The following is a 55,530-nucleotide window of genomic DNA, read 5'->3' as shown; positions in this document are numbered from 1 at the left end:
CGACCAGATGGAGCAAGCGGTGGTCCCGCAGCAGGCAGGTGAACCCCTGCCCGCATCACCCGGTCATGCACATCTCACGCCGCCGATGGAGCAGCGCGGCATGACCGCCGAGCCGCCGTCCCGGCCGCCGACAGGCCACGGCTGCACCTCGTGCGGCGGGGGCGAGGCCGCGTACGAGCGCCCGGGCGGCCGCGGTCGCATCCCGGCGCCGTACGTGTACGCCCTGGGCCGCATCGAGGCCCGCTTCCCGAGTCTCGCCATCGAGAAGGAGTTCGCGCAGGCCACCGGACGTGCTGAGACGGCAAACCTGACGGACCGGCAGGCGCTGGGCGCGGTGCTGTCCGACCCGCACAACCGCTATCTGAGCCGCCAGCTGTGTTACGTGCTCACCATCCAGGGGCTGGAGACGTACGTCCTGCAGCCCCGAGACCCCGCCGACTTCGACCTGCTCGTCGAGGTTCTCGGCTCGCCGCCGAGGCCGTCGGACCTGCACGTGGTGATCGGCGTCAGGGGGCCGGTGGCCCCGCAGGAGCTGTGCAACGGGTTGATGCTGCCCATGGTCGCCTTCGACCAGATCTACGCGTTCACCACCGATTCGCTGCTGCGCGCCCTGCCCAAGCCGGACCACATCGAGGAACAGCCGTTCCGGTCCGCGTCGGAGGAGATGCTGGACCGGCTGACCCAGCTCACCGACAACGCCGGCGCCACCGACGAGCACCGCGCGCTCAACTACCTGGCGGTGCGCTATCCGGCGATCTACGCCAAGAGCGCCGAGGCGTTCGCCACCGGCTCGTCACTGACCGCCATCGAGACGCGCCCGTCACGACTGAGCGGGGCCCGCCGCATCCTCGACGTCCTCTTCTCCTACACCAACCGGCAGACCGACGTCACGGAGAAGTTCTTCGTCCGTGTCGACGTCACCGAGGAGTTCCCGTTCCTCGTGACCAAACTGTCGCCCTACTACGACCGGTAGCCACGGCCGAAGGAGGAAGCGGCGATGCCAGTACCCGGACTTACCGCGGAGTGCTCGTTGTACCGGACCCGCCAGCAGTACCGGGTCGGGATCGCCTGGGTGCCGCCGGAGTCCGGCGTGCAGCCGGCGAGTGACTGCGTCGAGGACTGCATCGCCGACTGTGTCGCCGCCAGCGCGGACTCGGGCCTGCCGACGCAGCTGCTGCGCGCAGAGTGCCTGCCGGTGTGCCGGGCCCAATGCCAGCAGGGTCCATGGCCGTGTGAGCCCGGAACCAAGTTGTGCTTCCGAACCGGGTTCACACCACACTGCTGCCCGGAGGACAACGAGTGCTGCGAGGTGCTGAACGCCACTCGCGACGGTTACGTACTGCAGTGCTGCCCACCCGGTCAGAAGTGCTGCTTCAAGTACGGCTGCTACGTGCCGGGCGAGCAGCAGTGCACCGATCAGGGTTTCTGCCCGCCCGGTAATCCGATCTGCGACGGCAGGTGCTGCGACGTCGGCGATGTCTGCACCCTGGACGGCTGCACCAAGCCGGAGCTCGTCTGCAACAACCGGCGGTGCAGTCCGGGACAGACGTGCACCCCGCAGGGCTGCTGCCGCAGCGACCGGGTGGCCGAGGGCAACTGTTGCCCGGACGGTCAGGCCATCAGCAACGGCAAGTGCTGTGCGCCCGGCTGGAGTGCCACGAGCCAGGGCTGCTGTCCACCGAACCTGTGCTGCGAGACCGTGCCGTGTCCGCCGGGCCGATCCTGCTGCGGCGGCAAGATCTGCTGCCCACCCGACCGGGACTGCCGGCCGGTGGCCGATACCAGCGAGGTCGGGTGCTTCAAACGGGGGTGAGTAGGCAATGAAGGTTCCTGGACTCACGGCTGAACTGTCGGTGTACCGCACGTCCAACTCGTACCGGGCGGGGAGCGGCGCAGCGGGACCGCCGGCCGACGACGCCATGGTCGTGCCCCAGCAGTACGCCGCGTGCGAGACGCGCACCTGGTGCGTCCCGCCGACACTGTGGCACCGCGACTACTGCTGCCGGTGGGACCGGACCGTGTTCCGGAGTCTGTGGTACATAGCCGGTATCTGCGGGCCCATCCCGTGGTTCGACGACGAACCCGACCCGTGCATCCCTCAGTGGTAGGCGACCGTTCGCCGGACGCTTGGCCAGGTCCAGACGCGGCAGCCGTGCCGCCGGGGGACGGCGACGTCAACGCCGGCCCGGCACGCCGGTGAGCCGAGCCCCGGGGCGCCGCCTCGGGGCTCCGACCCGTCAACTCGTGAACAGCTTCGCCGCCGTGATCACGGTCTGCGCCACCCCGTAACCCAGCAGCGCCGACACCAATCCCCGCCGCCGATCACGCTGTCAGCAGCCTGCCGTGGGATCGACCCCACCTCGAACGTGCCGAACTGACCAGCAGCCCGTACCCGAGGTGGAGCAGCCAGAACTGCCGCGTCGCGATGCCGAGCGCCCCGACCAGGAAGCCGGCAGTGCCTTCACGCGCATCCCGGCCGGTCAGGCGGCTCGGTGAGCGCTCCTCGTTGACTTAGGCAGGCATATGCCTGCATGATGGCCGGGTGAGTACCGACGCGAGCGGGATGGACTCCGCCTTCAAGGCACTGGCCGACCCCACCCGACGGCTCCTGCTCGACCGGCTGCGGGAGCAGAACGGCCAGACACTGCGCGAGCTGTGCGAACACCTCGACATGGCGCGTCAGTCGGCGACGCAGCACCTGGACATCCTGCAGCGGGCCAACCTCGTCACCGTCGTCCGACGCGGACGCGAACGGCTGCACTACCTCAACCCCACCCCGATCCACGAGATCGAGCAGCGCTGGATCTCCTCGTTCGACAAGCCCCGCCTGCAAGCGATCAGCGCCATCAAGAACCAGGCAGAGGAGTACGCCATGACCACCGAATCCACGCCGGTGCCGACCTACGTCTACACCACCTACATCCGCGCCAGCGCCGAGCAGGTGTGGCAGGCCCTGACCGACGCAGACCTGACGGCCCGCTACTGGGGGCACGCCAACGTCTCGGACTGGCAGCCGGGCTCGGCCTGGGAGCACCGACGCGTCGACGGCTCAGGCGCCGTCGACGTCGTCGGTCAAGTGCTCAAGGTCGAGCCCCCGACCCGCCTCGTCATCACCTTCGACGACGCCCCGGACGCCGAGGCGCCACGAGAACCGTCGGTCGTCACCTTCCTGGTCGAACCGCACCACGACATCGTCCGCCTCACCGTGACCCACGAGAACCTCGCCAACCTGGAGATGCTCGGCGGGATCTCCCGCGGCTGGCCGGCCGTGCTGGCGAACCTCAAATCGCTGCTCGAGACCGGCGACGTCCTGCCACAGGCGCCGTGGGAGATGTCCCCGGCGCACACCTGAGCCGGCAGCCCAGCCAAGCCAAGTAAGGAGACACATGGACACCACGCCGCTCCGGGACGCCTACCGCACGCTGCTGGACGCCGCTGCGACAGTGGCCGGCTCCGACGGTACGAGCCCCGCCCCGCCCGCCGGCGAGTGGAACGCCGACCAGATCCTGGCGCACGTCGCCCTCGTCAACGCCGCCACCATCGCCGCCGCCTCCGCCGTCGCGGCGGGAGCGAACATGACGTACGACAACCGCCTGGCGCTCGACACCTGGACCATCGAGCGCGTCATCACCCTCGCCCGCGGCAACGCAGGGCTCCGCGAGCGCATCCGCTGCCAAGGGGACGCCCTCTGCGCACTCGGCGGGCCGGGGCTGAGCGAGGCCGAACTCGACACCCCGGTGCCCACCCTGCTCCTGTCCAACGGCACCGTCCTGGTCGATCAGCCCCTACCGCTGAGGGACCTCATCACCGGGCTCGCCGACCTGGAGCTCCCCGGCCACACGCAACAGCTCCTGGCCCTCCTGCCGGCCGGCGTCGGGGCCGACGTCACGACGTAACGTTCCCGCCGGACAGCCCAGCCACCGACCGGCGTCACGCCAACCCTCTGTCGCTCGTGACGGAACGGCACGCCGACATCGGGGACTGTCCGGCTGTCATCTCTGACCGGGCGATCAGACGAACTGTGGCGCGCGAGACTCGTGGGTCGGTTCGAGCGAGATGTGCGCGGACAGCGCGCGGAGGAAGTCGGGCGCGTCGAAGATCTCGCCGGCGGAGGCGACGCCGCTCGTCCTCGTCTGACCGCCGAGAATGCGGCGGACCGCTTCGACCGCCAGCGGTGCGCTGATGGCGTAGATGTCCTGGCCGCTGGCGACGACGCGTCGTTGCGTGTCGCCGGAGCGCACGATGACGTCGACGGTGAACGTCTGCGCGGACCGGCCGAGCTCGTCGACAGCGGTCGGTGCGGGTGTGCCCGGAGCGGCCAGGTCCCGGGCCGCGTCGGTGGTCATGTACGTGCGCACCTCGGGGATCGACAGGTGACTGGGGACGGTGACGACGTCGGCCATCGTGAACTCGCCGAGGACGGTCCGGCGGCCCACCGGAGCGGGAAAGTCCCACTCCATCCTCGGCAGGTCGCGCTCGTCGACGTAGTACTCCAGCCGGCCACCGGTGTAGCGGACACGTTGGCCAGCGCGCCGTTCCCGCGAGACGGTGCCGGAGACGAGGGTCCCGGCCGTGGGGTGCCAACTGCTCAGTCCGTACGCGACGTGCGCCTCGTCGGCCGCCGTCCAGTCGCCCATCGCCGTCGTGACCAGCAGATCGCCGAGTCCGCCGAAGAAGGCCATCGCCGGGACCACCGCGACGCCCGCGGTCCGAGCGCGGTCGGTGAAGTGCGTGAACGTGTCGAGGTTGGCCTCAATCTCGGCCGCCACATCCACGTACGGGACCCCGGTGCGCAGGGCGGCCTCGATCACGGGGCCCGCGGTCGAGGCGAACGGGCCGGCACAGTTGATGACGGCGGCCGCACCCTCCAACGCGCGGTCGAGCGAGGCCGGATCGTCGACCGACGCCAGCCGGTAATCGAGCCCCGGATACGACGCCGCCAGCGCCTCGAGCTTGCCCGCGTCGCGGCCGAGGAGAAGCGGGACGAACCCGCGGTCGCGCAACTCCGTCACCACGAACCGCCCGGTGTGTCCGTACGCACCGAACACCGCCGCCATCTGACTCGAACCCATCTGCAGTTCCCCCTCAAAAGATCGACTGAGGAGATCCTCTCAGCGCGGCCAGCCCCGCAGTAGTGTCTGGAACGCCATGCCCCATACAATTCCGGACATGGCCACTGTCGCGCTCGCCGCCACCGACGGGATGCTGCACTTCGAGCTCGCCATGGCCTGCGAAGTCTTCGTCCGCGACCCCTCCGGCCTGGCAGACCCGTGGTACGACCTCGTGGTCTGCGGCCCGGGCCCGGTCCGGATCGGCCGATTCCACCTGGAACCCGACGACGGGTTGGACCGACTCGCCCGCGCCGACACCGTGATCATCCCGGCCGTGGAAGACATCGACGCGGACGTGCCACCCGACCTGCTCGACGCCGTCCGCGCGGCCCACGAGGCGGGCGCTCGGATGGTCTCGCTGTGCACCGGTGCGTTCGTGCTGGCCGCCGCCGGAGTGCTGGACGGGCTGCGCGCGACCACCCACTGGGCCCACACCGAGGCGCTGGCCGCCCGCTATCCCCGGGTGAAGGTCGACCCGGACGTGCTCTACGTCGACAACGGTAACGTGCTCGCCTCCGCCGGCAAAGCCGCCGCGATCGACCTGTGCCTGCACCTGATCCGCCGCGACCACGGCTCGACGGTCGCCAACGCCGTCGCCCGCCGCCTGGTCGTGCCGCCGCATCGCGCCGGCGGCCAGGCCCAGTTCGTCACCACCCCGGTGCCCGCCCGCGACGACCATCCGCTTGCCAACCTGTTCCCCTGGGCGATGGAACGGCTGAACCGTCCGCTGACCGTGGAGGACCTGGCACGCCAGGCGAACATGAGCTCGCGCAACCTGGCCCGCCACTTCAAGTCGGTAACCGGCACCACCCCGCTGCAGTGGCTGGCTACGCAGCGGATCCGCCGGGCCCAGGAGCTACTGGAGAACACCGACAACAGCATCGACGCCATCGCCGAGGCGGCTGGCATGGGAACCGCCACGACGCTGCGCCGGCACTTCCACCGCACCGTCGGTGTACCTCCGGACGCCTACCGTCGCACCTTCCGCAATGCCGGGCCCTCGCCAAGATCGTGATCGCCACTTGTCGGCGGCCTGGCAGGGGGAGCGGTGCCCTCCTGCGCGTTCACCGGTGTGGGAGCGGTAAGAGCCCTGTATGTGGACGCAGACGACTCGCGGTCATGCTTCAGTCATCTGTTGCCTCGCGAGTCATCTGCCTCGCGCCACCCCGCTCGGGTCGGTAAGAGCGCTGGCGATCTGCGATCTCTGTCGACATGGCTACTCGGCGCCAGAACGGTGAAGGCAGCCCGATTGTCACTTCTCCCACCCATGATCGCGCTCGAAGCAGAACGCGTCGACCTCACAGTCAACCAGCTCATCAAGTCCGAGCTACTGGAATCGCAGGGCGAGAGCGCGGCGCGGTCCCGGCGAGCAGCACGAGATCCGGCTCTGCGCGCGACGCTGAGACCGGGGCCGGTCCCGCGCCCGGTGGCGCGCGGGACCGGCCCGGCGGTCAGCCCTCGGTGACGGTCAGGGTGAGCGGGCCGCCCGGCATGGCCTCGCCCTCCGGGCCGTACGTGGTGCTCAGCCGGCTGGCGTCGCCGAGCGTGAAACCGTACGTGTACACGCCGGGAGCGATGCCCCACGGCAGGTACCCGTAGATGGTGAGCCGCCCGTCCGGGCCGGCACCGCAGCCGCCGCCCTGCTGGGCCACCACCTGGCCGTCGGCCCCGTACAGGTAGAGCGAGCAGCTGCTCAACGGTGCGACAGGGGCGGTGACGGTCATGGTGACGACCGGCGTGGTGTTCGCCGCCGCGCTGCTGGCCACAGTGGTTGGGGTCAGCGCCACGTCGCTGGCGGTCGGTGGGGTCGTGTTCACCAGCTGGGTGATGGTGAGCTTCGGGTCCGGTGCGTCGTACCGGCTGCCGTAAAGGGCGAGGGCACCAGCGCCGTCGCGGAGCGCGATGCCGGTCACGGTGCACCTCTTCGTGGTGCTGTACACCCGTACCGGCACGCTCACCTTGCCGTCGGTCCGGATCGTCGGCGTCGTCGAGGTCTGCAGGCAGCCGTGGTTGTCGAAGTCGAGCAGGATCTCCCGAACGCCGTCCCGCGCACCGGTGACGGCCATGCCCACCTGGACCTCGACCGTGCTCCGCCAGTTGTCGACCGGGTTCGGGTTGGCCGCGAAGTCCCCGGCGCTCAGCGTCTCGTTGGAGGTGACTGTGATCGACTCCAGGCCGTGCTCGGTGACGACGCCCCGGTTGCCGGCGTTGTCGGTCAGCGCCAGCTCCGTGACCCGCCAGGTCCCGGACGCCGCGTCCGCCGGGATGCGCACCTCGACGTTGCAGCTGGGGTAGTTGGGGTCGTTGGCCGTGTACGACCCGCAGTGCGGGTCCGGCCGGTAGAAGCCCGCCTCGAACCGGCCCACGGCGGTGCGACCGTCCGGGCCGGTGAGCGTCAGGCTGCCCTTCCAGAAGCCTGACTCGGTGTCGATGAGTGAGAGGTCGTAGCGCAGCACCGCCTCGTGGCCACGTACGTATGCGTACGGCCGGGCGCCGCTGATCGGCTCCAGGTAGCCCCAACTCAGGGACGGGGCGGTCGAGTCGACCAGGGTCTTGGCGGTCAGCTTGCCGCCGTACTCCTCCTGCAGTGCGGCCGAGCCGAGGACGAGCGAGCCCCCGCGCTCGTCGTGCGCTTCGAAGCGGGTCACCAGCCAGCGGGCGGAGGTGGTGGCCGCGTACCGCGGCACCACGAAGTCGTACTGGTAGGTCGACTTCTGCGGGGTGCCGGACAACCAGCGGGCCTTGGCGTACCAGGCCTCGTTGAATCGGAAGTCGACCTCGTACGTCTGGCCGACGTAGCTGCCGGGGGTGGGGCCGACCTGCTGGAGCAGGAGAGTGCCGTACATGTCCTGGGCGGCGTCGTCGCCGTTGCGCACGCTGAACGTCAGCGGCACGACGGCGCCGTCGCCGCTGGCGTCCACCCCGGCGGGGGAGAACTGGAGGGTCTGAAGGCTGAGCGTGCTGGCCGCGGCGGCGGCCGGTGGCGCGGCGGCGGCCAGCGCGGCCACCGAGGTGACGACGGCGAGCGCCGCACGGGCCAGCATGCCGAGGGAGGCGTTTGACATGAAGGGGTGTATAGCAGCCGGCCTCAGGTTTCGTTGCCCCGTCGAGCCGCGGCCGGCGGAGAGCCCGGTCAGTAGGCGGCGAAAGACCGGATCGGGGGCGCGCGGGCCGTACTTCGGCGCCTGGATGCCGGCGGCCTCAGATGAGTGAGAGCGGACAACACGAGCCGAGGCCGGCGAGGTCGCTGCCGCCGAGTGTCCTGATTCGATAATGTACATTATGTCAAGTAGCGCTGGTGGAGCCCTCCTCCGGGAGGGGTGGGCGGCGCTGTCGTGGGCCGGCGACGAACCAGGATCGGGTAGCAATTCTCCGACTGCCACCTCGCCGCGTCGCCTCGGAAACTGCTACCCGATCCTGGGAGCGGCGAAGGCCGGCCGGTTCGGCCCCGACGGAGAACCCCTGCACGTGCGCCACGCATCCCCAATGACGGCCGCGTTGGGCACGACATCATCGGCACCGCGCGAGGCGGTGAGCCGAACGGGCCGTCCCCAAAGTGCGCCACCCCCTCGGCTGGGACGCGACCTCGCGCCCATCTTCATGGACGGCGCCGCTGCACCCCCCAGTTCGCCATTCCTCGTGAACCGCTCGCCGACGCCACCGCTCACGGGCGATCCGGAAAGCGAGTCCCCGCCTGCGCCGCTCCCCTCTCTCGCGGGCTGGCCCGAAACCCGAAAAACCTGCATAATATCCCTTATGCATCACAAACGGGACGAATCGGTAGGGCGGCTCATCGACGAGTTCCTGACGGCGCGGGCCACCCGCAAGCCCTCCCCGCACACGCTGGAGGCGTACCGGCGGGACCTGCGGGCGGTCGCCGCCCTGGTCGGCGAGGACGCCACTCCCCTCCCCCTCGACCAGGTGATGATCTCGGACCTCTCCCCCCGGGTCATGCGTGCCGCGTTCGCCCGGTTCGCCGCTCCCCGGGCGGCGTCCTCCGTGCACCGCGCCTGGTCCAGTTGGAACAGCTTCTTCACGTTCCTGGTAGCCGAGGGGGTGGTGGCGGGCAATCCGATGCCGGCGGTGGGCCGGCCGCGCGCTCCGCTCCCCCAGCCCAAGCCGTTGCGGGGCGAGGACACCCCGGAGCAGTTGCTCGCCTCGGTCGCCCGGGAGGACGGCCGGCAGCGGGACCCGTGGCCGGAGCGGGACGTGGCGGTGCTGGCCCTGGCGCTCTGCGCCGGGCTGCGCCTGTCGGAGCTGCTGGCGCTGCGGGTGTCGTCGCTGACCGGTCGGGCCGACGAGCGGCGGGTGGACGTGGCCGGCAAGGGCGGCCGGCCGCGGGTGGTGCCGGTCGAGCCGGAGCTGGACCGGGTGCTGGCGGCCTACCTGGACAGTCGGGCGCGGCGGTTCGGGTCGCGCAGCGTACGGCCGGACTCGCCGTTGCTGGTGGACCGGCGGGGTGAGCCGCTGCGTCGGGGTGGGCTGCAGTACCTGGTGGACTCCTGCTACCGGCGGGCGGGCATCGGTGACCGGGTGCCGCGCGGCGCGCGGCTGCACGCGTTGCGGCACACGTTCGCGACGCGGTTGGCCGAGGACGGGGCGAGCGCCGCGGAGATCATGCGGTTGCTGGGGCACGCGTCGTTGGCGTCGTCGCAGACGTACATCGAGGTGACGGCGGGTCAGCAGCGGGCGGCGGTGCGGTCGAACCGCACCAACCGCGCGCTGGCGGGGCTGGTGCCGTCGTTCGATCCCGTGGGTTGACCGGGGCGTCGGGTCACAGGCCGGTGCAGGGGGTGCCGTCGATCGTGCAGCCCTCGGGTGCCTTGGTGCGCGGGTCCGGGTTGCGGACGTCGAAGGTGATGGTCTGCGACTGTCCGGCCGGGACGGGTGCGCCGGTGAAGGTGACGGCCTGACCGTCCTGCTGCCAGTTGGCTCCCTGGGCGTTGGTGATGGTGCCGTCCTCGGCGAGGGTGACGACGAGGGTCCAGCTCTTCGCCGCGGGGCCGTCCGGGTTGTCGAGCACCACCTGCCCTGTGTAGCCGAAGAGCCGGGTGGCGGTGGTCTCGTAGCGGGCGGTCATGGTGGCGGCGCTCGGGGCGGCGGAGGTGAGTGTGCGCGACGGGGTGGCGGTGGGGGTCCGGCTGGGGCGCGGGGTGCTGCGAGCGGCGGCGGACGAGGGCCGGGAGCTGCGGGTGGTCCGGGGCGCGGCACTGTCGTTGGTGGCGCCGGCGGTGGGTGGTGGGGGCAGCGGGGCCGGTGCGGCGGTCTGGTCCGCGTCGCCGGGCAGCAGGGCCCAGAGGGCCGCGCTGGTGGCGAGGGTCGCCGCGGTGACTGCCGCGATGATCGCCAGCCGGCGTCGGCGGTCGGCCGGTGCGGGTACGCGGCCGGACAGGGCGATGGCGGGCAGCTCGGCGGTTGGCGGGTCCTCGCCGCGGCGCAGGTCGACCTGCTGGAAGGCGAGCCAGTCGAGGATGGCGGGGAGCCGTCCGGTCAGGGTCTGCTGGTAGTACCGCTCGCGGTGGTCGCGGTCCTCGGCGGGCCAGGTGCCGTGTTCCATGGTTTCCTGCACCGACAGTCGGCAGCCTTCGGCGGTGCGGGTGATGGTGCAGGTGAGCTGGGTGCGGCGGTCGCCTTCCTGGCACTGCAGGACGAGCAGCTCGGGTGCCCGCTGGTCGGTCACCTCGGCGTCGACGGCGGCGTGGAAGCCGGGCAGCCCCGCGGTGTGCAGCAGCAGCCGCTGCGGTGCCTGGGTGACCGTCTCGGTCTCGGTGAACCAGCGGCTGAGCAGCTGCGGCTTGGTCAATGCCTGCCAGACCCGGTCGCTTGGGTGCGACAGGTCAACCTGGGCGCTGATCTCGATCACGGCGAGACTGTACGGGTTGTGGCGAGTGGCCGTTGGGGCGCGGGTGCCTGTCCTGACAGGATCATCGCCGTGCGGGTGGGTGCGGCGCGGGCGGGCGGACGCGGTGCTGGTCTGGCTGCCGGGGTGGTGGGCGGTGGCGGATGCGGTCCGCGCCGGTGGTGTGGCAGGCTGAGGGTGGACGCGACTGGCGGCACGGGGATGGGGAACCATCGGGGAGCTCGTCGCGGGGGTCGACCGCCTGGGCCTCCGCGGACGAGGTGAGCTATGTCTGTTTCCGCTTCCCCTGTGACTGCGACGGCCCGGCTGCTGCCCGGTAAGCCGGTGGCGGAGAAGATCCTGACCGAGGTGGCCGAGCAGGTGGCGGCGTTGCGCGCGGCGGGGGTGACGCCGGCGCTGGCGACGGTGCTGGTGGGTGACGACGACGCGAGCGCCGGCTACATCCGGATCAAGCAGCGTCAGGCGGCGGAGTTGGGTTTCGCGTCGCCGCACGTGCACCTGCCGGCGTCGGCCTCTCAGCAGGATCTGCACCGGGTGCTGGCGGATTTCAACGCCGACGCGGGGGTGCACGGGGTGCTGGTGCAGCATCCGATCCCCGGTCATCTGGACTACGACCGGGCGTTGGACGTCCTCGACCCGGACAAGGACGTCGACGGCATGCACCCGGTGAACATGGGCCGGTTGGCGTTGGGTCTGCCGGGGCCGTTGCCGTGCACGCCGGCGGGGATCGAGGCGTTGCTGGCGTACCACGGGGTGCCGGTGTCGGGTCGTGAGGTGGTGGTCCTGGGTCGGGGGGCGACGCTGGGGCGGCCGTTGGCGATGCTGCTGGCGCAGAAGCGGCCGACGGCGAACGCGGCGGTGACGGTGGTGCACACCGGGGTGGCGGACTGGCCGCGGTACACGCGGCGGGCGGAGATTCTGGTGGCGGCGGCGGGGGTGCCGGGGATCGTGCGGCCGGAGCATGTGCGCCCGGGTGCGGCGGTCGTCGGTGGTGGGGTGCGCTACGAGGGGCGGCGGTTGCTGCCGGACGTGGACGAGTCGTGTGCCGAGGTGGCGGGGGCGATTACGCCGCGGGTCGGCGGGGTGGGTCCGACGACGGTGGCGATGTTGTTCCGCAACGCGGTGCGGGCGGCGCAGCGGGCTGTCGGGCAGGGCTGAGGCTGCGACGGCGGCCGGGCCGGGGTCGGGTCGTCGCCGGGTCAGCCGAGGTCGACGACGAGGGGCCGGTGGTCGGAGATCGTCGACAGGGGTGTGTCGACGGCGGTGACCGGGGGTAGCCGGTCCAGGCCGTGCCGGTCGGCGAGGATGTGGTCGAGTTGCACGCGGGGCGCGGCGGCCGGGTAGGTGGGGCGGCGGCCCAGCGGCCGCCAGCCGCTGAGCAGTCGGGCCGCGCCGGCGGGGAGGTTGAGGTCGCCGAGCAGGATCCGCGGGGCGGGCAGGGTGCGCAGCGCGCGTACGACGCGGCGCAGCTGGTGGGCGTTCCAGCCGGGGACGAACGACAGGTGGGTGGCGGCGACGGTGAGTGGGCCGTGCGGGGTGTCGAGGATCGCGGCGAGCACGACGCGGGGTTCGTCGCGCAGCAGGATGAGGCCGCCGCGGGGGCCGGGGACGTAGATCGGGGACCGTACCGGGGCGGGGCGCAGCCGGGTGACCTGCCAGGAGCGGACGGGGTGTCGGCTGACCAGGCCGACGCCGTAGCAGGGTTCGCCGTGGCCGTCGTCGTCGTGGCGCAGGGGGCGGAACTGTTCGCCGGGGGTGCCGACGACGGCGGCGGCGAAGCGGTGTTCGGGGGCGTCGAGGGCGCGGGCGGCGATGGCGGTGAGGTCGAGGTTGCCGCTGCGGGACTGGTCCCGGTCGACCTCCTGCAGGGCGAGGATGTCGGCGTCGAGGGTCTGCACCGCGGCGGTGAGCCGGTCGGGGTCGACCAGGCCGTCGGTCAGGGAGCGGCCGTGCAGCAGGTTGAACGTCGCCAGGCGCACTCCTGCACCCTACGTCGCCGTGGCACAGTTGCCCGATGGTCAAGGCGTTGCTCTGTTCGATGCTGGTGTTTGTGGCGGTGGCCTCGGTGGGGCTGTGGCTGCGCCGTCGGCGCGGTCGGTGAGGGGGTTGCCGGCCGGTGAGGTCGGCCACAGGGTGGCGCGGCGGGTCGGGGCGGGTGGGCAGAATGGCCGGCCGTGGATTCCCTGTCGCTGACCACCCTGCTCGCCGCGGCCGCGATGGCCGGTTGGGTCGACGCGGTGGTCGGTGGTGGTGGTCTGTTGCTGCTGCCGGCGCTGCTGGTGGCCGCGCCGGGGGTGCCGGTGGCGACGGCGTTGGGCACGAACAAGCTGGCCGCGATCTTCGGTACGTCGACGGCGGCGGTGACGTACGCCCGGCGTACGAAGATCGACTGGATGGTGGCGGGGCCGTCGGCGGGGCTGGCGGTGTGCTGCGCGGGTGTCGGGGCGGCGCTGGCGGGGGCGGTGCCGGCGGGGGCGTACCGGCCGGTGGTGCTGGCGGTGCTGGTGTCGGTGGCGTTGTTCGTGGTGTTCCGTCCCCGGTTGGGGGTGGTGGCGGTGCCGGCGCGGCGGACCCGGCTGCGGGTGGTCGCGGCGGTGGCGGTGGCCGGGGTGGGTATCGCCCTGTACGACGGTCTGATCGGCCCGGGTACGGGCACGTTCCTGGTGGTGGCGTTCACCGCGCTGGTGGGTGCGGACTTCGTGCACGGTTCGGCGATGGCGAAGGTGGTCAACGCGGGTACGAACCTGGGGGCGCTGGTGGTGTTCGCGGCCACGGGTCACGTGTGGTGGCTGCTGGGGGCGGCGATGGCGGTGTGCAACGTCGCCGGGGCGGCGGTGGGGGCGCGGATGGCGTTGCGCCGGGGCGCCGGGTTCGTGCGGATCGTGCTGCTGGTGGTGGTGTTGGCGCTGGTGGCGAAGCTCGGCTACGACCAGTGGCGGGCGGGTTGAGCGCCGTGACGGGAGGTGGCTGACCCGATGCCGGTACGGGCCGAACACGACCGCGTCGCCCTGGCGGAGCTGCTGCGCCGCGATCCGGTGCTGCACGCCTACCAGCTGGGCGATCTGGACGACTTCTTCTGGCCGTACACGTCGTGGTTCCGTCGTGGCGACCAGGTGGCGCTGCTCTACCACGGGGTGACACCGCCGGTGCTGCTCGCGTTCGCCGGGCCGGACGGCCTGCCGGAGCTGGCGGCGCTGCTGGCCGACCTGGCGCCGATGCTGCCCGCCCGCCTGTACGCGCACCTGTCCCCCGGCTTGGAGGAGGTGCTGGGCGGCTGGTTCGCCGTCGACCCGGCCGGGGCGCACCTGCGGATGGCGCTGACCGACCCGGCCCGGCTGGCCACGGTCACCCCGGCGGGCGAGGTGCTCGGTGAGGCCGACCTGTCGGCCCTGCGCGCCCTCTACGCGTTGGCGTATCCGGGCAACTGGTTCGATCCGCGGATGCTCGCCACCGGCCAGTACGTGGGGATCCGGCAGGCGGGTGAGCTGGTCGCGGTGGCCGGGGTGCACGTCTGGTCGCCCACCTACCGGGTGGCCGCGCTGGGCAACGTCACCACCCATCCCCGGGTACGCGGGCAGGGCCTGGCCGCCGCCGTGGTCGCCGCGCTGTGCGGGCGGCTGCGCGGCGAGGTCGACCACGTCGCCCTCAACGTCAGGGCCGACAACGTCGCCGCGGTGCGGCTCTACCGGCGGCTCGGCTTCAGCCGGGTCGCCGACTTCGGCGAGTACACGCTGACTGCGGTGACAGACAGCATGTCCAGCCGCCACGCCGGGTCAACAACCCGACCCTGACCTGGGCATGTGTCGGACGGGCGGCTGCCCGTCGGACCCCTAGCGTCTCCTGGCAGAGGCCGTGTCGTGACGCGGCGGAGCCGAAGGAGCACAGATGGCAGTGACATCAGTACGGGGTCGAAGTCGGTTGGCGGTCCTCACCGCCGCCGTGGCGGCCCTGGTGACCGTGGCGGGCGGGCCGGCGCTCGCGGCGCCGGGCGTCGACCCGGCGGTCGTGGACCGCGACGCCGATCCGGGCACGAGCATCGACATCGCCAAGGTGGTCGCCACCCCGCCGATCCCGCCGAAGCCGGACGTGGTCCTGCTGGTCGACACGACCGGCAGTATGGGCACCGTCATCGGGGACGTGCAGGCCAACCTCCAGCAGGTCATCAACAACGTGCGGTCGGTGCAGCCGAGCGCGCAGTTCGCGGTGGCCTCCTACCGGGACGAGGGCGACGGCGCGGAGCTGTTCCGGGTCCGGCAGAACCTCACCGACGACGCGACGGCGCTGCAGAACGCGGTCAACGGGCTGTCGGCCGGCGGCGGCGGGGACACCCCCGAGGCGTGGGTGAACGGGCTGTTCCAGGTCTCCGACGGCGGGATCGCCTACCGCTCCGGCAGTAGCCGGATCGTGGTGCTCGTCGGCGACGCCCCCAGCCACGACCCGAGCGCCGGGCACACCCTGGCGCAGGCCACCGCGGCCCTGCAGGCCGACGAGGCGAAGGTGCTGGCGGTCAGCGTCAGCGGTGGCGGTGGTGGCCTGGACGTCAGCGGGCAGGCCAGCGCGGTGGTCGCCGCGACCGGCGGCCAGTTGGTCGGCAGCGCCCCGGAGACGGTCACCGACGCCATCCTCAGCGGCCTGCGGGACCTCGACGTCACCGTCACCCCGACGGTGACGTCCTGCGATCCGGGGCTGACCGTCACCTTCGACGCGGCCTCGCGTACCCAGCAGAGCGGCACGAACGTGCCGTTCGCCGAGACCATCGCGGTGGCCGGGAACGCCCCGCAGGGCGCCACCCTGCACTGCACGGTGGACTTCCTGCTCAACGGGCTCTCCGGTGGGCCGGCGTTCGTCGAGCAGATCAGCGTCACGGTCAACGACGTCACCCCGCCGGTGGTGGTCGTGGACGACCGGACCGTCGAGGCGACCAGCCCCGCCGGCGCGGTCATCAACTACCCGGCCTCGGCGACCGACAACGTCGACGGGCCGCTCACGCCGAAGTGCGTGCCACCGTCGGGCAGCACCTTCCCGCTCGGCGCCACCACGGTGACCTGCACCGCCACCGACGCGGCCGGCAACACCGGCAGTGACACCGCGACGATGCGGGTGGTCGACACCACCGCGCCGGACACGGCGTGCGTGCCGACGAACAACCCGAGCGGGGACAACATCCCCGGCTCGTACAACCCGGACGGGTTCTACCAGCTCACCTCGACCGACATCGTCGACACGGCGGTGGACGTCTACATCGGTGACAGCGCCGACCCGACGGTGAAGTTCGGTCCGTTCCCCGCCGGCACCAAGATCAAGCTGGTGCAGGCGCCGGGTGCCCAGTCCCGGGTCAAGGACGGCACCGGCGACGTCGACTACAAGGTGACGCTGCGCGGCGACGCGGTGATCACCGGCGTGGACAACGTCGGCAACAGTTCCACGGCGATCTGCCTGGTGGCCCCGCCGCCGAAGTGACCTGCGGCTGATCGGGTGCGGGGGCGGCCGTCGGCCGCCCCCGCCTCGTCAGCGGTGCCGACTGGGCGAGTCGAACCGGCCGGCGCGGATCTCCCGCAACGCCCGGCGGCGTACGTCCCCGGACAGGGTGTCGACGTAGAGGCGGCCGCGCAGGTGGTCGGTCTCGTGCTGCAACGCGCGGGCCAGGAAGCCGCTGCCGGAGATGGTCAGCGGCTCGCCGTGCCGGTCGAAGCCGTGCACGGTGGCGTGCATCGCCCGCCGGGTCGGGAAGTACAGCCCGGGGATGGACAGGCAGCCCTCCTCGTCGTCCTGCGACTCGTCGGACAGTTCGATGCGCGGGTTGATCATGTGCCCGCGGTGGCCGTCGGCGTCGTAGACGAACACCTGCGCGCTCACCCCGATCTGCGGCGCGGCCACGCCGGCCCGGCCGGGCGCGCCCAGCAGGGTGTCCATCAGGTCGTCGACCAGTTGCTGCAACTCGGCGTCGAAGCTGGTCACCGGCTCGCAGGCGGTGCGCAGGACGGGATCACCGATGATCCTGATGGGGCGTACGGTCATGCCGGAAAGGCTATCGGTGCGTCACGGCCGGCGGTGGCGCACCCCGGTCAGCGCTCGCCGACCAGGACGGCGACGCCGTCGAGGATGCGCGCCAGGCCGAACTCGAAGGCCCGCATGGGGTCGCCTGCCGCCTGGTACTCCTGCCCGGCGGCGGTGCCCACCCGGGCGGCGGTGGGGAACCGCCGCGGGTCCATCACCTTCTCCAGGTACGGCGCGTGCGCCCGCCACCACTGCTCGTCGGTCATGCCGGTGCGCTGCGCCGCCTGGGCGGCCTCCACCGCGCCGCGCACCGCGCCGTGGACGTACCCGTCGACGAGGGTGACCACGGCGTCCATCTCCAGGTCGGTCAGGCCGATGCCCTCGACCGCGCGCAGTTCGTACTCGTACTTGGCGGTGACGTTGGGGCCCAGGGGTGGGCGGGTGGTGGCGACCTGCAGCAGCCAGGGGTGGCGCAGGTAGAGCGCCCAGTTCTCCCGGGCGATCTGCTCCAGCCGGCCGCGCCAGCCGCCGGGGACCTCGGCGGGGCGGGCGGTCTCGCCGTAGACGGTGTCGAGCATGACGTCGAGCAGTTCGCCCTTGCCGGGCACGTGGGTGTAGAGCGACATGGTGCCCACTCCCAGGCGCTCGGCGACCCGGCGCATGGAGAGCGCGGCCAGTCCCTCGGTGTCGGCCACCTCGATGGCCGCCCGCACGATCCGGTCCACGCTCAGGTCGCCGCCGCGGCGGCTGGCCTTCTCGCTGGTGCGCCAGAGCAGGGCGAGGCTGCGCGCGGGGTCCCCGGTGCCGCTGTACTCGACGCTCATGCCGCCACCCTACCGACCCTCGTACCGTATGGTGTACGGTACGGCGCACGGCAACGGGGAGAGGGGCGTGCCCATGCGACGCGACGGACCGGTCATCGAGGCCGAAGGCCTGCGCAAGCACTACGGCGACACCGAGGCCCTCGCCGGGGTCGACCTGACCGTGGCCGGCGGCACGGTCTGCGCGATCCTCGGGCCCAACGGCGCCGGCAAGACCACCCTGGTGCGGATCCTGACCACCCTGCTGCGCGCCGACGCCGGCACCGCCCGGGTCGCCGGCCACGACGTGCGCCAGCACCCCGACCGGGTCCGCGCCCACATCGGCCTGGTCGGCCAGCAGACCTCCGTCGACGAGGTGCTCGGCGGCCGGCAGAACCTGGTGCTCTTCGGCCGGCTGCACCACCTCTCCCCCGCCCGGGCCCGCGCCCGCGCCGACGAACTGCTGGCCCGCTTCGGCCTCGCCGACGTCGGCGACAAGCCGGTCGGGGCGTACTCCGGGGGGATGCGCCGCCGGCTGGACCTGGCCGCCGCGCTGATCCTCGACCCGCCCGTGCTGTTCCTCGACGAACCCACCACCGGCCTCGACCCGCGCGCCCGCGGCGACGTCCGCGACGCCGTCCGCGCGCTCGTCGCCGCCGGCACCACCGTCCTGCTCACCACCCAGTACCTGGAGGAGGCCGACCAGTTGGCCAACACGATCAGGGTCGTCGACCACGGCCGCATCATCGCCGCCGGCAGCCCCGACGAACTCAAGTCCACCCTCGGCGGCGACCGGGTCGACGTGGTGCTGCACCACCCCGGCGACCTGGCTCGCGCCGCCGAGGTCATCGGCGCGGCCGCCGCCACCGCACCCCGCGTCGCCCCGGACGAACTGCGGGTCAGCGTCACCACCACCGACCGGGTGAACACCCTCGCCGCCGTGCTGCGCGCCCTGGCCGACGGACGGCTGGAGGCCGCCGACGTGGCCGTGCGCCGACCCACCCTCGACGAGGTGTTCCTGCACCTCACCGCCGACACCGAGGAGGTAAGGGCGTGACCACGCCGACCGTGGCGCTGCACCGGGCCCGCTGGGCGCTCACCGACGCGGCCACCCTGACCGGGCGGGCCCTGGCCCACTGGGCGCGGCAACCCGGCCCGGTGATCGTCGCCCTGCTCTTCCCCGTGCTGCTGGTGCTGATGTTCGGCTACCTGCTCGGCGGGGCGATGGTGGTGCCCGGCGGCGGTGACTACAAGGAGTTCCTGCTGCCCGGCATGTTCGCCATGACCATGCTCTTCGGGGTGGAGACCACCTACACGGCGGTGGCCACCGACGCCGCCCGCGGCGTCACCGACCGGTTCCGCTCCCTGCCGCTGGCCCGCTCCGCGGTGGTCACCGGGCGGGCCGTCGCCGACCTGCTGCACGCCGTCGTCGCGCTGGCCGTCATGCTCGGCTGTGGCGCGCTGGTCGGCTGGCAGTGGCACCTCGGCGCCGGCCGCGCCCTCGCCGCCGTCGGGCTCCTGCTGCTGCTGCGCGCCGCGATGATCGTCCTCGGCATCCACCTGGCGCTGCTGCTGCGCGCGCCGGAGTCGGTGGCGGTCCTGCAGATCCTGGTCTGGCCGCTGGGCTTCGCCTCCAACGTCTTCGTCGCCCCGGACACCATGCCTGGCTGGCTGGCCGCCGTCGCCCGGTGGAACCCGCTCTCGGCCACCGCGGCGGCCTGCCGGGAACTGTTCGGCAACCCCGGCTGGGGCGGCGAGTCCTTCGCCGCGCAGCACGCCGTCGCCCTGGCGGTCGCCTGGCCGCTGCTGCTGATCATCGTCTGCGCACCGCTGGCCGTGCGCCGCTACCGGAACCTGAGCCGGTGAGCGCCGCCGTGACCGGGACCGACCATCCCCCTCCCGCTCCGCGTGGACCTCGCCTCATCCACCGCCACTGCCGCTCCGGCCCGTACCCGCCGCGCCGGGCGCTGTCGACCATGCGGGTCCGCTGCCGGGCACGCCGGACGGCCCAGTGGCCCAGGTCCTGACAGAGCACGCCGGTGTGGGCCCCGCGAGGTGTGAGGAGCCGTGCGGGACGCTGTCGAGCTGATGACGCCAACGGATCACCCTGGTCGGGACGTCGGCGTGAGTCGCTTACGTCATCAGGTCCACAGCGTGCGGAATGCCCCCTTGGCCGGCGACGGCAGCCGTGTCCGCGGGCGCGCGCAACGGAGTGCGGTCAGCCGGTGGCGAGCAGGGCGCGTACCGGGGCGGCCTTCGCCGCCGCCTCGGCGACCTCGGCGTCCGGGTCGCTGTCCCAGGTGATGCCCCCGCCGGCCCAGACGTGCAGCCGGTCGGCGTCGGCGGCCACGGTGCGGATGGTCAGGCCCAGGTCGAGGCGGCCCGGGCCGACCCAGCCCAGCGCGCCCATGCTGGCGCCGCGCCCGACGGGTTCCAGGGCGGCGATCCGGGCCAGGGCGGCGAGCTTCGGCGCGCCGGTGACCGACCCGCCGGGGCAGGTCGCGCGCAGCAGGTCGGCCAGGCCCAGCCCGTCGGCCACCGCCGCGGACACGGTCGACTCGGCCTGCCACAGGTCGCACCAGCGGCGCACCGCGAAGAGCTCGTCCACCCGCACCGACCCGGTGCGCGCCACCCGGGCCAGGTCGTTGCGTTCCAGGTCGACGATCATGACGTGTTCGGCGCGTTCCTTGGCCGAGGCGAGCAGTTCGCGGCGTCCGGCGGCGGTGGCCGGGCGGGTGCCCTTGATCGGTCGGGTGATCACCCGACCGTCGGTCACCTCGACCAGGGTCTCCGGGGAGGCGCAGCCGATCGCCCAGCCGTCGCCGTGCAGGGTGCCGCCGTAGCGGGCGCCGGGCAGCGCGCCGAGGCGGGACAGGGCCGGGCGCGGGTCGCCGAGGTAGCGGGCGGCGGCGTGCCCGACGACGTTGACCTGGTACACGTCGCCGCGGGCGATGGCGGCGCGGACCGCGGTGACGGCGTCGGCGTGCTGCCCGGGGGTCCAGCTCTCCCGCCAGTCGCCCAGCCACCAGCCGGGGCCGGGCCGGCCGGCGCGCGCCGGGGTGGGCGGTGCGGTCGGGGACGGGTGGTGACCGTAAACGACCACGGCCAGCTCCGGCAGGGCCGGCGCGGGGGTGGGCGCACCGGCTGCGGCGCCGATCATGCGGGCGCCGCCGGCGGCGGAGACGTACAGGGCGGCGCCGCAGACGCCGGTCGGCTGGTGGGTGGCGGGCCGGGCCAGGTCGGTCAGGTCGAGCCCGTGCGCGGCGAGGAACTGCTCGGCCAGCGCCGCCGGGTCGCCGCCATCGGCAGGGCGCCACTCGTACCGGGCGCGCTCGACGAGCACGCCGCGGCACGAGGGCGGCGCGCCGGGTACGTCGATCAGCGGTGTTGGGAGCGTTTCCACACCGGTCGGCCCATTCTTCCTCATCCGTTCAGTGGATTTCCGGGGAACATGACGGATGCCTGCTCGATTCCGCGCGCTCGACCTTGGTACTGTGCGTCACTGGTCATGTGAACCATGACACAGTGCCCCCACAGTCCGGAGAACCCGATGTGCCAGCACCAACCCACCTGCCCCTCCGCCGAGGCGACCGACCGCGAAGCCGCCCGCGTCATCGCCTGCTTCCGTGAGCAGGGCTGGAGCCTGCTCTGCAACGGTGTCATCGTCTTCGAGGACACCGGCGAACTGCTCCCCGACGGCAGCACCATCGCCCCGCACCGCGGGCCCGCCCGCCACGCTCTCGTCGCCTGAGTCGACCACGCTCCGTCACAGGAGCAGGTCAACAGCACCAGGCTAGTCCCCGGCCCGGGACCGCCCTCCCCAGGACCCGCCGGCCGGGGCGGCACGACGTCCGCCCCGGCGCAGCGTACGGGTCACTCCTCGAAGGCCTCCGGCGCCGGGCACGAGCAGACCAGGTTCCGATCGCCGTACGCCCCGTCGATCCGCCGCACCGGCGGCCAGTACTTGCCCGCCCGGTCCACCCCGGCCGGGTACGCCCCCACCGACCGCGGATACGGGTGCGGCCACGAGTCCCCGGCGACCATCGCCGCAGTGTGCGGGGCGTTGGCGAGCGGGTTGTCCCCCGCCGGCCACTCCCCGGCGCCCACCTTGTCGATCTCCGCGCGGATGGCGATCATCGCCTCGCAGAACCGGTCCAGCTCGGCCAGGTCCTCGCTCTCGGTCGGCTCCACCATCAGCGTCCCCGCCACCGGGAACGACATCGTCGGCGCGTGGAAGCCGTAGTCGATCAGCCGCTTGGCCACGTCGTCCACGCTCACCCCGGTCGTCTTCGTCAGCGGCCGCAGGTCCAGGATGCACTCGTGCGCCACCAGGCCCTTGTTACCGGCGTACAGCACCGGGAAGTGGTTCCGCAGCCGCGCCGCCACGTAGTTCGCCGCCAGCACCGCCACCCCGGTCGCCCGGGTCAGCCCCTCGGCGCCCATCATCCGCAGGTACGCCCACGGGATCGGCAGGATGCCCGCCGAGCCGTACCGGGCCGCCGAGATCGCCGGCCGGCCCTCGCTGTGCGCGCCCAGCGGGTCGCCGGGCAGGAACGGCGCCAGGTGCGCCCGCACCGCCACCGGACCCACCCCCGGGCCGCCACCGCCGTGCGGGATGCAGAACGTCTTGTGCAGGTTCAGGTGTGACACGTCCGCCCCGAACTTGCCGGGCTTGGCGAACCCGACCAGGGCGTTGAGGTTCGCCCCGTCGACGTACACCTGACCGCCGGCGTCGTGCACCTTCGCGCACAGCGACGCGATGCCCGTCTCGTACACGCCGTGCGTCGACGGGTACGTCACCATGATCGCCGCCAGGGCGTCCCGGTGCTTGTCGATCTTCGCGTCGAGGTCGACCAGGTCGACGTTGCCGTCCGCGTCGCAGGCCACCACGACCACCCGCATGCCGGCCATCACCGCGCTCGCCGCGTTGGTGCCGTGCGCCGACGACGGGATCAGGCACACGTCGCGGTGCCCCGCGCCCCGGGAGGCGTGGTAGGACCGGATGGCCAGCAGCCCCGCCAGCTCACCCTGCGAGCCGGCGTTGGGCTGCACGCTGACCGCGTCGTAGCCGGTCACCTCCGCCAGCCACGACTCCAGCTGGCCGATCATGTCCCGGTACCCGGCGGTCTGCTCATCCGGCGCGAACGGGTGCACGTGCGCGAACTCCGGCCAGGTGATCGCCTCCATCTCGGTGGTGGCGTTCAGCTTCATCGTGCACGAGCCCAGCGGGATCATGCCCCGGTCCAGGGCGTAGTCGAAGTCCGACAGCCGCCGCAGGTAGCGCAGCATCGCCGTCTCGGAGTGGTGGGTGCGGAACACCGGGTGGGTGAGGAAGTCCGACGTGCGCGACAGGGTCTCCGGCAGCGCCCCGTCGACGTCACCGTCGACCTTGTCCACGCCGAACGCCGCCCACACCGCCGCGAGGTGCTCGGCGGTGGTGGTCTCGTCGCAGGAGATCCCCACCCGGTCGGCGTCGACCAGCCGCAGGTTGACCCGCCGCTCGGCGGCCGCCGCGACCACCTCCGCCGCCCGGCCCGGCACGGTCGCGGTGACGGTGTCGAAGAACGCGACGTCCGCGACCGGCACCCCGCCGGCGCGCAGCCCGGCCGCGAGCCGCGCCGCCATGTCGTGGGTACGCCGGGCGATCGCCCGCAGTCCGTCCGGGCCGTGGTACACGGCGTACATGCCGGCCATCACCGCCAGCAGCACCTGCGCGGTGCAGATGTTGCTGGTCGCCTTCTCCCGCCGGATGTGCTGCTCGCGGGTCTGCAACGCCAGCCGGTACGCCGGGTTGCCGTCGGCGTCGCGGGACACCCCGACCAGCCGGCCGGGCAGCATCCGCTCCAGACCCGAGCGGACGGCCAGGTAGCCGGCGTGCGGCCCGCCGAAGCCCATCGGCACCCCGAACCGCTGGGTGGTGCCCGCGGCGATGTCCACGCCGATCTCACCCGGCGGGCGCAGCAGCGTCAACGCCAGCAGGTCCGCCGCGACGGTGACCAGCGCCCCCACCGCGTGCGCCGCCGCCACCAGGGCAGCGTGGTCGCGGACCGCGCCGGACGCGCCCGGGTACTGCAGGTGCAGGCCGAAGAACTCCCCCGGCAGCTCGTCGTGCTCGACGTCGAGCACGCGCACCTCGATGTCCAGCGGCTCGGCCCGGCTGGTGATCACCGCGATGGTCTGCGGCAGGGTGTCGGCGTCGACGACGTACACCGGGCTCTTGCTCTTCGACGCGCGGCGGGCGAGGGTCATCGCCTCGGCCGCGGCGGTGCCCTCGTCGAGCATCGAGGCGTTCGCGGTGGCCAGGCCGGTCAGGTCGGTGACCATGGTCTGGAAGTTCAGCAGTGCCTCCAGCCGGCCCTGGCTGATCTCCGGCTGGTACGGCGTGTACGCCGTGTACCAGGCCGGGTCCTCCAGCACGTTGCGGCGGATCACCGCGGGGGTGTGGGTGCCGTGGTAGCCCAGGCCGATCATCGACACCGCGACGGTGTTGCGGGCGGCCAGGGCGCGCAGCTCGGCGATCGCCTCCCGCTCGCTGGCCGGGTCGGGCAGGTTCAGGGTGCCGTGCCAGCGGATCACCTCGGGGATCGCCGCGTCCATCAGCTCGTCGATCGAGCCGTAGCCGACGGCCTCCAACATCCGGCGCTCGTCACCCGGATCGGGGCCGATGTGCCGGTCGGCGAACTTCTCTACGGTCATGCGCGGCGCTCCTGCGGGGGCGAGGTCGACAGGTCGGCCTCCCCCTGAGTCGCACCCGAAGACGCTCCACAGTGCCTGCCCCCGCGGTCCTTTTGCCTGAGAGGTTCCGGGGAGGATATGCCCCTTCGGCGCCGCCCAAGTGCCGTTTGGGCGGTCTCTCCCGCGTGGGTGGTACCGGCATGGTCAACGCTACCAGCGTCGGTGTTTCCGGCAGATGGCGTACCCCCGCCGGCCGCGTCACCGCTCCGGCCGGGGGTCAGAGCGTGGCGGGGGCCACCGCCGCCGGCACCCGCGCCGACGGCGCGCCGGTGACCCGGTCGGCCAGGGCGGGCAGCAGTCGCCCCAGCGGCGCGTCGACGGTCATCGCCGCGTACCCGTCGCCGCGGGTCGGGCCCTGGTTGGCGATCACCACCGGGATGCCCAGCTTCGCCGCCCGCAGCACGAACCGCCGCCCCGACATCACCGTCAACGAGGAGCCGAGCACCAGCAGCAGCCGGGCCGTGCCCACCATCGCGAAGCAGTGTGACACCCGCGGCGCCGGGACCGTCTCCCCGAAGAACACCACGTCCGGTTTCAGCATCCCGGTGGCGCAGAACGTGCAGTCGACCGTGTGGAACCCGGCCACCTGCTCGTCGGCGAGCTCCACGTCACCGTCGGGGTTGACCGCCCCGACCGCCGCGTCGAACCCCGGGTTCGCCTCCCGCAGCCGGCGGTCCAGCTCCTCCCGCGAGGTGCGGTTGCCGCAGTCCAGGCACACCACCTCGTCGAGGCGGCCGTGCAGCTCCACCACCTGCGGGCTGCCCGCCGCCGTGTGCAGCCCGTCGACGTTCTGGGTGATCACCCCGTCGACCAGCCCGGCGTCCTGCAACCGGGCCACCGCCCGGTGCCCGTCGTTCGGCGCCGCCCGGGCGATCATCCGCCACCCCAGGTGGCTGCGCGCCCAGTACCGCCGCCGCGCCAGCGGGTCCCGGGTGAACGTCTGATAGGTCATCGGGCTGTGCCGGCGGGCCGCGCCGCTGGGCCCCCGGTAGTCGGGGATGCCCGACTCGGTGGACAGCCCCGCCCCGCTCAGCACCACGACACCACCACCGGCGACCAGGCCGGCCAGCGCGTCGATCGTCTCCGTCACCCGTCCATGCTGCCTCAGCGCCACCCCGGGCGGCGAGCGTAAGCCGGTGACCCTCGTCGCCGGCGGCTAGGTTGGCAGGTATGCGCGTCGTCATCGCCGGAGGCCACGGCAAGATCGCCCTCCTGCTGGAACGGGAACTGGCCGGCCGGGGCGACAACGCCGTCGGGCTGATCCGCAACCCCGACCACGCCGCCGCGCTGCGCGCCGTCGGCGCCCACCCCGTCCTGGCGGACCTGGAACACGCCGGCGTCGACGAGATCGCCGGGCACCTCACCGGCGCCGACGCCGTGGTCTTCGCCGCCGGCGCCGGCCCCGGCAGCGGCGCCGCCCGCAAGGACACCGTCGACCGGGCCGCCGCCGTGCTGCTCGCCGACGCCGCCCAGGCCGCCGGGGTACGCCGTTACCTGCTCGTCTCCTCCATGGGCGTGGAGGACCCGCCGGCGCCCGGCAGGGACGAGGTGTGGGCGGCGTACCTGCGCGCCAAGAAGGCCGCCGAGGACGACCTGACCCGCCGTGACCTGGACTGGACGGTGCTGCGACCCGGCCGGCTCACCGACGACGCGCCCACCGGCCGCATCCACCTCGACCGGCGCGTCCCGCGCGGCGCGGTCACCCGCACCGACGTGGCCCGGGTCCTGGTCGCGCTGCTCTACCACCCGGGCAGCGCCGGCCGGATCCTGGAACTCGTCGACGGGGAAACCCCGATCGGCGAGGCCGTCGCCGCCGCATCACCCCCTGCGTGACCGCCCGGCGCGGGCCGTGTCGCCGGCGCCGCCGCGCGGCTGATCAGTCGAGGCAGAACTCGTTGCCCTCGGGGTCGGCCATCACGATGTGACCGGTGCCGAGCGGGGGCGCCGGCTCGTGGCGCCTGAGCCGGGTGGCGCCGTGGGAGACGAGCCGCTCGGCCTCCGCCTCCAGGGCCGCCATCCGCGCGTCGCCCTCGAGCCCGGGGGCGGCGCGCACATCGAGGTGCACGCGGTTCTTGGCCTGCTTCCCTTCCGGCACCCGTTGGAAGAACAGCCGCGGCCGGGAGCCCTCGGGGTCGACCAGCCCCGAGGCGTCGTTGCGGTTCTCGGGCGGCACGCCCATCGCCTCCAGGGCCTGCTCCCACGACCCGAAGCCCCCGGGCGGGGCCTGCAACCGGTAACCCAGGGCCTCGGCCCAGAACGCCGCCAACCCGGCCGGGTCGGCGCAGTCGAAAGTGATCTGTACGTCGCGGGCCATCTCAGCTCGCCTCCTGTCGGATCTGCTGACGAGTGTGCAGGTGCAGGTCGCGCAGCAGGCACACTTCGGCCAGATGGTGGATCAGCTCGCGGCTGATGTGCAGGACCAGCGCCGCCAGCGGACGCTCGGCGTACGGTCCCTCCGCCTCCCCGCACGGGCGGGCGAGGCCGGCTTCGCCGAGGGACTCGACCCCGGCCAGCCACGTGGCGTACTCCGTGTCGAGCTGGGCCAGCGCCGCGCCCGCGGTCGGGGCGTACGCGAACGACTGGTAGTCGGTGGGCGCGCGACCGAAGTGCGCGGCGTTGCGCACCGCGAGCACGCCGACGATGACGTGCCCGAGTCGCCAGGCGATCGTCGTGAACGGCGGCGGGTCGGGCTCCGGCATCGCGAAGTCGATGGTCATCGCCCCGGACCCGGCCCGCACCGGCGCGGCGCCGGAGCCGCGCGGGCGCACGCTCCAGCAGTCGGCTGTCGGCTCCCAGAGGTACTCGTCGTCGGTGAGCCCGTCGAGGCGATCGCGCAGCTGGGTGGTCCAGTGCCAGGCGAGCTGGTCCCGGAGCAGGGGATTCCAGTTCTGGTCGGTCATGGTGCCAGCCTCCCGCAGATAGCGGACAGGGACGTTCCGTGATTCGTGCGACGATGGGCGGGTGACCGTTGAGGCGACCACCGAGCGGGTGCTGCGGTTGCTGGCGATGCTGCAGCGGCGAACGTCCTGGACCGCCCCCGAACTCGCCGCCGAGCTGAAGGTCACCGACCGCTCGGTGCGCCGCGACGTGCAGCGACTGCGCGCCCTCGGCTACCCCGTGCACGCGACGGCGGGCGTCGGCGGTGGCTACCAGCTCGGCGCGGGCACCCGGCTGCCGCCGCTGCTCCTCGACGACGAGGAGGCGATCGCCACCGCGGTCTCCCTGCGGATGGCGTCGGGCGGCACGGTCGCCGGGGCGGGCGAGGCGGCACTGCGGGCGCTCGCGAAGCTCGACCAGGTGATGCCGGCCCGGCTGCGCGCCGAGGTGCGGGCGGTGCACGGCGCCACCGAGACCCTCGTCGGCCCCGGTGTGGAGATCGACGCGGAGCTGCTGGTGACGCTCGCGCGGGCCTGTCGCGACGCCGTGCGGGTGCGGTTCCGGTACGCCGGCCGCGACGGCGGGGAACGCGAGCGCACGGTCGAGCCGGTGCGGATGGTCACCACCGGCCGCCGCTGGTACCTGATGGCCCGGGACGTCGACCGCGACGACTGGCGCACCTTCCGGCTGGACCGGATGCACGAGCCGGTGGCGACGACCTGGCGCTTCCGGGCGAGGGAGCATCCGGACCCGGTCGCCTACGTGCAGCGGTCCGTCACCGAGGCGCCGTACCGGTATCTCGCCCGGGTGCGGGTGCACGCCCGGCCCGACCGGGTGCGGGAGGTGGTGCCGCCCCAGGTGGGGCGCGTCGAGGACGACCGCGACGGATGGTGCGTGCTCGTCGTCGGCGGGGACCACCTCGACTGGCTCGCCGCGCAGGTGGCCCGGCTGGGCTTCGAGGCGGAGGTGCTGGAGCCACCGGAGCTGCGGGAGGCCGCCGCCCTGCTCGCCCGCCGCCTCGCGGCGATGGCCGGGACCGGCTGACCGACCCGGGTCAGTCCCTGCTCGACCGCCCCGGCGACAGCTAGCCGCCGAGGACGGCGCGCAGCTGGGCGCTCGCCCCGCCGGCCGCCGCCGCGTCGGCCCGCAGCTGCTCCGACTGCGCCGACAGGTGCGCCTGCCACCGGTCCAACTGCTGCTGCGCCGCCGCCACCGCCGCCAGCGCCGCGGCGTGCCGCTCCTCCAGCTCCTGCAACCGGCGCTGCACCTCCGGCGACGGCACACCCGCCGGCCCGACCGGCCCCACCGGCCCCGACGTGCTCAGGTCACCGGCGCGCCGGTGCGCCTCGGCGAGGATCTCGTCGGCCTGCCGGCGCGCGTCGGCGATGATCTCCGCCCCCTCGGCGCTGGCCTCACCGATCGTGCGGTTCGCCTCGTCCTGCGCCCGCATCGCCAGCTCCACCGCCATCGGATCCGGCCCCTGCGGGGCGTTGCTCGGCAACGTGCCGTGCCGCAGCATCTCCACCTGGCTGAGCAGCCCGTGGTTCTCCCGACGCTGCCGCTCCAACTCGTTGACCAGCAACGCGATCCGGTCGTCCGCCGTACGGATCACCACGGCGACCTCGTCGGCCGACAACCAGTGACTGCCCCGGAACCGTCGCGCCTCCAACATGGACAACTGGCGGGCCAGCTCTCCCTGGTCGGGCATGCCGGGCACGGCGAGGCGGTCGGAGTGGTCGATGCTCATCGGGCACCTGTCCAGCTGAAGTCGCGCGGGGCAGCGTCGTCGGCCTCGGCGAGGGGCGGGTAGAGAGAGTGATCGTAACTCTCGGTCAGGATCTGCTCGGGCTGGACACCCGAGCGGGCCAGAATCGTGATCGTGTCCCGGGTCATCTCCGGGCTCCCGCAGACCAGCACCTCCGTGTCGGTCCACGGTCCCAACCGCACCGCCGTGTCGGCGGCCTTTCCGATCGCCCCCTGCCAACCCCACCCGATCTCCACCGTCGGCACGTACCGCAACCAGGTCGAGCCGCCGTTCTGCCACGCCGCAGCCGGGGGCATCGACGCCAACTGCGCCAACGCCTTGTCGTCGTACAGGTCGTCCGGGGTGCGACCCCCCACCACCAGCGTGGTGCGCCGCCCCTTGCCCTGCTGCAACGCCTCCACCACCGCCCGCAGCGGCGCCAGACCGGTGCCGCCCGCGATCAGCAGCAACGGCAGGTGCGGCGAACGGTCGTACGACGACAACGCCGTACCCGTGGGATGCCCCAGCAGCAGCCGGTCCCCCGTGCGCAGCTTGCGCACCAGGTGGGTGGAGAACCGACCGGCGGCCCGCACGTGGAACTCGATCGTCCCGTCCGCCCGCGGCGCGTTCGCCGGCGACAGGTACCGCCAGGTCCGCAACTGCGGCACCTGCACCGGCAGCGACTGCCCCGGTAGGTAGTTGCACAGGTAGTTCGGACGGACCGTGAACACCGCGATGTCCGAGCGGCGCCGCTCCGCGCCCAGCACCTCCGCCTCCCAGTACGGCGGGGACGTCCGCTCCGCCTCCGCCGCCCCGGCGAGCATCAGCTTCGCCACCAGCTCGTACGCCGCCGCCCACTCCGCCTGCAACGCCGGCGTCCAGTACGGCCCGAGGAACCGCTCCAACGTCGCCAGCAGCGCCTGACCCACCCAGATGTAGTGCCGCTCCCCCAGCCCCACCGGGTTGCCCCGCTGGTCCTGGCCGTGGAACCGCCGGTGGTCGGCGCCCAACCGCTGCGCGAACGCCGTCAACGCCGTCGGGTCGTCCAGGTTGGTGATGATGTGGCCCAGCGCCTTGAGGAGCTTGTCCTCCTGGTACTGCATGTTCGTGGGGAACATCGACCGCGCCTCCGGCGCCACCACGAACAGCGTCGCGTAGAAGTACTTCGCCGCCTCCACACCGGCGGCCGAGAACTGCGTCCAACTCTGGCGCAGCGCCACGTTGTCCATGTTCGTCAGGCCTCCTGCGCGCGGGCCGTGTCGTGACGCTCCCGCAGCGTCGTCTTCACCACGCCACTGGGGTCGTACACCCGGTCAGTCGGCCAGATGTTCGGGTTCGGCACCGCCGTGTCGTAGTAGCGGTGGTGCACCGCGTGCAACGCCGCCCACCCGACACTGCCGTTGAGCCACGACCAGTCACCGTGCACCGGCCGCCCCGCCCGCTCCTCCTGCGCACAGAACTTCATGAACAGCTCCGACTCGGTGTGCGGGTCCGACACCCGCACCCCCGCCAGCTTGAACGAGTGCAGCACCGCCTGGTTGATCACCAGCACGGCGTGCTCCCGCCACAGGGTGTCCTCGCGGCTGGTGTCCAAACCCAACCCGGCCGCCACCGCCCGCAGCTGGTCGTACCGGTCCCGGTCGCCCATGTTGCGGGTGCCGATCTCGTCGCTCAGATAGTGGCCGTTGAACGGGGCGCAGCTGTAGTCCACCCCACCGATGCGCAGCCGCATGTTGCTGATCACCGGCAGGGCGTGCCACCGCAACATCAGATCCGCGAACCACGGATGCTCCGGATGCGTCAGCGCGACCTCCCGGACCAGCTCCCGGGGCACGCCCACCACCGTCGGCTGCTCCTGCGCCGTCTCGATCACCCACGGCAGCAGGTCGAACCGGCCCGGCACCGGCGGCGGCCGCCAACCCAGCCGCCGCGCCGCCTCCGTCATCCCCACCTGCGCCGGGTCGCCCAGCACCGAACCGTCGTCGCGCTGGTGTCCGCAGTAGCGGATCAACTGGTCGTTCCAGATCCGTGCCCGCGGCCCCACCCCCGGCAGGTCCGGTGCGAACACCGTGACCACCGACTGGATCCGGCCGCCGTTGTCCCCCGCCGCCAGGTGCGCCGCCAACTCCTGCGCGATCCCCGCCACCGACGTCACGTGCCGCCGGTCGCGGACCTTCAACCCCGCCCACCGGATCCGGCCCACACAGCGCACCGACTGCCGCCACGCCACCTTCGCCCCGTACACCAGCTCGTCGCGGGTGTGCCGGTACGACCCGGTCAACGCGATCTCCTCGCGGACCTCCGCCAACCGCGCCGCCAGCCCCGGCAGCCGCCGCTCACCGTGGTACAGCTCCAGGAACTCCGCCGCCTCCGCGGCGACGTCCTCCGCGCGCTCCACGGCGGCCCCGGCGCCCCTCGGCGCGCGCTGCGCCGGCGCTCCGGTGACCGGACAGGAGGGTGCGGCATGGTCGGCGACAGCACTGCCGGCCCGTACGGGGCGGAGGCCGACATGGTGGTCAGTGTGCACTTCGGTTCGTTTCCCCGTCCTCTGGCAGGCCACGACGCGACTCTCGCGCCGCCCCCCACACATCAGCTCGGCACCACCCCACCGGCGGTCACTCACAGTGACGAGCCGGTGCCCTTGGTGATTGCCCTGGACAGGATTCCTGGGAACACCACAACTGTCAACAACACGACTCCGGGCGCGAGCGTGCACATCGGACAGTCGTCGCCGCCCGGCCTTACCGGCCAACGAAACCGGCCCGCCGGCACCGGACGATCAGAGTCGATACGCCGTGCCGCAGGCGCGCAGCGGCGCACCGCCGCGCGCCGCCACCGGCCGCGACACCACCTGACGAAGACAGACTCAGCCCGCCCGACGACGCGCCCGACGCGCCGCCAACTCGTCGCCCACCACATCCGACGCCGGCTCCGCGGGCTCCCCGCCACCAGGCGTCGCCGGCTCCGCCGGCAGGTGCGACAACGATCCCTGGATCTCCTTGAACGCGCCACCGATCGCGATACCGAACACGCCCTGGCCGCCCTGCAACAGGTCGACCACCTCCTCCGGCGACCGGCACTCGTACACCGTCGTGCCGTCCGAGATCAGCGTGATCCCCGCCAGATCCTCCACGCCGCGCGACCGCAACGCCTCGATCGCCTTGCGGATGTTCTGCAGGGACACCCCGGCGTCCAGCAACCGCTTCACGACCTTCAACACCACCAGGTCGCGGAACGAGTACAACCGCTGCGTCCCCGACCCCGACGCGTCCCGCACACTCGGCACCACCAGCGCCGTCCGCGCCCAGTAGTCCAACTGCCGGTAGCTGATCCCCACCGCGTGGCAGGCCGTCACACCCCGGTAACCAACCGAACCGTCACCGTCCGTGCCCACCGGCGACGACACCACACCCGGCTCGCCCCGCTCCACACCTGGCTCAGGATCCCGCGGCTCGTGCATCCCGACAACCTCCCCGTCAGTGCGGTGACACGTCGTTTCCGGGACGTGCACCCCTCGACACGGCAACCCTAACGCCGCACGCAGGGGTTACCGCGGAGGAACGGTCGCGACACGCCGCGCAGCGACCCGACGCACCACCACACACACCCGGGACGTCACCCACAGTGACGCCCGACAGAAGATGACCGGGGCGCGACCCTCAGCCGGCGAAATCCTCCGGACGCACCTGCTCCAGGAACTCGCGGAACTTCTCCACCTCGTCCTCCTGCTCGTCGGGAATCACGATCCCCGCCTCGCTGAGGACCTGCTCGGCACAACGAATCGGAGCACCCACCCGCAACGCCAACGCGATCGAATCGCTCGGCCGGGCCGACACCCGCACGCCGTCCCCGATCAGCAGATCGGCGTAGAAGACGTTCTCCTTCAACTCGATGATCTCCACCGCCCGCAACGGCGCCTTCAACGCCGCCAGCACGTCCCGCAACAGATCATGCGTCAACGGCCGGGCCGGCTTGACCCCCTGCTGCTCGTAAGCGATCGCCGTCGCCTCCACCGCACCGATCCAGATCGGCAGGTAGCGGTCCCCCTCGACCTCCCTGAGCAGGACGATCGGCTGGTTGCTGGGCAGCTCCACCCGAACTCCGACCACGCTCAGCTCGCGCACCGCCGCCTCCGTGTCGTTGTCAACTACGCCCGCACCGCGCCCTTCCCTGCACGGTACACGGACCGCGACACGGTCGTCCCATGCGCACCAGCACCACGCCCCGCGCCAGAAAAGGGTTACCCCGGCAAGCCTACGACACGCTTCCCGGGGCAGATCTTTCCGCACGACACCTCGACGACCGGCTCACCGACCCAACGTCGACCGCAACCCCACCCGTACCAACGCGGCATGCAACTGCTGCGACAACGCCATCAACTCCCGCGCCGTCTCCGCCGCCCGCGCCCGCGCCGCCGGCTCACTCTGCCGCGCCAACGGCGCCACCAACTGAGCGAACAGACCGACCTCACGATCCGCCGCCGACCGATACGCCCGCAGGTGCCGCGGCTCCAACCCGTACGCTGCCAGACCCGCCACCGCCCGCGCGATGATCAACGCGTCCGCGTCGTACCAGCCCGGCGGATCCGACACCAGCACACCGAGGCGCTCCAACTCGGCCAACGTCGACTCGTCGACCCCGCTGTGCGCCACCAGATCCGCCCGCCCGAGCCGCACCTGCGACGACTCGGGCTCCTCCACCGCACGGCCCGGCACCTCACCACCCGGACCCACCGCCACCAACGTCGGCCGCTGCCGACCCGGGCCGTCACCACCGGCGTCCCACTCGGCCAACTGATCACGGATCACCCGCAACGGCAGATACTGATCCCGCTGCGCGGTCAACACGAACCGCAGCCGGGACACGTCGTCCCAGCTGTACTTCCGGTAACCCGCCGCCGTCCGCTGCGGCTCCACCAGACCCTCGGCCTCGAGGAACCGCAACTTCGAGATGGTGACGTCCGGGAACTCCGCCCGCAACTGCCCCAGCACCTCGCCGATGCTCATCAGCGGATGCGCACGGGCCGCACCGGGCGGCGAGGAGGCCGCAGGCTCGTTCACCCCCGGCCGGCCTCCTCCTCCGGGCGCGGACCGGCGATGAACACCACCCGGAACTTACCGATCTGCACCTCGTCACCATTGCTCAACGTGGCCGCCTCGACCCGCTCCCGGTTCACGTACGTGCCGTTGAGGCTGCCCACATCCCGCACCGTGAACGTGCCACCGTCACGGTGGAACTCCGCGTGCCGCCGCGACACCGTCACGTCGTCGAGGAAGATGTCACTGTCCGGGTGCCGGCCACTCGTGGTCACGTCATGGTCCAGCAGGAACCGGGCACCCGCGTTCGGGCCACGACGAACCACCAGCAGCGCCATCCCCGGCGGCAACGAGCCGGACATCCGGCTCGGCACCACGTCGGTGTCCGGGCCCTCCAGCACTTCGTCCAACGAACCGAGATTGAGCGTCGAAGTGACGTCGAGCGGGGGGAACTCGTCGCCTGGGCGCGTCATGGGACCACCTCACGGATCTGTTCGGTCAGCGTCGGGGTAATGGCGGGTCTGGCCGCCGGGCAGTCGCACACCCGGCGGCTGGCTCCCCGTGCCCGGGAAGGCAATTACACAACGCTCAACTATTGGGGTTCTCGGTCGACTGGGCGAGCCTAGCCAGCGCCGAAATGCAGGGCAACCGGACGCGCGGACAACACCCCCGCGCCCGGGCAGGGCAACACTCAGCTCTCGGTCAGCTCTCGGTACGCACCGGCGGTCAGCAAGCCGTCCAGCGCCGACGGATCATCCGGCGTGATCTCCAACAGCCAACCCGCACCGTACGGGTCCGTGTTGATCACCTCGGGGGTGTCGCCCAGCGCCTCGTTCCGCGCCGCCACCGTCCCGCTCACCGGGGCGTAGATCTCCGACACGCTCTTGGTCGACTCGATCTCACCCAGCGGCTCACCGGCCGCCACCACCGCACCCTCGTCGGGCAACTGCACGAACACGATGTCACCCAACGCGTCCTGCGCGAAGTGGGTGATGCCGACGCGGAGCGTGCCGCCGTCGGCGCCGACCACCCACTCGTGCTCGGCGGTGTAACGCAGATCCTCAGGAATCACCAGACGCGTCCTTCATCCATCGGTGCGCCGGAGGTGATCCGACGCGGCCGCGCCGGTCAGGAGACCGGACGGGCGTGTTCCAGCTTCATCGGCGCGTGCAGCGCCGAAACCTCGGCAACCCCACGCTCATCAACGTTCACGGTACCGCCGTCACCCGCGACCGATGCGGCCACCCCGCCCGGAATCTTCAGCGCCGTCTCCATCGTCTTCGGATCACCGATCACCGTGATCGTGAACGGACCCGACAACGACCGCCCGTCCACCACCAACGAGCCGCCCGACCCGTCCAGGAAGTACGTCGACGCGATGATCCGCACCGGCGACCCACCACTGCCGGAGATCTGCATCGCCTCCGCGCCCGCGCCCCGCAACTCCTGCACCGCGTCCAGGATCCGGTCCGCCCGGATCGGCTTGCCCGCACCCGGCCGGAACTCCACACTCAGCCCCGGACCCCGCGCCGGCAACGTCCCCGCCAGGATCCCCAGCTCGTCCGCCCGCCGCCGCGCCTCGTCCAACGCCGCCTGCCGACCCTGCTCACCCGAACGCAACTGCCGCTGGCTCTCCTCCAGCGCCTCGATGTCCTGCTGGAGCCGCTTCTCCCGGGAATCCAGATCCGAGAAGATCCGGACCAGGTCCTCCTGCCGGGTCGCCGCCAGCGTCGGATCCGTCGACGTCGTCTTGAACTGGACCACCAGGGTGAACCCGAGCAACGCCAGCAACACCGTGATCATCACGCCCGCGGACGTCCACCGGCGACCCGCCGGCACCGCGGCCACGACCACCCGCTCGGGGTCGACGCGTTCCGGGTCGGCCGCCGGCCGTTCCGGATCCACCTCGGCGGGCGCCGGCTCGGCCTCGATCCGCTGCGTCTCCGCCTCCTCCGCCGGCGGCGACGCCGGCGGCTCCTGCCGCGCCGGTTCCTCCGCCGGCGGCACCAACGGGCTCAACTCGTCCGGATCCGGGGCATCCGGCCGGGGATCCGGCTCACCCGCCGGCCCCGACGGCCGGCGCGGCTCCGCCGGCTGCGCCGGCCAGCCCGTCCCGGTGTCCCGCTGCTCGTCGCTCATCGCCACAAACCTACGCCCGGAACAGGTGACGACGGATGGCCGCCACGTTGCCGAAGATCCGCACCCCGAGCACGACCACCACACCGGTGGAGAGCTGACCGCCCACCCCCAGCTGGTCACCCAGATACACGATCAGACCCGCCACCAGCACGTTGGAGATGAACGACACCACGAACTGCTTGTCGTCGAAGATCCGGTCCAGCTTCGCCCGCACCCCACCGAACACCGCGTCCAGCGCCGCCACCACCGCGATCGGCAGATACGGCTGCAACGCGGCGGGCACCGTCGGGTCCAGGTAGATCCCGAGAACCACACCGGCGAGCAGCGCCAGCACCGCGATCATCGGACACCTCCGGAGGGGCGGGGGGACGTACCCGAACCGGACGGCCCGGGACTCGACGAACGGTCGGCCGAACCCGACGGCGACGGGCTCGGACTGACCGAAGGCTGCGCGTAGCGTAGCCGCGGCTCCGGCGCCGCCGGCAGCGTGAGGTCGTCCGCGTCCCGGACCTGGAAAGACAGGCCGGTCTCCTTCGCCACCCGCCGCATCAGATACGCCGCCCGGCTCTCCTCGAACTTGTCGCGCATCGACCTCGGCCCGATCGCCGTCACCTCGTACGGGCTCGTCACCGGGCGGAAGTCCACCAGGATCGCCGCACCCGCCGAACGGATCGTCGACGTCGCCGTCAACCGCTGACCGTTGATCGCCACCGCCTCCGCCCCGGAGGCCCACAGGTCGTTGGCCACCTTCTGCAGGTCGGTGTAGATCACCCGGGGCGGACCCGCGTCCGCGTCACCGGAGACCGCGTCGTCGTCCTTCGGCGCCGCGTCGGCCAGCCGGACCACCACCCCGTCGCCCCGTACCCGGCCCAGACCGGTCCCCGCCTCCAGGTTGCGCAACCGGGCCGCCTGCGAACCGCTCAGCGCGGCGTCGCGCTGCCGACCCACCTCCTCGCGCAGCCGGTCCGCGCGGGCGGTCATCTCGTCGGTCTCGCTCTCCCGCTGCTTGATCTGCGCGATCAGGCCGGCGCGGGCCTGACTGCGGCTCGGCTCCTCCGCCATCGTCTCCCGGTAGGCCACCGCGAACAGAAAACCGACCACCGCGATCACCACGACGCTCACCGCGCGCGCGGAGGCGCCCCGCCACCCCGCCGGGGCCGGCGACTCCCGGCGCCGGGCGGCCGCGTCGGCGTAGCCCGGATCCAGCGGATTGCGGAACAGTTCGGTGAGGAAGTCAGGGGTGAACGCCCGGGTGGTACGCCCACCGGAGTCCGGCGGCGCGCTCATGCCGCCGCTCCCCCGGAGCGGGCCCGCACGGACCGGACCAGCCGGACCGCCTGCACCACGTACATGGCGCCGGCCACCCAGTAGAGCACCAGGCCCCACCAGGCCAGGCCCCAGCCGATCGCCCCGGCGGCGGTGGCCGCCGACTCCGACGCGGTGCCCACCAGCAGGATCGGGAAGGCGGCCAGCAGCAGGAAGGTGGCCGTCTTACCCACGTAGTGCACCGGCGGCGGGCCGTACCCGTGCCGGCGCAGCACCGCCAGCGAACCGACCAGCAGCAGCTCCCGGGCCAGCAGCGCGGCCGTGAACTGCCACGGCACCACCTCGCGGGCGGTGAAGGCGAGCAACGTCGCGAGGATGTAGAGCCGGTCGGCGAACGGGTCGAGCAGCTCGCCGAGGCGGCTGACCTGGCCGAGGCGCCGGGCGATCCACCCGTCGACCCAGTCGGTGGTGCCGCCGACCGCCAGCACCACGATCGCCGCCACGTCGGCCTCCACCACCAGGAACAGGTAGAGGAACAGCGGGACGCCGAGCAGCCGGACGAAGCTGATCAGGTTCGGCAGGGTCAGCACCCGGTCGCCGACCGCGGTGCCGTCCGTGCCCTGCGGGTGCTCTGCCCGAGCCGGCCGACGCGACACCGAACCTCCTCCGCAGCACTGACCGGACGCCTCCTGGGCGCCTCGGCGGGACGTGCGCGCTGACGGGCCGGCCAGCGCCGGCGCCTCGGCGGCCCCGGGCTGGGGCCTCCCCTGATGCCGTCCCGGACGTGGTGATCGCGGGCCGGCGAGTTGCCACTATATCGGGCTCACGTATCGGCCCTCGGGGGCCGCGCTTTCGTCGTTTCCGGGTGTTCGGTGTGTGGTGCGTCACCACGCGTAAGGCATCCTAGGACACTAGCGGAGTGTCGCTGTGCCCGTGCCTGGGTGAAGCGGGTCAGGCGGTGCGCGCGGCGGCGGTGTCCGGCTGCGTCGCCTCGCTGGCCTCCACGGCCTGCGCGAAGGCCAGCAACGACAGCAGCAGGTCGTTCTGCGCCCGCGCCGGCATCCGGTCGAGGATCGCCTGCACGGCCTGGTGGCGCCGCTCCTTCAGCTCGCGCAGCAGGGTCTGGGCCGCGGCGGTGGGGACCAGCCGGACCTCCCGCCGGTCACGCGGGTCGGCCACCCGGCGCAGCAGCCCGGTGGCCTCCAGCCGGTCGCAGAGCCGGCTGGCCGAGGAGGGTACGACGTCGAGCAGCTCCGCCAGCCGGTTGACGTTGGTGTCCGGCCGCGCGCTGATCAGGGCGAGCACCCGCAACTGCGTCGGCGGGACGGTGACGTGGTGCCGCGAGGTGGCGGAGTCGAGCACACCGATCAGCGCCTCGGCGGCTGCATCGATCGCCGCGGCGAGGTTCGGAGGTCGCTCCACCCGGTGCCCCCTGCGATTGTTCCGCTCGTACCCGGCTGCCGGTCTGCTACCGCTCGCCCTGACCGCTGACACCGACCCAGTCCAGACAGACGACGACGGCGTCGTCGCGCAGGTCCGCTTCGGCGTGGTAGGCGAACAGTTCGCGCATCACGGTACCAACCGCCTCGGTCGCCGGCTGCAACCGCGTGGACCGCATCGACCGCGCCATCGCCCGCTCCCCGTACGCCTCCTGGCCGCCCGGCTGCGCGTCGTAGACGCCGTCGCTGACCACGAAGAGGCGGTCCCCCGGCTCCAGGTCGAACTCCTGCACGTCGTAGCGCGTCTCGGCGAACATGCCCAGCGGCAGTTGGCGGTCCAGCTCGATCGGCGTCACCGTGGCGCCGCGGACCCGCAGCAGGTGCGGGGAACCCGCGTCCACCGCGCGTACCCGACCGGTGACGGTGTCGACCGTGAGCAGCAACGTCGCCACGTGCCGCCGGCCGCGGTGCTGGTAGTGGATGGTGTCCGAGGCCAGCTCGGCCTGCTCCACCAGCCCGCCGCCGGAGCGCCGGGCGTTGCGCATCGCGTTGACGGTCAACGCGGTCAGCAGGGCGGCGGACATGCCCGTGCCGGTCCCGTTGAGCACGGTGACGGTGAGGCGGTCGGAGTCGACGGACCAGTCGAAGTGGTCCCCGCCCACGCCGTACGCCGGCTCCAACTGGCCGGCCAACAGGAAAGCGTGGTGCCGCACGCTGCGTCCGGGCAGCAGGTCCCACTGCATCTCGGCGGCCATGCTGAGCCGTTCCCGGCGGCGGGCCCGGCGGTACCGGTCGGTCTCCCGGTCGGCGGCGCGCAGTGCGGTGGCCAGCTCGTCGGCGACCTCGCCGATCGACGCCACCGTCGGCCCGTCCGCCGGCCCGGTCAGCTCGACCAGCAGCACCCCGAGCCGCTCCCCCCAGGCGGTCAGCGGCACCCAGACGCGGCAGTGCCCGTCGTCCCGGGCGTCGAGCACCGGCTGCTGGCTGCTGAAGCAGCGCTGCGCGACCCCCTGGCAGGCCAGGAAGCCGGCGTCCGGCAGGTCGGGGTCCAGCACCGGCCAGAGCCCGGTGATCCGGTAGTCGGCCAGGAACACGTCGGTGCGCGAGGCGCCGAGGCGCGCCCGGACGACCCGGTCCGCGGCCTCCACCAGCTGGTCCGGCGGGGCTGCGCGCAGCGCACGGGACACCGCTGCGGGCACGTCCGGCATGTTCGTCCTCCAGAATTCTTGCTGTAGGGCAAGCATCATACGGACGCGCGGCCGGGCGCCGCACCGGCCGGGTCAGTCGGTGGGTTTGCCGGCCAGCCCGCCGTGGAACGCGTCCGGCACTGCGGCCGGCTCGCCGCGGGGCCGCCACCGGGCCACCGGCACGATGCCCTCGGCCGTCGGCACCCACCGCCCCAGCAGCGGGGCGAACGACGCCGGGGTCCGCATCCGGAACTGCGGCCCCATCATGGCCAGCGCCTGCGGGTGTCCGGCCAGCTCCTCGCTGTCGAAGTCGAACGCCAGGAAGCTGCCCGGGGCCACCGCGTCGTAGAGCTCGTCGAGGGTCCGGGCCAGCGTCTCGTCGTCCAGGAAGGCGGCCAGGCCGAGGAAGACCACGCCGACCGGTCTCCTCCCCCAGCCGGGCACGAAGCGGTGCAGCTGGGCCGGGTCGACGGTGCCGATGTCGGTGGCGTCGCCGTAGCCGTAACCGGCGCGGTCGCTGCCGGCCAGGATCCGCTGCCCGAGCCGGATGGTGACCGGGTCGACGTCGGTGTAGAGGACGGTGGCGGAGGTGGCCACCTCGTGCACGTTGCCCCGGGTGGGCAGGCCGGCCCCGAAGACGAGGAAGCCGTCCACCCCGGCCTCGGCGACCGCCCCGACCGCCCGGCCGAGGAAGTCCCGCAGGTCCCGGAAGATCGCCGCGCACGGCCCGTACGCCTCCTCGAAGGCACGGGCCGCCGCCACGTCCACCGGGAAGTGGTGCTCACCGCCCAACCAGAAGTCGATCATGCGGGCGGTGCTCGGCTGCTCCGGCTCGGCCATCGACGGCACTCCCTTCCGACGGGTGGGCGACAGCGTAGCGAGGCGACCGCCCTCGCGGTATCGCCCCGGCGACAGTCCCCGGGCCGCGATACTGGCCGCGGGCAGGAGGTGCGCGGCGGTGAACTCGGCGAACGGCGCGGCGGTGGTGGTGGGCGTGGACGGCTCGGAGCAGGCGCTGCGCGCCGTCCGGCTCGCCGCGGCGGAGGCGGCCCGCCGGCACCGGCCGCTGCGGGTGGTGCACGGGTTCATCTGGCCGTTGCTGCGGGTGCCCGTGGACCCGGTCGCCGACGCCCCGCCCGGCGGCGGCCTGCGCCACCAGGCGGAGGAACTCGTCGCGCGGGCGGTCGCCGAGGCGGAGGCGGCCGTACCGGGGATCCGGGTGACCGGCGAGATCATCGACGGCGAGGCGGCGGCGGTGCTGCTCGGCGAGACGCCCACCGCCGCACTGGTCGTGCTCGGTGACCGCGGGCTGGGTGGCTTCGGCGCGCTGATCCTCGGCTCGGTGGCGGTGCAGGTCGCCACGTACGCGCAGTGCCCGGTGCTGGTGGCGCGCGGCGAGGAACACGGCGGCGGTCCGGTGGTGGTCGGGGTGGACGGCTCCCCGGCGGCCCGGGAGGCCGTGGAGTTCGCCGCCGAGCAGGCGGACATCCGGGGCGCCACGTTGCACGCCCTGCACGCCTACCGCCACCCGGCCTCCGGCGGCCCCGGCGACATGCAGCCGCTGGTCTACGACGAGTCCGAACTGCGCGCCGAGGAGGACCGGGTGCTCGTCGAGGCCCTCGCCGGCATCGGCGAGCGGTACCCCGACCTGCCGATCACCCGCGAGGTGGTGCGGGACCGGGCGGTCGCCGCGCTCACCGCCGCGTCCCGCCGGGCGCTGCTGGTGGTGGTCGGCGGCCGGGGACGCGGCGAGCTGGCCGGGCTGCTGCTCGGCTCGGTGAGCCACGGGGTGCTGCACCACAGCGCCTGCCCGGTGGCCGTGGTGCGTACCCCGGACTGAGCGGTTGACCCGCCGGCAGACGGGTAGACGGCCCGGGTACGGCACGCGGTGACAGCTACCGAGGAGGCGGCTATGCCAGGACCACGGCCGGGAAGCAACGCGTACGACAAGCAACGCGCACGCCTGCGCGACCTGATCGAGCAGTCGGGGCGGGCGGCGGACCAGGAGGCCAACCAGGTCGCCAACCGGATCATGCAGGAGGATCGCGGCCAACGGGGCGTGGTCCGGGGGGAACGGACGTTCGGCCCGAAGGGTGAGCGCGAACCGGGCGATCCGAAGTGAGGGCTTCCGGTGTGGTCGACGGGGCGATCGCCGGCGCGGTCGGCAGCGCCGCGTTGAACGTGGTCGGCTACCTGGACATCGCGGTCCGGGCCAGACCGGCGAGCAGCACCCCGGAGGAGAGCATCGGCCGATTGGCCGGTCTCGCGCACGTGGACCTGGGCCCTGAGGACCGAGCGGCCAACCGCCGCACGGGCCTCGGGGCCGTCCTCGGGTACGCCCTGGGGATCAGTACCGGCGCCGCCTTCGGGGCCCTCGCGAGCGGTCGCCGGCTACGGCCGGCGGTCGCGACCGCGCTGCTCGGCGGCGGGGTGATGGCCACCACGATCGGTTCGCTCGCGACGCTGCGGATCAGCGACCCGCGCACCTGGAGCCGGTCCGACTGGCTAGCCGACATCGTGCCCCATCTGGCATACGGAATGGCGGCCGCTGCCACCTTGAACCGGCTGCGGCCGCCCTCCGCACGGTGCGGTTAGCCCCGGTCACTCTCGTCGTCGGCGATCGGCTCACCGGCCGGGCCGTACGGCGAGACCTGCCCCTTCGGCACCGGCCGTCCGACGTCCGCGTTGGACGTGCCCTTGTGCTGCGGATGCCCGCCCGCGTCCGTGGCGGTCTTCCGGCTGTCCGTACTGGTCGCGCCCTTGGCGTTGCGGCGGAACTCCATCTGCTGCGGGTTCACCACGGGTCTCTCCTTCCGACGGGGTGCACGACCAGCGGGCCGCGCACCCCATTGGCTTACCCGCCGCCGTGGCGCACATTCGACCGGCGGCGGCCCGGCTGATCCGCGACAGGGCGGGTACTGCACGGTGATGGGGGACGACCGACGGGTGGCCCGGGCCCTGCTGGACCGGCAGGGACGCACCTACGCCGAGGAGGCCGGCATCCGACTGACCGACCGGCCGGGGCCGCTGTACCAGCTGCTGGTGCTGGCCACCCTGCTGAGCACCCGGATCCGGGCCGGGGTGGCGCTCGCCGCCGCGCGGGAACTCTTCGCCGCCGGCTGGCGCACCCCGCAGGCGATGGAGACGGCGAGCTGGCAGGAGCGGGTCGACGCGCTGGGGCGCGGGCACTACCGCCGCTACGACGAGCGGACCGCCACGATGCTCGGCACCGGTGCCCGGCTCTGCCTGGACCGCTGGCACGGTGACCTGCGCCGGCTGCACCGGGAGGCCGACGGGCAGCCGACCGCGCTGCGCCGGCTGCTCACCGAGTTCCCCGGCATCGGTCCGACCGGCGCGGACATCTTCCTGCGGGAGGCGCAGGAGGTCTGGCCGGACGTGCGCCCGTACGCCGACCGGCGGACCCTGACCGGGGCGAAGCGGCTCGGGCTGCCGGCGAATCCGCGCGGGCTGGCGGGCCTGGTCGGCGAGGCGGACTTCGGCCGGCTCGCCTCGGCGCTGGTCCGGGTGGCCCTGGGCGAGGAGTCCGCGGGCGAGGTCAACCGGACTGCGGCGGCGCGGTGAGCGTCACTTGACCGGCTTGTCCCCGGGCTTGGTCAGGTTCCACACCAGCAGCGCGGCGGCCAGGGCGAGCAGCACCACCCCGCCGGAGATCCCGCCGCCCTCATCGGCGCTGCGCCCGGTGGCGCCGAAGTAGATCACCGCCAGTCCGGCGAGCACCGCCAGGAACGTCCGCATTCCTCGGTCCTTCACGTTCCGCACGGTACGGCGGGTTCCGCCCCGGTACGGCGGTTTTCGCGGCCGGTAACCCGTCCGGGTCACTCGGCCCGGCCGCCGGCCGCCGGGCCGCGCAGCCGGACCCGCCGTACCGCCCGGTCGGCCACCTCGACCACCTCGACGGTGAGCCCGGGCAGCCGCACCGACTCCCCCGGCCCGTCCGGCAGCCGGCCCAGCCCGGCCAGGACCAGCCCGGCGACGGTGGTGTAGTCGCGCGGCAGCGGGAAGGCCAGCCGCACCCCCACGTCGGCCAGGTCGTGCAGTGGGAAGTCACCGGGGAGCAGCAGTGCCCCGTCCGCCTCCCGCAGCACCCCGGAGACGTCCCGGTCGGTCTCGTCGTACAGTTCGCCGACGACCTCCTCCAGCAGGTCCTCCATAGTGATCAGACCGTCGATGCCGCCGTACTCGTCGACCACCAGGGCGAGCTGTTCGTGGCGTTGCCGCAGCTGGCGCATGGCGTCGGCGACCGGCAGCGTGCCGGGCAGCAGCAGCAGCTCGCGGGCCCGCTGACCGGCGGTGTCGCCGTGGCCGTCGACCAGGTCGCGGATGTGCACCAGGCCCCGGACGTCGTCCAGCCCGCCCGGCCCCACGACCGGGGCGCGGGAGCGCCCGGTGGCGGCCATCCGGCGCATCGCCTCGGCCGCCGACAGCGAGGCGGGCAGCACCGTCACGTCCCGTCGGGGGACCAGGATCTCCCGCAGGGTACGGCCGGCGATGTCGAACGCCCCGGACAGGATCTCCCGCTGCTGCGCCGACAGCCCCCGCTGGCTGACCAGCATCTCCCGCAGCTCCTCCTCGGTCACCTCCTGCCGCTGTGCCCGCGGGTCCCCGCCGGCGAGCCGGACCAGCAGGTCGGTGGCGCGGCTGAGCAACCAGATCGCCGGCCGGGACAGCCGGGCGAGCACGTCCAGCGGGGGTGCGCTCAACAACGCCCACCGCTCCGCCCACTGCATCGCCAGCCGTTTCGGGGCAAGCTCCCCGACGACCAGGGTGACGAAGGTCAGCACCACGGTCACCAGCACCACGGCCACCGGCCGGGCCGCGCCGCCGAGGAAGCCGAGCGGGCCGATCAGCGGCTGGGCCAGCGACACGGCGGCGGCCGCCGAGGCGAGGAACCCGGCGAGGGTGATGCCGAGCTGGATGGTGGCCAGGTAGCGGTTCGGTTCCCGGGCCAGCCGGGCCAGCCGCGCCCCGGCCCGACCGGAGCGGCCCAGCTGGCGCAGCTGCGCCTCCCGCAGCGTCACCAGCGCCATCTCGCTGCCGGACAGGGCGGCGTTGATCAGCACCAGCACGGCCACCAGCGCGAGCTGCCCGAGCATGCCACCCCCTCCCCCGCCACCTTGGCCCCTACTCAACCGCAGCGGCGTCACCGGAGAGGCCGGGTCAGTCGTTTTCCAGGTCGTCGAGGGAGATGGCGTGGGTCATCAGCCAGCGGGCCAGCGCCGACATGCCGAACAGCCACAGCGGGGCCGACTCGGTGGTGCCGTTGGTGGCGAAGATCGCGAACCGCAGGTCCGGCGCCCGGTACGCCTCGATCCGCCAGCGGTGGTTCTTGTCCCGCCAGACCGCCGATGGGTCCATGGCGTCACGGTAGGCGACGCGGCGCCCGTCGCGGTGCGGCTTCGGGCCAGCCCGCGGCACCGCCCCTGCCCGCCGGGCCCGGCGGTGGTCAGGACGGCCGGCCGACCACCTCGCGGGCGTCGTCGGGCAGCCGGCGGGTGGCGCCGCGCCGGTCCAGCAGCTCCAGCAGCGGCACGGCGACCCGGCGGGTGGTGTCCAGCGCCTGCCGGGCGGCGCTGAGCGTGAACGGCTGCGGCAGCCCGGCCAGCACCCGGACCGCGTCGTCGAGCGCGCCGGGCAGCAGCACCACGTTCTCCGCCAGCCGCAGCAGCGCCCCGGCGCGCACGGCAGCACCGATCTCCCGGGGACCCAGGCCGAGGGTGGCGAGGCGGTCCGCCTCGGGGGCGCGGAACGGCTGGGCGGCGTACTCGGCGCGGACCCGCTGCACGGCCCGGGCCACCGGTGCGGGCAGCGCGTCGACCTCGGCGGCGGTGACCCGCCCGGCGCGCAGCGCCAGCGGCGGGCGGACCAGGGCCTCGACCAGCGCGCGGTCGGGCAGGTCGAGACGCCGGCGCAGCACCTCCACCGGGACGCCCGGGTCGAGGGGATGCTCGCGCGCGTACCGGGTGGTCTCCTCGGCCAGCCGGGTGGCCAGCCGCCGCCAGTGCTCGGGGTCGGCGAGCCAGTCGCCGGCGACCGGGGCGACGGTGGCCGGCACCCCCATCCGGGTCAGCTCCCCGGCGCGGACCAGGGCCCGCCGGCGCAGCTCCCCGGCGAGGTCGGGCCGCCCGTCGAGGTCGGCGAGGACGGCCGCCCGGGCCGCGGCGGCGCCGCGCCGGCGCAGGGGCGGTGGGGCCACGTCCAGCACCGTCACCCCGCCGCTGACGTGGTGCCGTCCGGGGTCGCGCAGCAGCGCCCGGTCGCCGACGAGCAGCGGCAGCGGCCGGGCCAGCCGCAGCCGGACGGTGTCGTGTCCGAGCGGGCGGACCCGGGCCGGCACGGCAGCCGAGCCCACGTGCAGGGTGAGGGTGGCGGGCAGGTCGGCGGCCGGGTCGCCGGCCAGCCGCACGTCGAGCAGGTCGGTGAGCCGGAACCGGCCGGGGGTGAGCAGCGCGTCGCCCCGGCCCAGCCGGTCCTTCGGCACGCCCCGCAGGTTGACCGCGACCCGGGCCACCGCGTCCACCCGGTCGTGGGCGGCGCCGAGGGAGTGCAGGCCGCGTACCCGGACCGGCTCGCCGGTGGCGGCCAGCTCCAGCTGGTCGCCGACCCGTAGCCGGCCGCCGCCGAGGGTGCCGGTCACCACGGTGCCGCTGCCCCGGATGGTGAAGGACCGGTCCACCCAGAGCCGCACCGGCAGGTCCGGCGCGGGCGCCGGCAGGCGGGCGACCAGCCGGTCCAGGGCGGCGCGCAGCTCGGGCAGGCCCGTGCCGGTGACCGCGCTGACCGGTACCGCCTCCACCTCGCCGAGGCTGGTGGCGGCGAGCTCCGCCCGGGCCCGGGCCAACGCCGGTCCCGGGTCGGCCAGGTCCGCGCGGGTCACCGCCAGCAGCCCGTACGACACCCCGAGCGCGTGCAGCGCGGCCAGGTGCTCGGCGGACTGCGGCATCCAGCCCTCGTCGGCGGCGACGACGACCAGCGCGGCCGGGACGGGTCCGACGCCGGCGAGCATGTTCGGCACGAAGCGCTCGTGGCCGGGGACGTCGACGAAGGCGATGGTGCCGCCGGCGGGCAGCGTGGTCCAGGCGAAGCCGAGGTCGATGGTCATGCCCCGGCGGCGTTCCTCGGCCCACCGGTCGGGTTCCATCCCGGTCAACGCCCGGACCAGTGTCGACTTGCCGTGGTCGACGTGGCCGGCGGTGGCGACGACGTACATGTCAGCCGGCCGCCGGGACCCGCAGCACCGCGGCGCGCAGGGTGTCGTCGGCGGCCGGGGGGACGCAGCGCAAGTCCAGCAGGAGCCGGCCCCGCAGCACCCGGCCGAGCACCGGCGGCGCGCCGAGGCGTAGCGGCCCGGCGTACGCCTCGGGCAGGCTCAGCGCCCACGAGTCCAGCACGACGCCGGGTGCGCCGCCACCGCCGACCACGGCGCTGCTCGGCACCACCTCGGCCTTGCAGCCGTCGGCGCCGAGCGCGTCGCGCAGCCGTTCGGCCCGCTCCCGCAGCCCGGCGGGGTCGGCGTGCAGGGCGGACCGGGTGGGGGTGTCCGGGCCGTGCAGGGTGGCCGCCAGGGCGGCCAGGGTCAGCTTGTCGACCCGCAACGCGCGGGCGAGGGGGTGCCGGCGCAGCCGCTCGACCAGCGCGGCGTCGCCGAGCAGCAGCCCGGCCTGCGGCCCGCCGAGGAGCTTGTCGCCGCTGGCGGTGACCAGCGCCGCGCCGGCCCGCAGGGTGCTGGCGGCGTCCGGCTCGTCGGGCAGCAGCGGGTCCGGTGCGAGCAGCCCGGAGCCGATGTCGGCCACCACCGGCACGCCGAGGGTGGCCAGCGCCCGGACCGGCACGGCCGAGGTGAAGCCGGTGACCAGGAAGTTCGACGGGTGCACCTTCAGCACGAAGCCGGTTGCCGGGCCGATCGCCGCCGCGTAGTCGGCCAGGGTGGTGCGGTTGGTGGTGCCGACCTCCCGCAGCCGGGCGCCGGTGCTCTCCAGCAGGTCTGGCAGGCGGAACCCGTCGCCGATCTCCACCAGTTCGCCCCGGCTCACCACGATCTCCGCGCCGGCGGCCAGGGCGGTGGCGGCGAGCACCAGCGCGGCCGCGCCGTTGTTCACCACGTGCACGGCCGCCGCGTCCGGCACCGCGGCGGCGAGCGCGTCCAGGGCGTCGCGTCCCCGCCGGGCGCGCCGCCCGGTGCGCAGGTCCAGCTCCACGTCCGTGTGCCCGGCGGCGGCGACGACCGCCTCGACGGCGGCAGCCGACAGTGGCGCCCGGCCGAGGTTGGTGTGCAGCACGACGCCGGTGGCGTTGAGCACCGCGCGCGGCGCTGGCGCGGGCAGCGCGGCGAGGGCGTCGTCGGGTACCTGTTCGGGGGTGATGTCGCCGCGGCGGGCGCGCTCCTGGGCGTGGCCCACGGCTGCCTTGACCCGGTCGCGGCCGAGGGTGGCGACCGCCGCGGCCAGGCGCGGGTCGGCCAGCAGGGTGTCGGTGCGCGGCACCCGCCGTCGTGGGTCGGCCGGCGCCTCGCCCATGCGCGTCATCTCTCCCGAGCGGTTTGGCGGAGACGGACGGGAATCGAACCCGCCTGACCCGGGTCCCGGGCCACACCGGTTTTGAAGACCGGGAGGGGCACCAGCCTCCTGAACGCCTCCGCCCAGGAGTCAACCACAGCCCCCGGCCCGTCGCGCGGCGAGCCTCAGCCTTCGCCGGCCTCCCGGCGGCGCACCCGCTCCCGCTGCGGCACGACCGTGTACTTCGGATCGCGCGCCGAGGCGACGCCGCCGTGGAAGATGCCGAACCGGGTGGCCACCGACGCGGCGAGCAGCGCCCCGCCGGAGAGCGCGGAGATCACCCGGCTGCGCCGGCCGACCAGCGCCCCGGCCACCCCGGCGGCGGTCAGCGCCCGCCCGGCGCGCAGCAGCCGGCCGGCCCGGCCCGTCCGGTACGGCTCGCTGAGCAACCCGAGCCGGGTCTCCACCGAGTGCGACCCGAGCAGCTCCAGCGCCGCGCCGGCCACGGCCATCCGCCGCGCCGGGCCGGCCTGCGCGCACGGCGCGGCGATCAGGCCCACGCCGGCGCCGCTGGCCAGCGCGCTGCCCGCGAAGATGGTCGGCAGTTCCGGGTACGCCTCGTGCCACGACGGCACCGCCGTTCCGGCCAGCAGCACCCCGGTGTACGTGGCCAGGGCCGGCGCGGTGGCGGCGGCGGCCAGCCCGGCGGCCTGCCCGACCGGGGGCAGCACCCGGCGGGCCAGCCCGAGCACGCCCCGCTCGGGGAGCCAGGGCGCCGCCTCGGCGATCGCGGCCACGCCGGCGGCCGGCCCGAAGGCGCTCAGGATCCAGGTGCCCACCGACATCGGCGAGGTCGGCTTCGCGACCCGCAGCATGTGGTGGAAGCGGGACGGCCGCCCCAGGTCGTGGATCAGGAAGTACGCGCTGGCGGTGACCGCGCCCAGCGCGGTGACCCGGCCGGCGCGGCGCAACGCCGGGCGGCCGGTGAGCTGTCCGCCGGCGGCCAGCAGCGACGAGCCGGCGGCCAGGCCCCCGGTGAACAGGTACGCGGCGATGTCCCACCGCCACACCGGCGCCTTGAGGATCGGCCGGCCGTAGTACGAGGTGAACTCGGCCTCCGGCACGCGCAGCTCCTCGCCACCGCGCCCGGTCCGCCTGCGGCGACCCCGGCGATCGACCGGCGCGACGTCGCGGGGCGGGTCCGGGGCGAGGCGCACCTCCGCGGCTTCCGAGTCGGTCCGGGCCGCACCGACGCCGGTACCGCGTGCACGGCCTTCACGGCCGGTGGCCCGGGCGCCGTTCACCGCGCCCCGGTCGGGCTCCGTTGTCCGGGCCGCGTCCACGGCGGCCGGGCCAGGCCCTGTTGTCCGGGCGGTTTTCGCCGGGGCCTGGTCAGGCCCTGCTGCCCGGCGGGCGTCCACGGCGGCCTGGTCCGGTGCGGGGGCGGGTCCGGACGTCATGGCGCCCGCACCGACCCGCCGCTGGTCGTCGCCCGGACCGCCGGGTTCTCCGCCGAACGCCGCCGACGGCTCGGAGCCGGCGGGCCCCACGCCGATCTTCGGCCCGTGGCCGCCCCGGTGGCCGGGGCCGCCGAGGCGGCCGGGTCCCTGCGTCTCCAGCCGGTCGCGGAAGCGACGGAACAGTGAGCCGACGGGCGCGCGGTCCGGACTCACGACGAACCTCCGACGAACGCGGCGACGGCGGCCGCCGTCATGGCCAGCGCGGCCAGCCCGGCCCGCTTCCACATCTTCGGCAGGTCGCGGGTGGTCACCACCGGGTCCGGCGGCAGGCCGTACACCTCGGGCTCGTCGAGCAGCAGGAAGAACGCGCCGTCACCGCCGACGCCGTCGGTGGGGTCGTTGCCGTAGAGCCGGGCCTCGGGCACCCCCCGCTGGTGCAGCTGGGCCACCCGCCGCGCCGCCCGCTCCCGCAGCTCGTCCAGCGGTCCGAACTGGATCGACTCGGTGGGGCAGGCCTGCGCGCAGGCGGGCGTCATGCCCGCGCCGAGGCGGTCGTAGCAGAGCGTGCACTTCCACGCCCGGCCGTCCCCCTTGCGCTGGTCGATCACCCCGTACGGGCAGGCCGAGATGCAGTAGCCGCAGCCGTTGCAGATGTCCTCCTGGACCACCACCGTGCCGAACTCGGTGCGGAACAGCGAGCCGGTCGGGCAGACGTCCAGGCAGGCGGCGTGGGTGCAGTGCTTGCAGACGTCCGACATCATCAGCCAGCGGAAGTCGGTGCGCTCCTCGACGCCGGTGGACCGGCCGGGCGGCTGCGAACCGGGCATGCCGAGGAACTGGCCGCCCGTACCTGTGCCGTTGCCCCGATCGGGGACGGTGGCCGGTGCCGCGGCGCCGTCGGCGCCCATCCGGGCCGCGGGGGAGGCCGAGCCCGGCGGCACGCCCGGGTCGGTGCCGGTCGGGTTGCCGGTGCCGGCGGCGACGGCCGCCGAGGACGCGCTGACCGACCCGTCGGTCGGGGTGCCGGCGAACGGCGGCGTGCGGTGCCCGGCCGGGACGGGCTGCTCGATGAAGGCCACGTGCCGCCAGGAGTTGGCGGTCAGCGCGCCGGTGTTGTCGTACGACATGCCGAGCAGGTCGAACCCGGAGTCCGGTACCCCGTTCCACTCCTTGCAGGCCACCTCGCACGCCTTGCAGCCGATGCAGACGCTGGTGTCGGTGAAGAAGCCCACCCGCGGGCCGGCGTCGACCCAGCCGGCGTCCGGGGCGGGGTCGAGGGGGCCGTAGAGGCTGTTGGCGTCAGGCATCGTCGCCATCCTCCCCCGCGTCGGGTGCCGGTGGGCGTACCCCGTCGGTCACGGTGGGCGCCGACCGTCCCGGCACGATCCCGGCCCGCCGCTGGTAGTCGGCGACCAGGTCCCGCAGGGCCGGCCCGGTCGGTCGCCGCCCGGGCCGCACGTCGCAGGTGCCGACCTTGCTCTCCTGGATCAGTACGTTCGGGTCGAGGGTGATGCCGAACAGGTCGTTGGCCGAGTCGCCGGTCACCAGGCCCTCGTAGCCGAAGTGGTACGGCAGCCAGATCTGGTGGATCACCCGGCCGTCCACCCGCAGCGGCGTGAGCCGGTCGGTGACCAGCACCTTCGCCTCGATCACCGCCCGGCCGCTGACCAGGTGCGCCCAGCCGAGGTGGGTCACCCCGACCTCGGCGGCCAGCTCCGGCGACACCTCGACGAACATCTCCGGCTGCAACTCGGCCAGCGGCCGCACCGTCCGGCTCATCGCGCCGGCCGTGTGGTGCTCGGTCAGCCGGCTCACCGTGAACACGTACGGGAAGACCTGGCTGTGCTCCTCGGGCGGGCTCGGGTTCACCGAGTTCACCGGGTGGGCGTAGACCTTCCGGGTCGGGTTGGCCTGCTGACCGTAGAGCGGGTTGCGCAGCGGCGACTCGGCCGGCTCGAAGTGCGTCGGCAGCGGGCCGTCGAGCACCCCGCTCGGCGCGTACAGCCAGCCCTTGCCGTCGGGCTGCATGACGAACGGGTCGTCGCCGGCGATCCCCGCCGGCCCGGACGCGCCCTCCGGCGGCCGGTACGTCGGCGGTTTGGTCTTCTCGAAGTCCGGCACGTCGTGGCCGGTCCACTCGCCGGCGTCCGGATCCCACCAGACGTAGCGCTTGCGTTCGCTCCACGGGCGGCCCTGCGGGTCGGCCGAGGCACGGTTGTACAGGGTGCGGCGGTTCGCCGGCCAGGCCCACCCCCACTCGGCGGCCACCCAGTCCTGCTCGTGCCGGGACTTCCGCCGGGCCGCCTGGTTGACCCCGTCGGCGTAGACGCCGGTGTAGATCCAGCAGCCGATGGCGGTGGACCCGTCGTCCCTGGCCTCGGCGAACGCGGACAGCGGGCGGCCGGTCGCCACGTCGTACCCGTTGATCTCGCGCAGCACCGCCTCGGCGCTGGGCTCGGCGTGCGGACCGTGCGTGGGATAGTCCCAGGTCAGGTCGAGCAGTGCCCGGTCCCGCGGCTGGTCCGAGTCGGCCAGCTTCTCCCGTAGCCGGCGGCCCAGGTGGTAGAAGAACCACAGCTCGGAGCGGGCGTCGGCCGGCGGGTCGAGGGCCTTCTCCCGCCACTGCAACAGTCGCTGGGTCTGGGTGAAGGTGCCCTCCTTCTCCACGTGCGAGGCGGCGGGCAGGAAGAACACCTCGGTGCGGCACTCCTTCGGCACGATCTCGCCGGTGGCGACCTCCGGGCCGTTCTTCCAGAAGGTCGCGCTCTCGATCATGAACAGGTCGCGGACGACCAGCCAGTCGAGGTTGGCCATGCCCAGGCGCTGGGCCCGGCCGTGCGCGGAGCCGACCGCCGGGTTCTGGCCGAGCAGGAAGTAGCCCTTGACCTTGCCGTCGATCATGTTCAGCACCTGCTGGTAGGTGCCGTGGTCGCCCGTCATCCGGGGCAGGTACCCGTAGCAGAAGTCGTTCTCCGGGGTCGCCGCGTCACCCCAGTACGCCTTGAGCAGGCTCGCCCCGAAGGCGCGCGCGTTGCCCCAGAAACCCTTCTGGCCGGGGTGCCGGATGCTGTCCACCCACTGGTCGAAGGTCGGGTGGTCGGCGTGGTGGGGCATCGGCAGGTAGCCGGGGAGCAGGTTGAACAGCGTCGGGATGTCGGTGGACCCCTGGATGCTGGCGTGCCCGCGCAGCGCCAGGATCCCGCCGCCGGGCCGACCCATGTTGCCCAGCAGGAGCTGGATGATCGCGCCGGTGCGGATGTACTGCACGCCGACGCTGTGCTGGGTCCAGCCCACCGAGTAGATGAGCACCCCGGTGCGCTCCCGGCCGGAGTTCTCCGTCCAGGCGCGGGCCAGCTCCAGGAACTTGTCCCGCGGGATGCCGCAGACCCGCTCCACCATCTCCGGCGTGTAGCGGGCGAAGTGCCGCTTGAGGATCTGGTAGACGCAGCGCGGGTGCTGCAACGTCTCGTCCCGCGGCACCTGACCGGCGACCTGCGCGCCGTGCGACTCGTGCCGCAGCCCGGCCGCGCTGTCCCGCTCCTTGGCGGTGTGCCCGCTGCCGGAGTCGCGCTCGTGCCCCGCGTACTGCCAGCTGTCCTGCACGTAGCTGCTGGTCTCCGGATCGAACCCGGAGAAGAAGCCGTCACCGTCCTCGGCGTCGACGTACCGCTCGCTGACGATGGTGGCGGCGTTCGTGTACGCCAGCACGTACTCCCGGAAGTCGAGCTCGTTCTCCAGGATGTAGCGCACCACCCCGCCGAGCAGCGCGATGTCGGTGCCCGCGCGGATCGGCAGGTACGTGTCGGCCACGGCGCTGGTCCGGGTGAACCGGGGATCGACGTGGAACACCTTGGCGCCGCGTCGCTTGGCCTCCATCACCCACTGGAAGCCCACCGGGTGGGCCTCGGCCATGTTCGAGCCCTGGATGACGATGACGTCAGCGTTGGCGACGTCCTGCTGGAAGTCCGTCGCGCCACCGCGACCGAAGCTGGTCCCCAGACCGGGGACGGTGGCGGAGTGTCAAATCCGCGCCTGGTTCTCGATCTGGAGCGCCCCCATCGCCGTGAACAACTTCTTGATGAGGTAGTTCTCCTCGTTGTCCAGCGTCGCCCCGCCCAGGCTGGAGATGCCGAGCGTCCGGTTCAGCGGCCGGCCCTCGCTGTCGACGTCCTCCCAGGTCTCCTCGCGGGCGGCGAGGATCCGGTCGGCGATCATGTCGACCGCGGTGTCGAGCTCCAGGTCCTCCCACTCCGTGGCGTACGGCCGGCGGTAGCGGACCTTGGTCTGCCGCAGCGGGCTGGTCACCAGGCTCTTGCTGGCCGAACCCTTCGGGCAGAGCCGGCCGCGCGAGATCGGGCTGTCCGGGTCGCCCTCGATCTGGGTGACCCGACCCTCGGTGACGAACACCCGCTGCCCGCAGCCCACCGCGCAGTACGGGCAGACCGAGCGGGCCATGCTGTCCGCCGTCTCGGTGCGCGCGGTCAGCTCGGCGGAGCGGCCGGACTGCGCGGCGGCGCCCCGACCCAGCGGGTCGGTGCCGGTGAGCTGCCGGTAGACCGGCCAGCCCTCGAGGAAGGTACGCAGTCCCATGCTCCCGCACCCCTCCCCGACGCCGTCGACTCTCTGAAGATAGGGCAGCGCGGCGGTGCCCGCGAGCGGAGCGAAGGGATCGCTTCCGCCGGTGCAGACAGCGCCGCCCCCGGCCCTGGTGGGTCGGGGGCGGCGCTGGGGTGTCGGTGTGCAGGTCGCCTCTCGGCGAGTGGCACGACGCGGCTCCAGCCGAACGGTATTCCGCGAAGGCAATTTAGGTGAGGCCCGGGGACACTGGACACACCGACACCTGACTCAACAGGCTACCCGGTCCGGGTCTTCCACCCGCTCTGGTGACGCGCGCCACTGCTTGCTTCCGTGCGTGGGTTGCGGTGGTCGGTGGGTGGGGTGTGGCCCGCCGTGCCCGGCTCCGGGCGGTCAGGCTTGATCCCTGCGCCGGGCACGGCGGGCCACACCCCCGCCGTGGGCGCCCTCCGCGCGGGCCTCGCCGCCCCGGAACCCCGCACCCCTCGACCGCCGTCGCCCGCCGCGCCACGCCGCGCCGAGCGAGTTGATCATGAGGTTGGCAGTGGTGGAGGAGATCAACTCCGCAGCCAACCTCATGGTCAACGGGGATGGCGGGTGGGTGGGTCTGGATATGCCGCTGGCCGGCACCCCGCTCGGGGGTGCCGGCCAGCGTGATCGTTCAGATGCGATCAGCAGTCGTTGAAGTGCGCTCAGTTCCAGTGCTTGGCGACGAGGTCGGCGGCCTGCTTCTCCCACTGGGCGTAGTGGTCCGGGTAGGCCGAGACCTGCACGGTCTGCGCGGCCTTGGT

55 protein-coding genes, 1 tRNA gene and 2 riboswitches are annotated in these 55,530 nt (G+C 73.5%); of the genes, 19 read left to right on the top strand and 37 right to left on the bottom strand.

Translation table 11 applies throughout. The features are described 5' to 3' along the window. The first annotated feature begins 100 nt into the window (after positions 1-100). A complete protein-coding gene (locus ACTMTB_RS25890; RefSeq protein WP_441148817.1) occupies positions 101-973 on the top strand; it encodes a hypothetical protein in 873 nt (290 codons plus the stop codon). A gap of 1,264 nt (positions 974-2,237) precedes the next feature. Here the strand turns inward: ACTMTB_RS25890 and ACTMTB_RS25885 are convergent. Further along, on the bottom strand, positions 2,238-2,306 hold the full coding sequence (locus tag ACTMTB_RS25885; RefSeq protein ID WP_441148981.1) for an MFS transporter small subunit: 69 nt from the start codon (positions 2,304-2,306) through the stop codon (positions 2,238-2,240). Positions 2,307-2,542: 236 nt separating this feature from the next. On the opposite strand from ACTMTB_RS25885, the gene ACTMTB_RS25880 reads away from it, so the two are divergent. Both ACTMTB_RS25880 and ACTMTB_RS25875 read left to right on the top strand, forming a co-directional pair. Beyond that, positions 2,543-3,352: an ArsR/SmtB family transcription factor gene (locus ACTMTB_RS25880; RefSeq protein ID WP_441148815.1), complete on the top strand. Its 810-nt coding sequence runs from the start codon at positions 2,543-2,545 to the stop codon at positions 3,350-3,352. Positions 3,353-3,386: 34 nt separating this feature from the next. Then, a complete protein-coding gene (locus ACTMTB_RS25875; RefSeq protein WP_441148814.1) occupies positions 3,387-3,896 on the top strand; it encodes a hypothetical protein in 510 nt (169 codons plus the stop codon). Between the two features lie 114 nt (positions 3,897-4,010). On the opposite strand, the gene ACTMTB_RS25870 is transcribed toward ACTMTB_RS25875, so the two are convergent. Next, on the bottom strand, positions 4,011-5,072 hold the full coding sequence (locus tag ACTMTB_RS25870; protein ID WP_441148813.1) for a saccharopine dehydrogenase family protein: 1,062 nt from the start codon (positions 5,070-5,072) through the stop codon (positions 4,011-4,013). Positions 5,073-5,169: 97 nt separating this feature from the next. On the opposite strand from ACTMTB_RS25870, the gene ACTMTB_RS25865 reads away from it, so the two are divergent. After that, entirely contained in the window at positions 5,170-6,126 is a 957-nt protein-coding gene (locus ACTMTB_RS25865) for a helix-turn-helix domain-containing protein (RefSeq protein ID WP_441148812.1), read from the top strand. A 436-nt stretch (positions 6,127-6,562) separates the two neighbouring features. On the opposite strand, the gene ACTMTB_RS25860 is transcribed toward ACTMTB_RS25865, so the two are convergent. Further along, a complete protein-coding gene (locus ACTMTB_RS25860; protein WP_441148811.1) occupies positions 6,563-8,176 on the bottom strand; it encodes a hypothetical protein in 1,614 nt (537 codons plus the stop codon). A gap of 691 nt (positions 8,177-8,867) precedes the next feature. Here ACTMTB_RS25860 and ACTMTB_RS25855 point away from each other — a divergent pair. Further along, positions 8,868-9,872 carry a tyrosine-type recombinase/integrase gene (locus ACTMTB_RS25855; protein WP_441148810.1) on the top strand — a complete coding sequence of 335 codons (1,005 nt, stop codon included), beginning with the start codon at positions 8,868-8,870 and terminating at the stop codon, positions 9,870-9,872. A 13-nt stretch (positions 9,873-9,885) separates the two neighbouring features. Here ACTMTB_RS25855 and ACTMTB_RS25850 read toward each other — a convergent pair whose 3' ends face one another. Beyond that, positions 9,886-10,974, bottom strand: a complete 1,089-nt coding sequence (locus ACTMTB_RS25850) for a cellulose binding domain-containing protein (RefSeq protein ID WP_441148808.1) — start codon at positions 10,972-10,974, stop codon at positions 9,886-9,888. A gap of 175 nt (positions 10,975-11,149) precedes the next feature. Then, a riboswitch (ZMP/ZTP riboswitch) is annotated at positions 11,150-11,225 on the top strand. 34 nt (positions 11,226-11,259) lie between these two features. On the opposite strand from ACTMTB_RS25850, the gene ACTMTB_RS25845 reads away from it, so the two are divergent. Further along, positions 11,260-12,129 carry a bifunctional 5,10-methylenetetrahydrofolate dehydrogenase/5,10-methenyltetrahydrofolate cyclohydrolase gene (locus ACTMTB_RS25845; RefSeq protein WP_441148807.1) on the top strand — a complete coding sequence of 290 codons (870 nt, stop codon included), beginning with the start codon at positions 11,260-11,262 and terminating at the stop codon, positions 12,127-12,129. Between the two features lie 41 nt (positions 12,130-12,170). On the opposite strand, the gene ACTMTB_RS25840 is transcribed toward ACTMTB_RS25845, so the two are convergent. Next, positions 12,171-12,950 carry an endonuclease/exonuclease/phosphatase family protein gene (locus tag ACTMTB_RS25840; protein ID WP_357921452.1) on the bottom strand — a complete coding sequence of 260 codons (780 nt, stop codon included), beginning with the start codon at positions 12,948-12,950 and terminating at the stop codon, positions 12,171-12,173. Between the two features lie 195 nt (positions 12,951-13,145). On the opposite strand from ACTMTB_RS25840, the gene ACTMTB_RS25835 reads away from it, so the two are divergent. From ACTMTB_RS25835 to ACTMTB_RS25825, 3 genes are all read left to right on the top strand, one after another. After that, complete coding sequence (locus ACTMTB_RS25835) at positions 13,146-13,919, top strand: sulfite exporter TauE/SafE family protein (RefSeq protein WP_441148806.1); 774 nt, start codon at positions 13,146-13,148, stop codon at positions 13,917-13,919. Between the two features lie 15 nt (positions 13,920-13,934). After that, complete coding sequence (locus ACTMTB_RS25830) at positions 13,935-14,762, top strand: GNAT family N-acetyltransferase (RefSeq protein WP_441148805.1); 828 nt, start codon at positions 13,935-13,937, stop codon at positions 14,760-14,762. A 94-nt stretch (positions 14,763-14,856) separates the two neighbouring features. After that, entirely contained in the window at positions 14,857-16,431 is a 1,575-nt protein-coding gene (locus tag ACTMTB_RS25825) for a VWA domain-containing protein (RefSeq protein ID WP_441148804.1), read from the top strand. 48 nt (positions 16,432-16,479) lie between these two features. Here the strand turns inward: ACTMTB_RS25825 and def are convergent, their stop codons facing one another. Together def and ACTMTB_RS25815 are read right to left on the bottom strand one after the other, a co-directional pair. Next, positions 16,480-16,989: a peptide deformylase gene (gene def, locus ACTMTB_RS25820; RefSeq protein ID WP_441148803.1), complete on the bottom strand. Its 510-nt coding sequence runs from the start codon at positions 16,987-16,989 to the stop codon at positions 16,480-16,482. Positions 16,990-17,036: 47 nt separating this feature from the next. Then, the gene (locus ACTMTB_RS25815) at positions 17,037-17,792 is read right to left on the bottom strand and encodes a TetR/AcrR family transcriptional regulator (protein WP_441148802.1); all 756 of its coding nucleotides are present in this window, start codon (positions 17,790-17,792) and stop codon (positions 17,037-17,039) included. Between the two features lie 73 nt (positions 17,793-17,865). Here ACTMTB_RS25815 and ACTMTB_RS25810 point away from each other — a divergent pair, with 73 nt between their 5' ends. Beyond that, positions 17,866-18,825 carry an ATP-binding cassette domain-containing protein gene (locus ACTMTB_RS25810; RefSeq protein ID WP_441148980.1) on the top strand — a complete coding sequence of 320 codons (960 nt, stop codon included), beginning with the start codon at positions 17,866-17,868 and terminating at the stop codon, positions 18,823-18,825. Next, complete coding sequence (locus ACTMTB_RS25805; protein WP_441148801.1) at positions 18,822-19,634, top strand: ABC transporter permease; 813 nt, start codon at positions 18,822-18,824, stop codon at positions 19,632-19,634. Before ACTMTB_RS25810 ends, ACTMTB_RS25805 begins: the two co-directional genes overlap by 4 nt. A 352-nt stretch (positions 19,635-19,986) precedes the next feature. Here ACTMTB_RS25805 and ACTMTB_RS25800 read toward each other — a convergent pair whose 3' ends face one another. Then, a complete protein-coding gene (locus ACTMTB_RS25800) occupies positions 19,987-21,195 on the bottom strand; it encodes a chorismate-binding protein (RefSeq protein WP_441148800.1) in 1,209 nt (402 codons plus the stop codon). Between the two features lie 123 nt (positions 21,196-21,318). Between ACTMTB_RS25800 and ACTMTB_RS25795 the strand changes: the two genes are divergently transcribed. Beyond that, positions 21,319-21,519 (top strand): DUF5999 family protein, encoded by a 201-nt coding sequence (locus ACTMTB_RS25795; protein ID WP_088962150.1) that lies wholly within the window; start codon positions 21,319-21,321, stop codon positions 21,517-21,519. A 122-nt stretch (positions 21,520-21,641) separates the two neighbouring features. On the opposite strand, the gene gcvP is transcribed toward ACTMTB_RS25795, so the two are convergent. Together gcvP and ACTMTB_RS25785 are read right to left on the bottom strand one after the other, a co-directional pair. After that, the gene (gene gcvP / locus ACTMTB_RS25790; protein ID WP_441148799.1) at positions 21,642-24,464 is read right to left on the bottom strand and encodes an aminomethyl-transferring glycine dehydrogenase; all 2,823 of its coding nucleotides are present in this window, start codon (positions 24,462-24,464) and stop codon (positions 21,642-21,644) included. A 74-nt stretch (positions 24,465-24,538) separates the two neighbouring features. Beyond that, positions 24,539-24,637, bottom strand: a riboswitch (glycine riboswitch). An 83-nt stretch (positions 24,638-24,720) separates the two neighbouring features. Continuing rightward, positions 24,721-25,593 carry a Sir2 family NAD-dependent protein deacetylase gene (locus tag ACTMTB_RS25785; RefSeq protein ID WP_441148798.1) on the bottom strand — a complete coding sequence of 291 codons (873 nt, stop codon included), beginning with the start codon at positions 25,591-25,593 and terminating at the stop codon, positions 24,721-24,723. Between the two features lie 80 nt (positions 25,594-25,673). Here ACTMTB_RS25785 and ACTMTB_RS25780 point away from each other — a divergent pair, with 80 nt between their 5' ends. Then, positions 25,674-26,336, top strand: coding sequence for an NAD(P)H-binding protein (locus tag ACTMTB_RS25780; RefSeq protein WP_441148796.1), 663 nt, complete (start codon positions 25,674-25,676; stop codon positions 26,334-26,336). Positions 26,337-26,379: 43 nt separating this feature from the next. Here ACTMTB_RS25780 and ACTMTB_RS25775 read toward each other — a convergent pair whose 3' ends face one another. Together ACTMTB_RS25775 and ACTMTB_RS25770 are read right to left on the bottom strand one after the other, a co-directional pair. Beyond that, positions 26,380-26,817: a VOC family protein gene (locus ACTMTB_RS25775; RefSeq protein ID WP_441148795.1), complete on the bottom strand. Its 438-nt coding sequence runs from the start codon at positions 26,815-26,817 to the stop codon at positions 26,380-26,382. A gap of 1 nt (position 26,818) precedes the next feature. Next, a complete protein-coding gene (locus ACTMTB_RS25770) occupies positions 26,819-27,403 on the bottom strand; it encodes a DinB family protein (protein WP_441148794.1) in 585 nt (194 codons plus the stop codon). Positions 27,404-27,464: 61 nt separating this feature from the next. Here ACTMTB_RS25770 and ACTMTB_RS25765 point away from each other — a divergent pair, with 61 nt between their 5' ends. Next, complete coding sequence (locus ACTMTB_RS25765) at positions 27,465-28,424, top strand: helix-turn-helix transcriptional regulator (RefSeq protein WP_441148793.1); 960 nt, start codon at positions 27,465-27,467, stop codon at positions 28,422-28,424. 40 nt (positions 28,425-28,464) lie between these two features. Here ACTMTB_RS25765 and ACTMTB_RS25760 read toward each other — a convergent pair whose 3' ends face one another. The 15 genes from ACTMTB_RS25760 to ACTMTB_RS25690 all read right to left on the bottom strand — a co-directional run bounded on the left by ACTMTB_RS25760 (position 28,465) and on the right by ACTMTB_RS25690 (position 41,031). Further along, complete coding sequence (locus ACTMTB_RS25760; protein WP_441148792.1) at positions 28,465-29,127, bottom strand: DivIVA domain-containing protein; 663 nt, start codon at positions 29,125-29,127, stop codon at positions 28,465-28,467. Beyond that, complete coding sequence (locus ACTMTB_RS25755) at positions 29,124-30,353, bottom strand: globin domain-containing protein (RefSeq protein ID WP_441148791.1); 1,230 nt, start codon at positions 30,351-30,353, stop codon at positions 29,124-29,126. The genes ACTMTB_RS25760 and ACTMTB_RS25755 overlap by 4 nt, the downstream gene beginning before the upstream one ends. Before the next feature lie 5 nt (positions 30,354-30,358). Next, the gene (locus tag ACTMTB_RS25750) at positions 30,359-31,522 is read right to left on the bottom strand and encodes a nitric oxide synthase oxygenase (protein ID WP_441148790.1); all 1,164 of its coding nucleotides are present in this window, start codon (positions 31,520-31,522) and stop codon (positions 30,359-30,361) included. Between the two features lie 468 nt (positions 31,523-31,990). Beyond that, positions 31,991-32,584, bottom strand: a complete 594-nt coding sequence (locus tag ACTMTB_RS25745) for a MerR family transcriptional regulator (protein ID WP_211364332.1) — start codon at positions 32,582-32,584, stop codon at positions 31,991-31,993. A gap of 199 nt (positions 32,585-32,783) precedes the next feature. Beyond that, positions 32,784-33,248 carry a bifunctional nuclease family protein gene (locus tag ACTMTB_RS25740; RefSeq protein WP_210778061.1) on the bottom strand — a complete coding sequence of 155 codons (465 nt, stop codon included), beginning with the start codon at positions 33,246-33,248 and terminating at the stop codon, positions 32,784-32,786. 183 nt (positions 33,249-33,431) lie between these two features. Continuing rightward, positions 33,432-34,130: a transcriptional regulator FtsR gene (gene ftsR, locus ACTMTB_RS25735; protein WP_441148979.1), complete on the bottom strand. Its 699-nt coding sequence runs from the start codon at positions 34,128-34,130 to the stop codon at positions 33,432-33,434. A 50-nt stretch (positions 34,131-34,180) separates the two neighbouring features. Beyond that, positions 34,181-34,633 carry an oxoglutarate dehydrogenase inhibitor Odhl gene (gene odhI / locus ACTMTB_RS25730; RefSeq protein ID WP_088962138.1) on the bottom strand — a complete coding sequence of 151 codons (453 nt, stop codon included), beginning with the start codon at positions 34,631-34,633 and terminating at the stop codon, positions 34,181-34,183. 218 nt (positions 34,634-34,851) lie between these two features. Continuing rightward, the gene (gcvH, locus tag ACTMTB_RS25725) at positions 34,852-35,232 is read right to left on the bottom strand and encodes a glycine cleavage system protein GcvH (protein ID WP_088962137.1); all 381 of its coding nucleotides are present in this window, start codon (positions 35,230-35,232) and stop codon (positions 34,852-34,854) included. Positions 35,233-35,288: 56 nt separating this feature from the next. Further along, on the bottom strand, positions 35,289-36,299 hold the full coding sequence (locus ACTMTB_RS25720; RefSeq protein ID WP_441148789.1) for a DUF881 domain-containing protein: 1,011 nt from the start codon (positions 36,297-36,299) through the stop codon (positions 35,289-35,291). 10 nt (positions 36,300-36,309) lie between these two features. After that, the gene (locus ACTMTB_RS25715; protein ID WP_067311500.1) at positions 36,310-36,642 is read right to left on the bottom strand and encodes a small basic family protein; all 333 of its coding nucleotides are present in this window, start codon (positions 36,640-36,642) and stop codon (positions 36,310-36,312) included. Continuing rightward, the gene (locus ACTMTB_RS25710) at positions 36,639-37,586 is read right to left on the bottom strand and encodes a DUF881 domain-containing protein (protein WP_441148788.1); all 948 of its coding nucleotides are present in this window, start codon (positions 37,584-37,586) and stop codon (positions 36,639-36,641) included. Before ACTMTB_RS25710 ends, ACTMTB_RS25715 begins: the two co-directional genes overlap by 4 nt. Continuing rightward, complete coding sequence (locus ACTMTB_RS25705) at positions 37,583-38,221, bottom strand: CDP-alcohol phosphatidyltransferase family protein (RefSeq protein WP_441148787.1); 639 nt, start codon at positions 38,219-38,221, stop codon at positions 37,583-37,585. Before ACTMTB_RS25705 ends, ACTMTB_RS25710 begins: the two co-directional genes overlap by 4 nt. Before the next feature lie 295 nt (positions 38,222-38,516). Continuing rightward, positions 38,517-38,987, bottom strand: a complete 471-nt coding sequence (locus ACTMTB_RS25700; protein ID WP_441148786.1) for a MarR family transcriptional regulator — start codon at positions 38,985-38,987, stop codon at positions 38,517-38,519. Between the two features lie 46 nt (positions 38,988-39,033). Beyond that, positions 39,034-40,212: a PP2C family protein-serine/threonine phosphatase gene (locus tag ACTMTB_RS25695; RefSeq protein WP_441148785.1), complete on the bottom strand. Its 1,179-nt coding sequence runs from the start codon at positions 40,210-40,212 to the stop codon at positions 39,034-39,036. 72 nt (positions 40,213-40,284) lie between these two features. Then, positions 40,285-41,031 (bottom strand): SAM-dependent methyltransferase, encoded by a 747-nt coding sequence (locus ACTMTB_RS25690; protein ID WP_441148784.1) that lies wholly within the window; start codon positions 41,029-41,031, stop codon positions 40,285-40,287. A gap of 118 nt (positions 41,032-41,149) precedes the next feature. Here ACTMTB_RS25690 and ACTMTB_RS25685 point away from each other — a divergent pair, with 118 nt between their 5' ends. The 3 genes from ACTMTB_RS25685 to ACTMTB_RS25675 all read left to right on the top strand — a co-directional run bounded on the left by ACTMTB_RS25685 (position 41,150) and on the right by ACTMTB_RS25675 (position 42,786). After that, positions 41,150-42,031, top strand: coding sequence for a universal stress protein (locus tag ACTMTB_RS25685; protein WP_441148783.1), 882 nt, complete (start codon positions 41,150-41,152; stop codon positions 42,029-42,031). A 72-nt stretch (positions 42,032-42,103) separates the two neighbouring features. Continuing rightward, entirely contained in the window at positions 42,104-42,313 is a 210-nt protein-coding gene (locus ACTMTB_RS25680) for a phosphatidylethanolamine-binding protein (RefSeq protein WP_210778069.1), read from the top strand. After that, on the top strand, positions 42,310-42,786 hold the full coding sequence (locus tag ACTMTB_RS25675) for a hypothetical protein (protein ID WP_441148782.1): 477 nt from the start codon (positions 42,310-42,312) through the stop codon (positions 42,784-42,786). The genes ACTMTB_RS25680 and ACTMTB_RS25675 overlap by 4 nt, the downstream gene beginning before the upstream one ends. On the opposite strand, the gene ACTMTB_RS25670 is transcribed toward ACTMTB_RS25675, so the two are convergent. Next, complete coding sequence (locus ACTMTB_RS25670) at positions 42,783-42,992, bottom strand: hypothetical protein (RefSeq protein ID WP_441148781.1); 210 nt, start codon at positions 42,990-42,992, stop codon at positions 42,783-42,785. The genes ACTMTB_RS25675 and ACTMTB_RS25670 overlap by 4 nt on opposite strands. Before the next feature lie 127 nt (positions 42,993-43,119). Here ACTMTB_RS25670 and ACTMTB_RS25665 point away from each other — a divergent pair, with 127 nt between their 5' ends. Next, complete coding sequence (locus tag ACTMTB_RS25665) at positions 43,120-43,773, top strand: hypothetical protein (protein WP_441148780.1); 654 nt, start codon at positions 43,120-43,122, stop codon at positions 43,771-43,773. 3 nt (positions 43,774-43,776) lie between these two features. On the opposite strand, the gene ACTMTB_RS25660 is transcribed toward ACTMTB_RS25665, so the two are convergent. The 9 genes from ACTMTB_RS25660 to fdh form a co-directional block, all read right to left on the bottom strand. Further along, on the bottom strand, positions 43,777-43,962 hold the full coding sequence (locus ACTMTB_RS25660; RefSeq protein WP_154936871.1) for a hypothetical protein: 186 nt from the start codon (positions 43,960-43,962) through the stop codon (positions 43,777-43,779). Between the two features lie 65 nt (positions 43,963-44,027). Next, positions 44,028-45,305, bottom strand: coding sequence for a hemolysin family protein (locus ACTMTB_RS25655; RefSeq protein WP_441148779.1), 1,278 nt, complete (start codon positions 45,303-45,305; stop codon positions 44,028-44,030). Between the two features lie 64 nt (positions 45,306-45,369). Further along, a complete protein-coding gene (locus ACTMTB_RS25650) occupies positions 45,370-45,567 on the bottom strand; it encodes a hypothetical protein (protein ID WP_088962125.1) in 198 nt (65 codons plus the stop codon). Positions 45,568-45,655: 88 nt separating this feature from the next. Next, positions 45,656-47,419 (bottom strand): selenocysteine-specific translation elongation factor, encoded by a 1,764-nt coding sequence (gene selB, locus ACTMTB_RS25645; RefSeq protein ID WP_441148778.1) that lies wholly within the window; start codon positions 47,417-47,419, stop codon positions 45,656-45,658. Position 47,420: 1 nt separating this feature from the next. Beyond that, positions 47,421-48,725 carry an L-seryl-tRNA(Sec) selenium transferase gene (selA, locus tag ACTMTB_RS25640; RefSeq protein WP_441148777.1) on the bottom strand — a complete coding sequence of 435 codons (1,305 nt, stop codon included), beginning with the start codon at positions 48,723-48,725 and terminating at the stop codon, positions 47,421-47,423. A 24-nt stretch (positions 48,726-48,749) separates the two neighbouring features. Continuing rightward, a tRNA-Sec gene (locus ACTMTB_RS25635) sits at positions 48,750-48,845 on the bottom strand. A 44-nt stretch (positions 48,846-48,889) separates the two neighbouring features. After that, complete coding sequence (gene nrfD, locus ACTMTB_RS25630) at positions 48,890-49,921, bottom strand: NrfD/PsrC family molybdoenzyme membrane anchor subunit (protein ID WP_441148776.1); 1,032 nt, start codon at positions 49,919-49,921, stop codon at positions 48,890-48,892. A 452-nt stretch (positions 49,922-50,373) separates the two neighbouring features. After that, positions 50,374-51,471, bottom strand: coding sequence for a 4Fe-4S dicluster domain-containing protein (locus ACTMTB_RS25625; protein WP_441148775.1), 1,098 nt, complete (start codon positions 51,469-51,471; stop codon positions 50,374-50,376). After that, positions 51,464-54,754: a formate dehydrogenase gene (fdh, locus tag ACTMTB_RS25620; RefSeq protein WP_441148774.1), complete on the bottom strand. Its 3,291-nt coding sequence runs from the start codon at positions 54,752-54,754 to the stop codon at positions 51,464-51,466. Before fdh ends, ACTMTB_RS25625 begins: the two co-directional genes overlap by 8 nt. Before the next feature lie 532 nt (positions 54,755-55,286). On the opposite strand from fdh, the gene ACTMTB_RS25615 reads away from it, so the two are divergent. Continuing rightward, positions 55,287-55,424: a hypothetical protein gene (locus ACTMTB_RS25615; RefSeq protein WP_441148773.1), complete on the top strand. Its 138-nt coding sequence runs from the start codon at positions 55,287-55,289 to the stop codon at positions 55,422-55,424. Positions 55,425-55,530: the final 106 nt, after the last annotated feature.

The organism is Micromonospora sp. L32 (genome assembly GCF_052068055.1).
Classification (GTDB): Bacteria; Actinomycetota; Actinomycetes; order Mycobacteriales; family Micromonosporaceae; genus Micromonospora; species Micromonospora purpureochromogenes.
This window is presented reverse-complemented; position numbering and strand designations above follow the sequence as displayed.

Bases quoted from the DNA above. Each gene is read 5' to 3' on its own strand.
- ACTMTB_RS25890 (WP_441148817.1), top strand. From the start codon at position 101: ATGACCGCCGAGCCGCCGTCCCGGCCGCCGACAGGCCACGGCTGCACC.
- ACTMTB_RS25875 (WP_441148814.1), top strand. From the start codon at position 3,387: ATGGACACCACGCCGCTCCGGGACGCCTACCGCACGCTGCTGGACGCC.
- ACTMTB_RS25870 (WP_441148813.1), bottom strand. From the start codon at position 5,072: ATGGGTTCGAGTCAGATGGCGGCGGTGTTCGGTGCGTACGGACACACC.
- ACTMTB_RS25865 (WP_441148812.1), top strand. From the start codon at position 5,170: ATGGCCACTGTCGCGCTCGCCGCCACCGACGGGATGCTGCACTTCGAG.
- ACTMTB_RS25860 (WP_441148811.1), bottom strand. From the start codon at position 8,176: ATGTCAAACGCCTCCCTCGGCATGCTGGCCCGTGCGGCGCTCGCCGTC.
- ACTMTB_RS25855 (WP_441148810.1), top strand. From the start codon at position 8,868: ATGCATCACAAACGGGACGAATCGGTAGGGCGGCTCATCGACGAGTTC.
- ACTMTB_RS25825 (WP_441148804.1), top strand. From the start codon at position 14,857: ATGGCAGTGACATCAGTACGGGGTCGAAGTCGGTTGGCGGTCCTCACC.
- def (WP_441148803.1), bottom strand. From the start codon at position 16,989: ATGACCGTACGCCCCATCAGGATCATCGGTGATCCCGTCCTGCGCACC.
- ACTMTB_RS25815 (WP_441148802.1), bottom strand. From the start codon at position 17,792: ATGAGCGTCGAGTACAGCGGCACCGGGGACCCCGCGCGCAGCCTCGCC.
- ACTMTB_RS25810 (WP_441148980.1), top strand. From the start codon at position 17,866: ATGCGACGCGACGGACCGGTCATCGAGGCCGAAGGCCTGCGCAAGCAC.
- ACTMTB_RS25800 (WP_441148800.1), bottom strand. From the start codon at position 21,195: ATGAGGAAGAATGGGCCGACCGGTGTGGAAACGCTCCCAACACCGCTG.
- ACTMTB_RS25795 (WP_088962150.1), top strand. From the start codon at position 21,319: ATGTGCCAGCACCAACCCACCTGCCCCTCCGCCGAGGCGACCGACCGC.
- gcvP (WP_441148799.1), bottom strand. From the start codon at position 24,464: ATGACCGTAGAGAAGTTCGCCGACCGGCACATCGGCCCCGATCCGGGT.
- ACTMTB_RS25780 (WP_441148796.1), top strand. From the start codon at position 25,674: ATGCGCGTCGTCATCGCCGGAGGCCACGGCAAGATCGCCCTCCTGCTG.
- ACTMTB_RS25775 (WP_441148795.1), bottom strand. From the start codon at position 26,817: ATGGCCCGCGACGTACAGATCACTTTCGACTGCGCCGACCCGGCCGGG.
- ACTMTB_RS25770 (WP_441148794.1), bottom strand. From the start codon at position 27,403: ATGACCGACCAGAACTGGAATCCCCTGCTCCGGGACCAGCTCGCCTGG.
- ACTMTB_RS25760 (WP_441148792.1), bottom strand. From the start codon at position 29,127: ATGAGCATCGACCACTCCGACCGCCTCGCCGTGCCCGGCATGCCCGAC.
- ACTMTB_RS25755 (WP_441148791.1), bottom strand. From the start codon at position 30,353: ATGGACAACGTGGCGCTGCGCCAGAGTTGGACGCAGTTCTCGGCCGCC.
- ACTMTB_RS25745 (WP_211364332.1), bottom strand. From the start codon at position 32,584: ATGCACGAGCCGCGGGATCCTGAGCCAGGTGTGGAGCGGGGCGAGCCG.
- ftsR (WP_441148979.1), bottom strand. From the start codon at position 34,130: ATGAGCATCGGCGAGGTGCTGGGGCAGTTGCGGGCGGAGTTCCCGGAC.
- odhI (WP_088962138.1), bottom strand. From the start codon at position 34,633: ATGACGCGCCCAGGCGACGAGTTCCCCCCGCTCGACGTCACTTCGACG.
- ACTMTB_RS25720 (WP_441148789.1), bottom strand. From the start codon at position 36,299: ATGAGCGACGAGCAGCGGGACACCGGGACGGGCTGGCCGGCGCAGCCG.
- ACTMTB_RS25715 (WP_067311500.1), bottom strand. From the start codon at position 36,642: ATGATCGCGGTGCTGGCGCTGCTCGCCGGTGTGGTTCTCGGGATCTAC.
- ACTMTB_RS25710 (WP_441148788.1), bottom strand. From the start codon at position 37,586: ATGAGCGCGCCGCCGGACTCCGGTGGGCGTACCACCCGGGCGTTCACC.
- ACTMTB_RS25695 (WP_441148785.1), bottom strand. From the start codon at position 40,212: ATGCCGGACGTGCCCGCAGCGGTGTCCCGTGCGCTGCGCGCAGCCCCG.
- ACTMTB_RS25690 (WP_441148784.1), bottom strand. From the start codon at position 41,031: ATGGCCGAGCCGGAGCAGCCGAGCACCGCCCGCATGATCGACTTCTGG.
- ACTMTB_RS25680 (WP_210778069.1), top strand. From the start codon at position 42,104: ATGCCAGGACCACGGCCGGGAAGCAACGCGTACGACAAGCAACGCGCA.
- ACTMTB_RS25665 (WP_441148780.1), top strand. From the start codon at position 43,120: ATGGGGGACGACCGACGGGTGGCCCGGGCCCTGCTGGACCGGCAGGGA.
- ACTMTB_RS25655 (WP_441148779.1), bottom strand. From the start codon at position 45,305: ATGCTCGGGCAGCTCGCGCTGGTGGCCGTGCTGGTGCTGATCAACGCC.
- ACTMTB_RS25650 (WP_088962125.1), bottom strand. From the start codon at position 45,567: ATGGACCCATCGGCGGTCTGGCGGGACAAGAACCACCGCTGGCGGATC.
- selB (WP_441148778.1), bottom strand. From the start codon at position 47,419: ATGTACGTCGTCGCCACCGCCGGCCACGTCGACCACGGCAAGTCGACA.
- selA (WP_441148777.1), bottom strand. From the start codon at position 48,725: ATGGGCGAGGCGCCGGCCGACCCACGACGGCGGGTGCCGCGCACCGAC.
- ACTMTB_RS25625 (WP_441148775.1), bottom strand. From the start codon at position 51,471: ATGCCTGACGCCAACAGCCTCTACGGCCCCCTCGACCCCGCCCCGGAC.